This is a genomic window from Streptomyces sp. NPDC086519 (assembly GCF_040686075.1).
Taxonomy (GTDB): domain Bacteria; phylum Actinomycetota; class Actinomycetes; order Streptomycetales; family Streptomycetaceae; genus Streptomyces; species Streptomyces shenzhenensis.
Genome location: NZ_JBFBJL010000067.1, coordinates 1 through 48,065, shown reverse-complemented (window position 1 = coordinate 48,065; position 48,065 = coordinate 1). Strand labels below are relative to the sequence as shown.

General features: G+C 72.5%; 39 protein-coding genes. 11 read left to right on the top strand and 28 right to left on the bottom strand.

Annotated features, from left to right (window positions below):
- Positions 1 to 139: 139 nt before the first annotated feature.
- Positions 140 to 1,303: an SDR family oxidoreductase gene (locus AB0P24_RS39515; RefSeq protein WP_365802767.1), complete on the bottom strand. Its 1,164-nt coding sequence runs from the start codon at positions 1,301 to 1,303 to the stop codon at positions 140 to 142.
- Positions 1,304 to 1,495: 192 nt separating this feature from the next.
- On the opposite strand from AB0P24_RS39515, the gene AB0P24_RS39510 reads away from it, so the two are divergent.
- On the top strand, positions 1,496 to 2,938 hold the full coding sequence (locus tag AB0P24_RS39510) for a zinc-dependent metalloprotease (protein ID WP_365802765.1): 1,443 nt from the start codon (positions 1,496 to 1,498) through the stop codon (positions 2,936 to 2,938).
- Positions 2,935 to 3,456 carry an NUDIX hydrolase gene (locus AB0P24_RS39505; RefSeq protein ID WP_365802763.1) on the top strand — a complete coding sequence of 174 codons (522 nt, stop codon included), beginning with the start codon at positions 2,935 to 2,937 and terminating at the stop codon, positions 3,454 to 3,456. Before AB0P24_RS39510 ends, AB0P24_RS39505 begins: the two co-directional genes overlap by 4 nt.
- 85 nt (positions 3,457 to 3,541) lie before the next feature.
- Here AB0P24_RS39505 and AB0P24_RS39500 read toward each other — a convergent pair whose 3' ends face one another.
- From AB0P24_RS39500 to AB0P24_RS39485, 4 genes are all read right to left on the bottom strand, one after another.
- The gene (locus AB0P24_RS39500; RefSeq protein WP_365802761.1) at positions 3,542 to 4,297 is read right to left on the bottom strand and encodes an AIM24 family protein; all 756 of its coding nucleotides are present in this window, start codon (positions 4,295 to 4,297) and stop codon (positions 3,542 to 3,544) included.
- 17 nt (positions 4,298 to 4,314) lie between these two features.
- Complete coding sequence (locus AB0P24_RS39495) at positions 4,315 to 4,995, bottom strand: AIM24 family protein (RefSeq protein ID WP_355715823.1); 681 nt, start codon at positions 4,993 to 4,995, stop codon at positions 4,315 to 4,317.
- Between the two features lie 11 nt (positions 4,996 to 5,006).
- A complete protein-coding gene (locus AB0P24_RS39490; RefSeq protein WP_365802759.1) occupies positions 5,007 to 6,671 on the bottom strand; it encodes a TerD family protein in 1,665 nt (554 codons plus the stop codon).
- Positions 6,672 to 6,808: 137 nt separating this feature from the next.
- Complete coding sequence (locus AB0P24_RS39485; RefSeq protein ID WP_365802757.1) at positions 6,809 to 7,405, bottom strand: M48 family metallopeptidase; 597 nt, start codon at positions 7,403 to 7,405, stop codon at positions 6,809 to 6,811.
- 226 nt (positions 7,406 to 7,631) lie between these two features.
- On the opposite strand from AB0P24_RS39485, the gene AB0P24_RS39480 reads away from it, so the two are divergent.
- Together AB0P24_RS39480 and AB0P24_RS39475 are read left to right on the top strand one after the other, a co-directional pair.
- Complete coding sequence (locus AB0P24_RS39480; protein WP_365802755.1) at positions 7,632 to 8,837, top strand: TOMM precursor leader peptide-binding protein; 1,206 nt, start codon at positions 7,632 to 7,634, stop codon at positions 8,835 to 8,837.
- Positions 8,830 to 10,236: an AarF/ABC1/UbiB kinase family protein gene (locus tag AB0P24_RS39475; protein ID WP_365802753.1), complete on the top strand. Its 1,407-nt coding sequence runs from the start codon at positions 8,830 to 8,832 to the stop codon at positions 10,234 to 10,236. Before AB0P24_RS39480 ends, AB0P24_RS39475 begins: the two co-directional genes overlap by 8 nt.
- A gap of 10 nt (positions 10,237 to 10,246) precedes the next feature.
- Here AB0P24_RS39475 and AB0P24_RS39470 read toward each other — a convergent pair whose 3' ends face one another.
- The 5 genes from AB0P24_RS39470 to AB0P24_RS39450 form a co-directional block, all read right to left on the bottom strand.
- A complete protein-coding gene (locus AB0P24_RS39470; protein ID WP_365802751.1) occupies positions 10,247 to 10,468 on the bottom strand; it encodes a hypothetical protein in 222 nt (73 codons plus the stop codon).
- 136 nt (positions 10,469 to 10,604) lie between these two features.
- Positions 10,605 to 10,931, bottom strand: a complete 327-nt coding sequence (locus AB0P24_RS39465; protein ID WP_365706307.1) for a hypothetical protein — start codon at positions 10,929 to 10,931, stop codon at positions 10,605 to 10,607.
- Positions 10,928 to 11,296: a WhiB family transcriptional regulator gene (locus tag AB0P24_RS39460; protein WP_361772473.1), complete on the bottom strand. Its 369-nt coding sequence runs from the start codon at positions 11,294 to 11,296 to the stop codon at positions 10,928 to 10,930. The genes AB0P24_RS39465 and AB0P24_RS39460 overlap by 4 nt, the downstream gene beginning before the upstream one ends.
- Positions 11,297 to 11,469: 173 nt before the next feature.
- The gene (locus AB0P24_RS39455; protein WP_365802748.1) at positions 11,470 to 11,787 is read right to left on the bottom strand and encodes a hypothetical protein; all 318 of its coding nucleotides are present in this window, start codon (positions 11,785 to 11,787) and stop codon (positions 11,470 to 11,472) included.
- 164 nt (positions 11,788 to 11,951) lie between these two features.
- Positions 11,952 to 14,156: an ATP-dependent DNA helicase UvrD2 gene (locus AB0P24_RS39450; RefSeq protein WP_365802746.1), complete on the bottom strand. Its 2,205-nt coding sequence runs from the start codon at positions 14,154 to 14,156 to the stop codon at positions 11,952 to 11,954.
- Positions 14,157 to 14,333: 177 nt separating this feature from the next.
- Here AB0P24_RS39450 and AB0P24_RS39445 point away from each other — a divergent pair, with 177 nt between their 5' ends.
- Positions 14,334 to 14,576 carry a mycoredoxin gene (locus AB0P24_RS39445; protein ID WP_234542942.1) on the top strand — a complete coding sequence of 81 codons (243 nt, stop codon included), beginning with the start codon at positions 14,334 to 14,336 and terminating at the stop codon, positions 14,574 to 14,576.
- A gap of 42 nt (positions 14,577 to 14,618) precedes the next feature.
- Here AB0P24_RS39445 and AB0P24_RS39440 read toward each other — a convergent pair whose 3' ends face one another.
- From AB0P24_RS39440 to AB0P24_RS39415, 6 genes are all read right to left on the bottom strand, one after another.
- The gene (locus AB0P24_RS39440; protein WP_365802744.1) at positions 14,619 to 15,242 is read right to left on the bottom strand and encodes a class I SAM-dependent methyltransferase; all 624 of its coding nucleotides are present in this window, start codon (positions 15,240 to 15,242) and stop codon (positions 14,619 to 14,621) included.
- 10 nt (positions 15,243 to 15,252) lie between these two features.
- On the bottom strand, positions 15,253 to 16,197 hold the full coding sequence (nudC, locus tag AB0P24_RS39435) for an NAD(+) diphosphatase (protein WP_365802742.1): 945 nt from the start codon (positions 16,195 to 16,197) through the stop codon (positions 15,253 to 15,255).
- 155 nt (positions 16,198 to 16,352) lie between these two features.
- Positions 16,353 to 17,756 (bottom strand): dipeptidase, encoded by a 1,404-nt coding sequence (locus AB0P24_RS39430; RefSeq protein WP_365802740.1) that lies wholly within the window; start codon positions 17,754 to 17,756, stop codon positions 16,353 to 16,355.
- Between the two features lie 10 nt (positions 17,757 to 17,766).
- Positions 17,767 to 21,282, bottom strand: a complete 3,516-nt coding sequence (locus tag AB0P24_RS39425; protein WP_365802738.1) for a UvrD-helicase domain-containing protein — start codon at positions 21,280 to 21,282, stop codon at positions 17,767 to 17,769.
- 63 nt (positions 21,283 to 21,345) lie between these two features.
- Complete coding sequence (locus tag AB0P24_RS39420; RefSeq protein WP_365802736.1) at positions 21,346 to 24,699, bottom strand: ATP-dependent DNA helicase; 3,354 nt, start codon at positions 24,697 to 24,699, stop codon at positions 21,346 to 21,348.
- A 266-nt stretch (positions 24,700 to 24,965) separates the two neighbouring features.
- Complete coding sequence (locus tag AB0P24_RS39415; RefSeq protein ID WP_365802734.1) at positions 24,966 to 25,352, bottom strand: MGMT family protein; 387 nt, start codon at positions 25,350 to 25,352, stop codon at positions 24,966 to 24,968.
- Positions 25,353 to 25,513: 161 nt separating this feature from the next.
- On the opposite strand from AB0P24_RS39415, the gene AB0P24_RS39410 reads away from it, so the two are divergent.
- The 3 genes from AB0P24_RS39410 to AB0P24_RS39400 all read left to right on the top strand — a co-directional run bounded on the left by AB0P24_RS39410 (position 25,514) and on the right by AB0P24_RS39400 (position 31,666).
- Positions 25,514 to 28,297 carry a lysylphosphatidylglycerol synthase domain-containing protein gene (locus tag AB0P24_RS39410; protein ID WP_365802732.1) on the top strand — a complete coding sequence of 928 codons (2,784 nt, stop codon included), beginning with the start codon at positions 25,514 to 25,516 and terminating at the stop codon, positions 28,295 to 28,297.
- A gap of 62 nt (positions 28,298 to 28,359) precedes the next feature.
- Positions 28,360 to 29,901 (top strand): alpha/beta hydrolase, encoded by a 1,542-nt coding sequence (locus AB0P24_RS39405; protein WP_365802730.1) that lies wholly within the window; start codon positions 28,360 to 28,362, stop codon positions 29,899 to 29,901.
- 211 nt (positions 29,902 to 30,112) lie between these two features.
- A complete protein-coding gene (locus tag AB0P24_RS39400) occupies positions 30,113 to 31,666 on the top strand; it encodes an alpha/beta hydrolase (protein ID WP_365802728.1) in 1,554 nt (517 codons plus the stop codon).
- A gap of 62 nt (positions 31,667 to 31,728) precedes the next feature.
- On the opposite strand, the gene moeZ is transcribed toward AB0P24_RS39400, so the two are convergent.
- From moeZ to AB0P24_RS39340, 12 genes are all read right to left on the bottom strand, one after another.
- Positions 31,729 to 32,907 (bottom strand): adenylyltransferase/sulfurtransferase MoeZ, encoded by a 1,179-nt coding sequence (gene moeZ, locus AB0P24_RS39395; protein ID WP_181805304.1) that lies wholly within the window; start codon positions 32,905 to 32,907, stop codon positions 31,729 to 31,731.
- 63 nt (positions 32,908 to 32,970) lie between these two features.
- A complete protein-coding gene (locus AB0P24_RS39390) occupies positions 32,971 to 33,720 on the bottom strand; it encodes a spherulation-specific family 4 protein (protein ID WP_365802726.1) in 750 nt (249 codons plus the stop codon).
- Positions 33,708 to 34,667 (bottom strand): NAD-dependent epimerase/dehydratase family protein, encoded by a 960-nt coding sequence (locus tag AB0P24_RS39385; RefSeq protein WP_365802724.1) that lies wholly within the window; start codon positions 34,665 to 34,667, stop codon positions 33,708 to 33,710. The genes AB0P24_RS39390 and AB0P24_RS39385 overlap by 13 nt, the downstream gene beginning before the upstream one ends.
- 181 nt (positions 34,668 to 34,848) lie before the next feature.
- A complete protein-coding gene (locus AB0P24_RS39380; RefSeq protein WP_365802722.1) occupies positions 34,849 to 36,180 on the bottom strand; it encodes a hypothetical protein in 1,332 nt (443 codons plus the stop codon).
- A complete protein-coding gene (locus AB0P24_RS39375) occupies positions 36,177 to 37,988 on the bottom strand; it encodes a DUF3492 domain-containing protein (RefSeq protein WP_365802720.1) in 1,812 nt (603 codons plus the stop codon). Before AB0P24_RS39375 ends, AB0P24_RS39380 begins: the two co-directional genes overlap by 4 nt.
- A gap of 216 nt (positions 37,989 to 38,204) precedes the next feature.
- Positions 38,205 to 39,809: an ABC transporter ATP-binding protein gene (locus AB0P24_RS39370; RefSeq protein ID WP_365802718.1), complete on the bottom strand. Its 1,605-nt coding sequence runs from the start codon at positions 39,807 to 39,809 to the stop codon at positions 38,205 to 38,207.
- A complete protein-coding gene (locus AB0P24_RS39365) occupies positions 39,806 to 40,804 on the bottom strand; it encodes an ABC transporter permease (protein WP_365802716.1) in 999 nt (332 codons plus the stop codon). Before AB0P24_RS39365 ends, AB0P24_RS39370 begins: the two co-directional genes overlap by 4 nt.
- A complete protein-coding gene (locus tag AB0P24_RS39360; protein ID WP_365802714.1) occupies positions 40,801 to 41,805 on the bottom strand; it encodes an ABC transporter permease in 1,005 nt (334 codons plus the stop codon). The genes AB0P24_RS39365 and AB0P24_RS39360 overlap by 4 nt, the downstream gene beginning before the upstream one ends.
- A gap of 4 nt (positions 41,806 to 41,809) precedes the next feature.
- Positions 41,810 to 43,528 carry an ABC transporter substrate-binding protein gene (locus AB0P24_RS39355; RefSeq protein ID WP_365802712.1) on the bottom strand — a complete coding sequence of 573 codons (1,719 nt, stop codon included), beginning with the start codon at positions 43,526 to 43,528 and terminating at the stop codon, positions 41,810 to 41,812.
- A gap of 166 nt (positions 43,529 to 43,694) precedes the next feature.
- Positions 43,695 to 43,787: an Ms4533A family Cys-rich leader peptide gene (locus AB0P24_RS39350; RefSeq protein ID WP_351321593.1), complete on the bottom strand. Its 93-nt coding sequence runs from the start codon at positions 43,785 to 43,787 to the stop codon at positions 43,695 to 43,697.
- A gap of 56 nt (positions 43,788 to 43,843) precedes the next feature.
- A complete protein-coding gene (locus tag AB0P24_RS39345; protein ID WP_365802710.1) occupies positions 43,844 to 44,890 on the bottom strand; it encodes a DUF3152 domain-containing protein in 1,047 nt (348 codons plus the stop codon).
- A 448-nt stretch (positions 44,891 to 45,338) separates the two neighbouring features.
- A complete protein-coding gene (locus AB0P24_RS39340; protein WP_365802708.1) occupies positions 45,339 to 46,358 on the bottom strand; it encodes an alpha/beta hydrolase in 1,020 nt (339 codons plus the stop codon).
- A 189-nt stretch (positions 46,359 to 46,547) separates the two neighbouring features.
- Here AB0P24_RS39340 and AB0P24_RS39335 point away from each other — a divergent pair, with 189 nt between their 5' ends.
- The 3 genes from AB0P24_RS39335 (at position 46,548) to AB0P24_RS39325 (ending at position 47,962) form a co-directional block, all read left to right on the top strand.
- Positions 46,548 to 46,772 (top strand): hypothetical protein, encoded by a 225-nt coding sequence (locus AB0P24_RS39335; RefSeq protein ID WP_365802706.1) that lies wholly within the window; start codon positions 46,548 to 46,550, stop codon positions 46,770 to 46,772.
- A gap of 178 nt (positions 46,773 to 46,950) precedes the next feature.
- Positions 46,951 to 47,595 carry a TetR/AcrR family transcriptional regulator gene (locus AB0P24_RS39330; protein WP_181807050.1) on the top strand — a complete coding sequence of 215 codons (645 nt, stop codon included), beginning with the start codon at positions 46,951 to 46,953 and terminating at the stop codon, positions 47,593 to 47,595.
- A 139-nt stretch (positions 47,596 to 47,734) separates the two neighbouring features.
- Positions 47,735 to 47,962 carry a DUF3107 domain-containing protein gene (locus AB0P24_RS39325; protein WP_352367019.1) on the top strand — a complete coding sequence of 76 codons (228 nt, stop codon included), beginning with the start codon at positions 47,735 to 47,737 and terminating at the stop codon, positions 47,960 to 47,962.
- Positions 47,963 to 48,065: the final 103 nt, after the last annotated feature.

Sequence of the window (48,065 nt, the reverse complement as noted above, 5' to 3'; positions counted from 1 at the left end):
AGCCCGTCCGGCGTTTGAGGACGAGGCCGTTCAGGCCGAAGCGGGGGTCCGGGGGCGGCAGCCCCCGAACCGGGCGGTCGAAGGGGGCCCACCCCTGGAGGACGGGACGGGTAGGGGCGGCGGGGGCGAGAACCCGCCCTCAGATCCGCCGCCGAGCCTTCCGCGCCCGCCGCACCACAGCCGCCGCCCCCAGCAACGCCACCGTCGCCCCCGCAGCCCCCGCGGCCGTCGCATCCTTACGCCCCAGCCGCCGCCCCACCACCGTGTGCCGCCCAGCCACCTCCTCCAGCAACTCGGCCAGCACCTCCTCGTTCGTCCACCCCGGCCGCCACCCGGCGTCATGCAGCCGGCTCCCGCTCACCACCCACGGATACATCGTGTACGCGAGATCCCCGGCCGGCGACGGCGTCAGACCGATCCGGTGCAGCCGAGCCGCGGCCCCCAGCGCCACCGCCGACGGCAGCTCCATCCGCCGCACCCCGCTGAGTTCCTCGACCTCCTCCTGCTCCAGCCACCCGTCACACCCGACGGCGAGTTCCCCGTCCACCTTCTCCAGGACGGCGTACTCCAGCGCACTGCACAGATCCTCGACGTGGCAGAACTGCCAGGCGGGCCGCGACCCGGCGACGACAAGCAGCCGAGGCGACTCGAAATACCTGGTCAGCGCGGTGTCGGTGCCGCCGACCAGCACCGCGGGGCGCACGACGGTGACATTGAGCCCGGGGTGCGCGCGAGGCGCCCGGCGCGCGAGCCGCTCGATCTCCAGCAGGTCGCCCACGCCGGTGGCCTCGGCGGTGGCCCGCAGCTCCGCGTCCTCGGACAACGGCAACTCGTTGTCCGGCAGCGCGCCGTAGACCATCGCGGAGGTGCACAGCACCGCGCGGTGCACGCCGGCCGCGGCCGCCGCGGTCAGCACGGTCTGTGTCCCGCGCACGTTGTAGGCGGTGCGCGCCGCCGGATCGGTCTCCAGATCCAGGTCGAGCGCGAGATGCACCACCACGTCGGCCCCGCGCAGCTTGTCGGCGATGGCCGGATCCCGTACGTCGAGGATGTGCCAGTGGGCGTCCGCGCACTCCCCGCGCCGCTCGTCGATGGCGATGACCTGCTTGATCTCCGCGGACGCGGCCAGCCGCTCGGTGAGCAGCGCGCCGACCCCGGTCGCGGCGCCGGTCACGGCGACGACGGGCCCGCGCACCGCAGTCGCCTCGCCGGCGCGAAGCGCCGTCGTTGAGGGGTGGCGGCCGGGCGACGGGTGGGCTGAGTGGTTTCGCGCTGCGCGAACCTGCGGATCTGGGGAACTCACCGGGCGTCTCCAGCGGTTGTCTTCAGTACGGGCGTGAGTGACGCGTACGTACCAGGTGGCATCCATCCTGCCGCAGGCCGACTGTCGGCGAAGCACCGAGGCCCGATCGGGTCGGGGTGTCTACGCTGGGTGGTGTTGTCGGGCAGCCGCGCCGCCGGAGCAGACCGGTGGCCTTACCAGCCGAGGATTCCCGTGAGTGACACCCCATTCGGTTTCGGCCTTCCGCCGGAGGAGCCGGAAGACGGCGACGAGGGCAAGAAGAAGGACCAGCAGAGCGGTGGTGGGCAGGGACCGGCCAATCCGTTCGGTTTCGGCACGCCCGGAGCCGGCGGCTTCGGCGGCCCCGGCGCAGACAATCCGTTCGCTGCCATGTTCGGGTCGCTGAACCCGACCGACCTGGGCGCGGCCTTCCAGCAGCTGGGCCAGATGCTCTCGTACGAGGGCGGCCCGGTGAACTGGGACATGGCCAAGCAGATCGCCCGCCAGACGGTCTCCCAGGGCACCTCGGACGGCGTCAAGGACACGAGCGTCGGTCCCGCCGAGCGCACCGCTGTCCAGGAGGCCGTCCGCCTGGCCGACCTGTGGCTGGACGACGCCACGTCGCTGCCGTCCGGTTCCGGTTCGGCCGTGGCGTGGTCGCGCGCGGAGTGGGTCGAGGCGACGCTGCCCGCCTGGCAGGAGCTGGTCGACCCGGTCGCCGAGCGGGTCGGCGCCGCGATGGGCGACGTCCTGCCGGAGGAGATGCAGGCCATGGCGGGCCCGCTGATCGGCATGATGCGCTCGATGGGCGGCGCCATGTTCGGCACCCAGATCGGGCAGGCCGTCGGTGTGCTCGCGGGCGAGGTCGTCGGTTCGACCGACATCGGCCTGCCGCTGAGCCCGGCCGGCAAGGCCGCGCTGCTCCCGGTGAACGTCGAGGCGTTCGGCAAGGACCTCGGCGTGCCGAAGGAGGAGGTGCGGCTCTACCTGGCGCTGCGGGAGGCGGCCCACCAGCGGCTGTTCGCGCACGTGCCGTGGCTGCGCTCGCACCTGTTCGGCGCGGTCGACGGGTACGCGCGCGGCATCAAGGTCGACACGGCCAAGCTGGAGGACGTGGTCGGCCAGTTCGACCCGCAGAACCCCGAGCAGCTTCAGGACGCGCTCCAGCAGGGCATGTTCCAGCCCGAGGACACGCCCGAGCAGAAGGCCGCCCTGGCCCGTCTGGAAACGGCTCTGGCGCTCGTCGAGGGCTGGGTGGACGCGGTGGTCCACGCGGCCGCGAAACCGCGTCTGTCGTCCGCCGACGCGCTGCGCGAGACCCTGCGCCGCCGCCGGGCCACCGGCGGCCCCGCGGAGCAGACCTTCGCCACGCTGATCGGCCTGGAGCTGCGCCCGCGCCGCCTGCGCGACGCCTCCCGGCTGTGGGCCTCGCTCACGGACGCGCGCGGTGTCGACGGCCGTGACGCCCTCTGGGCGCACCCGGACATGCTGCCGACGGCGAGCGACCTGGACGACCCGGACGGCTTCGTGCACCGCGAGCAGCTGGACTTCTCCGAGCTGGACAAGATGCTCGGCGAGGCCGCGCAGGAGCCCGACCTGCACAAGAAGGACGCCCGGGAAGCCGGTGACCAGGAAAAGGGCGACGACACCGAGTGAGCCTGTACGACGACGCGGTCCTCGTTCTCAAGGGGCACGAGGGCCAGGACGAGCTGCGCCAGGCGTACCTGGACCACCTCGCGGCGCACCCGGACGGCATCTGGAAGGCCTGTCACGCCGGCCACGTCACGGCCAGCGCCCTGGTCGTCGATCCGGAGCGCGGCCGGGTGCTGCTGACCCTGCACCGGAAGCTGCGGATGTGGCTGCAGATGGGCGGCCACTGCGAGCCGGTCGACGCCACCCTGGCGGCGGCGGCGCTGCGGGAGGCGACCGAGGAGTCCGGCATCCCCGGGCTGACGCTGCTGCCGGGCGGTCCGGTCCGCCTGGACCGGCACGCGATCCCGGCGCCGTGCCACTGGCACTTCGACGTCCAGTACGCGGCCCTCGCCCCGCGGGGCGCCGCCCACGCGATCAGCGACGAGTCCCTCGACCTGCGCTGGTTTGCCTACGACGAGGTATCGGAAGTCGCCGACGACTCGGTCGTACGGCTGCTGGAAGAGACTCGCGCGCGGCTCTGACCTGGAGCTTTTCAAGCTGCCGACGCATGTGTAAGGGGCGCCCGCCAGTGGCGGGCGCCCCTTACTTTGCGGGCCTTCCCGGCCTTCAGCTCCAGACGTTGCCCTGGTTCATCCCGCGCGCGCCCTGCTGGCCCATCCCGAACTGGGCGGCGATGCCCTGGCCGATCTGGGCGTGCTGCGGCGGCAGCAGTTCACTCGGCTGGACCAACGCGAAGCCACTTCCCATGAAACTCAGCTCCCAGCCCTCCCCCGTGCTGCCCCGGCGCCGCCACACGCCCGAGGAATGCGTCTGGGCCTGCATCTGGACGCGCAGCCCGGTGGACCAGGCGACGATCGCGTCGGCGTCGCAGTTGACGTAGCGGTCGGGCGTGACCTGCATCAGCAGCGGCGCGCCCGAGGTCATCAGGGCGACCTTGCCGCGTCCGGTGATGTTGAGCTGGTACTTCCCGGACCCGGAGATGCCGTAGAGGCTGTCGACGGCGACGACCTCGTAGTGCAGCGAGGAGTCCATGGCGAGGACGTAGCCGCTGTCCACGGTCAGGCCGTCCTGCTCGACGTCCAGCACGTGGATGTGCTGGGCGAGGTTGGCGAAGTAGACCGTGCCCTGCCCGTGGCAGCGCATCAGGTCCAGGCCCTCGCCGGTGTGCGCACGCGCGCGTGCCTGCTGGTTGTTCGTGTACTCGGCGTCGAACTCGACGAGCCCCTGGTAGGCGACCATGGTGCCCTTGCGGGCGAGGACGTCGTCGTGGCCCTCCAGGACGACCCGCAGCATCTGCTTGTTCTGCAGGCTGTAGCGGTCCCGGGCCTGGGAGTCGTTGAAGGCGAAAAGCGGGCTCTGCATGGTTTCCTGACTCCCCCTCAGCCCCGGAACCGGAGGCGGTCGGTACTGTCCTCGCTGGGCTGGACGACGACGATGCCCTGACCGGAGAAGGCCATCTGGTAGGCCTCGCCGCTGCCCCGGCCGATCAGCGACTGTGCCTTGAAGCTGCGCTTGCCCTTCACCTTGAGGTTCGGGGACCAGGCGACCAGTGCGTCCGGGTCGACGTACGTCTCGTCCTCGCCGCCTCCGCAGTCGACGACGATCGGCTTGCCCCGGGAGGTCAGCGCGACCCAGCCCTGCCCGGAGATCTTGGTGTTCCACAGGCCCTGACCGGCGAACTTCGCGAGCCCCTTGACCCGCTCCACGCCCCACGTCAGATGGGCGTCGAAGGCCAGCAGGTTGGTGGCGTTGACGGAGATGCCGTCGCCGTTGAGGTTGATCACGACGACGTTCGCGCCGTAGTCGGCGAGGTAGAGCAGGCCGTCGCCGGAGCACTTCATCAAAGGCGCGCCCTCACCGGTCACCCAGTCCCGGGCGATCTGGCGCACGGCCGGCGGGTTGGGCTCGTACTGGACGAAGCCCTCGTAGGCGACCATCGAGCCCACGCGCGCGAGGAGGTCGTTCCCGGTCTGCATGGCGACCTTGAGCATGTGGTCGCCGTGGTTGTCCATGCGGGCGGTGACGGGTGCGGGGGCATAGCCCGCGAGCGGCTGGTTCATGACGGGCTCCCTCAGACCTCGTACGGCTGGACGACGATGAAGTTGCCGGGGGCGCCCCGGAACTGCAGGTTGACGCTCTCGCCGGTGTCGCCCGGATAGGCGTTGCGGCGCATCCGCACCTGGCTGGAGACGATCACCTGGGAGGCGGCCGACCAGGCGACGATCGCGTTGCAGTCGGCGAAGGTCGTCGGGGTCACGGGCAGCACGACGGGCGTGCCGTGCGTCTTGACGACGATGGTGCCGGTGCCCTGGAACTGCATCGTGAAGAGCGCGCCGCCGGGGATGCCGTGGCCCTCGATCCGGCGGACCTCGTACTGGAGGCCCTCGTCGAAGGCGAGGACGCTCTCGGCCGAGACACAGATCGCGTCGCCCTGGAGCTCGATGGGGTGCAGATGGGCGGAGTTCTCGGCGAAGAACACCTGGCCGTTGCCGGTGCAGCGCATCAGCTGCATCTCCTGGCCGGTGGCGTTGCCCACGATCCGGCCGACGAATCCGGCGCCCTTGTAGCTGAAGTCGACCTTGCCCTGGTAGAGCACCATGCTGCCCTGCCGGGCCAGTACCGGCTGGCCGCCCATGCCGAGGTCGGCGCGGATCAGCTTGCTGTTCTGGGGAGTCCAGCGCTGCCCGGTGGGCGTCTCCTTGAACTTCTGCAGTGCGGCACCCACACCGGCACCGCCCTGGGGAGCGCCCTGCGGAACCGCGTAGGTCTGCTGGCCGGGGACCTGTCCGAACGGCGGCTGCTGGCCGTAGCCCGGGGGCGGGGTCGGCGCCTGGGGGTATCCGGGCGGCGGGGCGGGGGCCTGCGGCGGCGCCGGAGGCTGACCGTAGCCGGGCGGCATGGGCGCGCCCGGGGACGGCGGGGCGGGCGGCTGGCCGTAGGGCGCGGGCGCCGGGGCCGGGGGCGGCACGGTGCCCGGGGCGAGCGGGGCGATGACGGTGGGCGCGGCGTGCACGTTCGGGGCCGACGCAGGGGCCGGGGCCGGGGGCGGGGTGAAGCCCTGCGGCGCGGGGGCCGGAGCCGGAGGCGGGGTGAAGCCCTGCGGCGCGGGGGCCGGGGCCGGCGGGGCGGCGAACGCGGGCGGCGCGAAGCCGGGCGCGGCCCCGCTCTGCGGTTGCTGGGGCTCCGGCGCGGCGGGCGCCTCCTCCTCCTCCAGCACCTCGCCGCCGAAGTTCTTCAGCAGCGCCTCCAGACCGCCGTCGAAGCCCTGACCGACGGCGGCGAAGCGCCACACGTCCTTCAGGTAGAAGTCGCCGAGCATCACGGCGCGCTCGGTGGAGAACTCCGAGCCGTTGAAGGAGTACCGGGCCACCTCCTCGCCGCCCGCGACGATCCGGAGGTACCCGGGCCCGACCTGCGACATCTGCCCGGCGCCGTCGATGGTCGCGGTGAACGCCAGCTTCTGGATCTGCGGTGGGATCCGGTCCAGCGTGACCCGGAAGGACTCCGTGTCGCCCGCCTGCGCACCGAGCAGCTGGACGGACTCCTCGGGAGACTTCGGCTGGTTGAAGAAGATGAAGTACCGGTCGTCCGACAGCCGTTCGTCGGCGTCGAGCCCGAAGCAGCTGATGTCGAAGGTCAGCCCGGGGCCGGAGATCTGCACGCCTACGTACAGATCCGTGCCCGGCGTGAGGTCACTGATCCTGGCCTTGTGGCCGCGTTGGAATTCCCTGGCCATGCGTTACGACCGTCCCCCATCCCGAATGCGAGTGCGTCGCGCCAGGCTAACGGCTAACTCGGACATCGGAAGAAGTCGGTACAGACCCGGTACACAACCGCGCTCAGCGACCCCGAAGGGAGCGCTCCCGGGATGTGTCACTCATCGGGCGCGCCCGGCACATGGGGCAGCCGGTCGGCCGCGACCACCCCTTCTAGGTAGCCGCGGGCCCGCTCGGTCCGCGGATACGCCTCCAGCAACCGCCAGAACCGGGGGCCGTGCCCCGGCACCAGCAGATGCGCGAGTTCATGGCAGAGCACGTAGTCGACGACGTACTCGGGCATGCCCTGGAGCCGGTGCGAGAGGCGGATGCTGCCCTCGGACGGGGTGCACGAGCCCCAGCGGGTGTTCTGGTTGGTGACCCAGCGCACCGAGACGGGGCGGGCCCGGCCGCCGAAGTACTGGGCCGACAGCCGCTCGGCGCGCTCGGCCAGTTCGGCGTCGCCCAGCACTCGCCTGCTCTCCTGGGCAGCGAGTTTGTTGAGCATGACGGTCACCCAGCGTTTCTCCTCCGCCTCGGACATCCGGGCGGGGATCAGCACGACGGTGCGGTCGCCCTCGCGGTACGCGGAAACGGTCCGGCGGCGCCGGGCGCTTCTGCGAACCTCGATCGCGCTCGCCCCCAAGCCGCTGGGCGGCTGGCTCGTCGTGCTGCGCTGTGGCTTTCCGGCGCGGTGCAGTGGGTCGGCGGGCACGCCCCGACGTTACCCGCTGCACACGGGGGAAGTCCCGGGTCCGGGACGGTTCGATGCCGATCCCCCACCGTGCGTTTGATTTGTGCGACGAACACCCACCGCCTGTGGACAACTTTCGGCGGCCACCCGGCGGGCCGGGCATGCTGGCACTCGTCGACGGAGCGTGACCGGCTCCACCGGCACACGGGGATGTTCTGTGACCTTTCGACGACTACGGGGGCCTGTCATGCATCCGTTGGTGAAGCCCGCGCTGCGGCGCGGCTGGCGGGATCTCAACACCGTGCAGTTCGGGATGACTCCCGCGCACGCGATGACACTGGGGCCGATGGACACGGCGACCGGAAGCTTCCTGGACCTGCTCAACGGCGCCCGGGGGCTCGCGCTGCTGCGCGAGGAGGGGAGCCGCATGGACCTGCCGGACGGGCATGTCGACGCCCTGGTGGAGCGGCTGTCCCGGGCCGGGCTCGTCGACGACGCACGCGGCGGCGGGCCGGCGGCGCAGGCGTTGCGCGAGAAGAAGGAGGTGCTGGAGCGACTGCGCCCCGATCTCGCCTCGCTCTCGCTGACCACCGCGGAGCCGGGCGGCGCGATCGGCCGGCTGGCGGCCCGGCAGACACTGCGGGTGCAGGTACAGGGCGCCGGCCGGGTGGGTGTCACGCTGGCCGCGCTGCTGTCGGGCGCGGGCGTCGGCGAGGTCGACGTCCGGGACGTGGGCCGGGTCCAGCCGTGGGACGTGGCGCCGGGCGGGCTGCCGGCAGAGGCGGTCGGCGAGCGCCGCGACGAGGCCGCGCGCAGAGTCGTCCGCCGGGCGGCCCCGGACCGCCCGCCCCGTCACCCGGCTCCTTCGGCGCAGGAGCCCGGCCTCGCGCTGGTGGTCATCGCCCCGCGCGACGACGTGCTGGTGCACGCCCCGGACGCGCGCGCCGCCGAACCGCTGATGGCCTCGGGGACCCCGCATCTCTACACAGGTGTCGTGGAGGGGACGGGTGTGGTCGGCCCCCTCGTCCTGCCCGGCGGCACGGGCTGCGCCCGCTGTCTGCACGAGCACCGCACGGACCGGGATCCGGCCTGGCCGCGCCTGATCGCCCAGTGGCGGTCCGGGCAGGCCCGCCGGGTGGGCGCCTGCGATCTGACGCTGGCGGCGGCCGTGGCCGGGCTGGCCGCCGCGCACGCCCTGGCCTTCCTCGACGGCGAGTCGCCGTCCGGCACGGGGGTCCGCTGGGAGGCGTCCGTGCCGGTTCTGCACTGGCATGCCCGGCCGGTTTGGCCGCACCCCGCATGCCCGTGCGGAGCGGCGGAGAAAGCTAACAGGGAACACTCCTCAACCAACGGGGATCCACACGCGACAATGGTGGAGCAACGGCCGTCGGCGGAGCGACGAGAACACGCGGACGCGGCACGGCCGACTGGGACTTGGAGGGCGCATGTCTGATCTTCCCCGGAAGGCGGTCACCCGGACCGCGAAGCTCGCCGCGCTCCCGCTCGGCTTCGCCGGCCGGGCGACCTGGGGTCTGGGCAAGCGCATCGTGGGCGAGTCCGCGGAGATCGTCGGCCGGGAGCTGCAGCAGCGCACCGCGGAGCAGCTGTTCAAGGTCCTGGGCGAGTTGAAGGGCGGGGCCATGAAGTTCGGGCAGGCCCTGTCCGTCTTCGAGTCGGCCCTCCCGGAGGAGGTCGCCGGCCCCTACCGGGCGGCGCTCACCAAACTCCAGGACGCCGCGCCGCCGATGCCGACCCGCACGGTGCACTCGGTGCTCGCGGAGCGCCTCGGGGAGGACTGGCGGGAGCTGTTTCTGGAGTTCGAGGACAAGCCCTCGGCGGCGGCCTCGATCGGCCAGGTGCACCGGGCGGTGTGGCAGGACGGCCGGGCGGTGGCGGTCAAGGTGCAGTACCCGGGAGCCGGCGAGGCCCTGCTGTCCGATCTGGGACAACTGAGCCGCTTCGCCCGCCTGCTGGGGCCGCTGATCCCCGGCATGGACATCAAGCCGCTGATCGCGGAGCTGCGCGACCGGGTCTCCGAGGAGCTGGACTACTCCCTGGAGGCGCAGGCCCAGGCGGCGCACGCGGAGGAGTTCGCGGGCGACCCCGATGTGGTGGTCCCCGCGGTGGTGCACCAGTGCGACCAGGTCCTGGTCACGGAGTGGATCGACGGGATACCGCTCTCCGAGATCATCTCGGAGGGTACGCAGGAGCAGCGCGACCGGGCCGGCCAGCTCCTGGCCCGCTTCCTGTTCTCGGGCCCGGCCCGCACCGGCCTGCTGCACGCCGACCCGCACCCCGGCAATTTCCGCCTGCTGCCCGGCGAGCCGGGTGACGAGGAGGAGTGGCGCCTCGGCGTGCTGGACTTCGGCACCGTCGACCGGCTCCCCGGCGGCCTGCCCAGCCCGATCGGCGACTCACTGCGGATGACGCTGGACGGTGACGCCGAGGCGGTCTACGAGCTGCTGCGCGAGGAGGGGTTCGTCAAGGAGTCCATAGAGCTGGACCCGGACGCCGTCCTGGACTATCTGGTGCCGATCATCGAACCGGCCCAGGTCGACGAGTTCACCTTCACCCGCAACTGGATGCGCAGCCAGGCGGCCCGCATCGCCGACCCCCGCAACCCCGCCCACCAGCTGGGCAAGCAGCTCAACCTGCCGCCGGCCTACCTTCTGATACACCGGGTGACCCTGAGCACCATCGGCGTGCTGTGCCAGCTGGGTGCGACGGTCCGGTTGCGGGAGGAACTGGAGGCTTGGCTGCCCGGGTTCGTGCCGGACGAGCTCGAAGCATTCGCGGAATTCGAAGAGGCCGAGGAACTCGAAGAGGACGAGGAGGCCGTGGAGGCGCAGTAGGGGACGGTGTTCACCACCAGGACGAGTCGAGCCTGCCCTCGATCGCTCTGAGGTAGTCCCTGGAGCAGGTGTCGCAGAAGAACTGGCGGACGCCGTTCTCCACGGAGCAGGTCCAGGTGGCGGGCGGGGGGCCGTCGGCCACGTGGGCCGGGGCGCCGCAGCGGGCGCACACGAGCGGGTGGGGCTCCATGGCGGAGCCGCCGTGATCACTGCCTCCGGGAAGACTCGTCACCTGGTGACGATAACTCCGCGGCGCGAATCCGAGGGCACAACGCACCGCGGGGGCCGGTCCGTTCGGCCGGACCGGCCCCCGCGGGGAAGCTTTCGCCTCCCGGGTTCGGGAGGGCCACCGCTTCAGGTGTACTGGGTCACTGCATCAGGGCCATGGCGAGCGCACGGCGGGCGCGCATCGAGGCGCGCTCGGCCCGGCGCTGCATCCGGCGAGCGGTCGCCAGGCGCACGGCCCGGCGTTCCTGCTCGGCCTCGTGCAGTCGCTCGTGCATATGCGCACGAGCCAAGGCTTCTGGGATGAGTTGCATCTCTCGGGTCCTGTTCTGACGCGAGCCGGTGGCGGTACCGGCGGTGGTGAAGTCTGGGATCGCGGAGCCTGCGGGCTCGCTGGTGGACGGCTTCATCGGGGCCTGCTTCTTGGGGTCGTGCGTGAGGGGGCGGTCGATCGTTCCGTGGATGTTCATGCCGTGACCGGGTTCTTGCGCGGGCGGCCACGCGGCCGCTTGCGGGCGACGACGACACCCTGGACGAACAGCTCGCCACCCCAGACGCCCCAGGGCTCACGCCGCTCCTTGGCCCCGGCGAGGCAGGCCTCGATCAGCGGGCAGGTGCGGCAGAGGGACTTGGCGTACTCGACGTCCGCCGGCGACTCGGCGAAGAAGACCTCCGGGTCGTAGGAACGGCAGGGGACGGGTACGCCGAGGTTCTCGATGGCGTCGTCGAGCGCGGTGAGCGGGGTGAGCGGGGTCAAGGTGGAGTCCTCCGTGAGGCCGGGCGGGGGGATCGTTTCGGAAGGCGGTACGGACGGGGCGTGCGCTTCGAGTTGCACGGCTGTTCTTCCTCGTCTGGTCGTGCCGGTCGGGTTGGACCGGTTGGCGGCTGGTACCGGGTTCTGCTCTTGTCCCGAGGCCCCTTCGCCCGTCTGTCCCTGTGAGGGGACAAACAGAAGGGCCGCGGATCCCGGATGGGGTTCCGCGGCCCTGAAGGCGCCGGCCTGATCGATCAGGCTGGATCACTCCAGGGTTCTGGCCCACGGAAGGCCCACATCAGGTGGTGCTGCGTCGCCTGCTTCCGGCTTGCGGCACCGGCTGCCGTAAAGGCATAGGCCTGCGCCTGTGCCGCTACTGCTTCCAGTGCCTTGGTCGGTCGCTCGTTGCGCTCACGGACGGGAAGACCCGCGAGAGAAACGGAGGACGCCGGACGCACGGCAGGAATGCCGGACAGACCGGTGCCCAGGTTGGAGACGCCGAGCATGCACACGGAGACGGCCGAGAGATCGGTCATTTTGGCCGCGCTGATGTTGGTCTCGATGCTGATCACTGGACTCGCCTCCTCTCGGCGTCTAGGGGACCGGTGTTGAGCCGATCCGCTCGGATATGCAAGTACAACACGGAACCGGGCCTTCGAGAAGGCCGCCGTTTCCGTGCCTAGAACCTATGGGGATTCCCGGGGCATGCGCAAACTATTTTTTCGACGAGTTCGCATCAGTCCCCCGCGTCCTCGCCGACGGGCTTTTGGCCTGCGCATATGGCCAGAACATCGGCCCCGTAGCGGTTGAGCTTGCGCATCCCGACACCCGGGATGCGGGCCAGCTCGCGGTCGTCGTCCGGAGCGCTCTCAGCGATGGCCATCAGGGTTCTGTCCGTGAAGACGCAGAAGGCCGGCTGGCCGCTGAGCCGAGCCTGGTCCGCACGCCATTCGCGCAGCCGCTCGTAGAGGCCCTCGTCCATGTCGGAGGGGCAGTCGTCGCAGCGCATCAGTTTCATCTCGCCGGCGTCGGTCAGCGTGCGCCCGCAGACCCGGCAGCGGGCGGGGGTGCGCTGGGTGCGCCGGGGTGCGGGAGAGGGGCCGCCGGTGAAGCCGCGTTCGACACCTCCGCCGCCGGCGCCGCCACCACGGCCGACGGTGCCGGTGGAGCCGGTGGAGCCGGGGCGCAGACCGTCCAGGAAGCGGCTGGGCCTGCGGCCGGGTCGGCCGCCGGGGGTGCGGGAGAGGGACCAGGAGACATGGAGCCGTTCCCTGGCTCGGGTCACTCCGACGTACAGGAGACGGCGTTCCTCCTCGATCTGTTCGTCGGTCTTCGCATAGGTGATCGGCATCATGCCCTCGGCGACGCCGACCAGGAAGACGACGTCCCACTCCAGGCCCTTCGCCGAGTGCAGGGAGGCGAGGGTGACACCCTGGACGGTCGGGGCGTGCTGGGCACCCGCGCGCTCGTCGAGTTCGGCGACGAAGTCGGCGAGGGTGGCGGTGGGCCGGGCGGCGGCGACGTCGTGGGCCAGGTTGACCAGGGCGGCCAGCGACTCCCAGCGCTCCCGGACCGCGCCCGAGCCGGCCGGGGGCTCGGTGGTCCAGCCCTCGCCGGAGAGAACCGCGCGCACCTGGGAGGGCAGGTCGACGGTGTCGTCGAGCAGCGCGTCGTTGCCGCCGAAGCGGGCCGCGGCGCGCAGGGCGACGCCCGCCTTGCGCACCTCGGGCCGGTCGAAGAACCGCTCGGCACCGCGCAGCTGGTAGGGCACCCCGGCATCCGCTAGGGCCTGTTCGTACGTCTCGGACTGGGCGTTGGTGCGGAACAGCACGGCGATCTCGGCGGCCGGCACCCCGGCGTCGACGAGCTCGCGGATGCGGCGGGCGGCACCCTCGGCCTCGGCGGGCTCGTCGGCGTACTCGGTGTACACGGGCTCGGGTCCGGCGGGGCGCTGAGAGATCAGCTCCAGGCGGTGGTCGGCGGCTCGGCCACGGGCCTGGGCCAGCAGGCCGTTGGCCAGGTGGACGACCTGGGGGGTGGAGCGGTAGTCACGGACCAGCTTGACGACGGTGGCCCCGGGGTGGCGGGTGCGGAAATCGAGCAGATGGTCGGGGGTTGCTCCTGTGAACGAGTAGATCGTCTGGCTGGCGTCGCCGACGACACACAGGCTGTCGCGGTCGCCGAGCCACAGTTCCAGCAATCGCTGCTGGAGCGGGCTGACGTCCTGGTACTCGTCGACGACGAAGTGCTGGTACTGGGCGCGGACCTGTTCGGCGATGTCGTGCCGGTCCTGGAGGATGCCGACGGTCAGCAGCAGGACGTCCTCGAAGTCGATCACCGCGCGGTCGCGCTTGAGGTCCTCGTAGACCGAGTAGAGCTGGGCGATCTCGGCGGGGTCGCGGGGGGCCTCCCGGCCGGCCTTCACGACGGCGAGCGGATAGTCGGCGGGGACGGTCCGGGTGACCTTGGACCATTCGATCTCGGCGGTGACGTCCCGCAGCTCGCCCCGGTCGAGGCGGACACGGCAGGCGGCGGCCGCGTCGGCGACGAGCTGGATCTTGCGGTCGACGAGCCGGGGCAGGGAGCCACCGACCGCTTTCGGCCAGAAGAACTGGAGCTGGCGCAGCGCGGCCGAGTGGAAGGTGCGGGCCTGCACCCCCTGCGCGCCGAGCTGGCGCAGCCGGCCGCGCATCTCCCCGGCGGCGCGGTTGGTGAAGGTGACGGCGAGCACGCTGGACGGCTGGAGGATGCCGGCCCGCACTCCGTAGGCGATCCGGTGGGTGATCGCCCTGGTCTTGCCGGTACCGGCTCCGGCCAGCACGCACACGGGACCGTGCAGCGCGGTCGCCACCGCGCGCTGCTCGGGGTCGAGCCCTTCGAGCACCGCGTCGGCAGAGTCCGGTACCGGCGGGAAGAGGGAGGAGTGCGTTGCTGCTGTCACATGGCCATGCTGCCAGGTCGCCCGAGACGGCCGTGCCGGTTGTCCACAGGCGACCCCGCGCAGTCGTACTGATGGGGCAGATGTCGCCTGGCGCCCGTGCCGCGGGAATGGCGGACGGGTCGCATACGTTCCTCCCCTGGACGACCTTCCCCGACCTGCCGAAGGAGTGCGAGCGAGATGCAGGGCACTGTGACGATGTACAGCACCACGTGGTGCGGCTACTGCCGCCGGCTGAAGAGCCAGCTGGACCGCGAGGGCATCGCGTACACCGAGATCAACATCGAGCAGGACCCGGAGTCGGCCGCGTTCGTGGAGAAGGCGAATGGCGGAAACCAGACGGTTCCCACGGTGCTCTTCGCTGACGGCTCGACGCTGACGAACCCGTCACTGGCCCAGGTGAAGCAGAAGGTCAGCGCGTAGGTTTCCCGGCGCTTCCCGGCACAAGGCGGTCCCTGACCCCGGTCAGGGACCGCCTTCGCGCGTTCCGCCCGGCTTGTCCCACACCAGCGTGTAACGCCACAGCAGCCGGCGCCGGTACCGGCGGCCGGGGAGCAGGTGCGCAGTGGACTGCCGGACCTCTCGCCAGGTCATGATCGGGTCCTCGACGGGCATGTCGGCGGGAGCCCGCTTGCCGCCGAACCGGCGCGCGTTCACCCGGTCGGCGGGGACCCCGCAGCAGCCGATGACCCAGTCAAGCAGGGTGTGGTTGTGTGCCAGACCGACGACGACCAGCCGGCCGCCGGGCGCGAGCAGCCGCACCAGCCGGTCGATCGCGTCGTCGAAGGGGGCGTGGTGGATGACGGCGACCGCGCTGACGAAGTCGTAACCTCCCTCGTCGAGGAGGGCGCCGTCGAGGTAGTCACCCTCCAGGAAGGTGACGTTCCCGGCGTCTCGTTTACGCGCCTGCCTGATCATCTCCGCCGACCGGTCCACGCCGGTCACCGACTCCGCCCTGGCCGCGAGCTCGGCGGCCAGCAGGCCGTCGCCGCAGCCGACGTCCAGGGCGGCGCGACAGCCTTCCGGTACCGCGTCCAGCACCACGGGGTGGTAGTGGACGTTGTGGTTCCAGTACTCCTGTGCGGTCACGACGGCGGTCTCAGACGAAGCTCCTCGTCGGCAGCGGCTTGCCGTACCACATCTCGATCAGGCGGGCCGCGATGGAGATGCCGTACGGCGGCAGGACGTCGCCGGAGTCGAAGGCGGCGCCGAGTTCGTCGCGGGAGAACCAGCGGGCCTCGTGGATCTCGTCACCGTCCACGTTGACCTCGGTCGAGGTCGCGCGGGCCATGAAGCCGAGCATGAGGCTGGACGGGAACGGCCAGGGCTGGCTGGCGACGTACTCGACCGGGCCGACGGTGATCCCGGCCTCCTCGAAGACCTCGCGGCGCACCGCCTGCTCGATGGACTCGCCGGGCTCCACGAAACCGGCGAGCGTGGAGAAGCGGCCCTCGGGCCAGTGGACCTGGCGGCCGAGCAGGATGCGGTCGTCCTCGTCGGTGACGGCCATGATCACTGCCGGGTCGGTGCGCGGGTAGTGCTCGGCGCCGCAGGCGGGACAGCGGCGGATGTGGCCGGCGGCGGCGATGACCGTGCGCTCGCCGCACCGGGAGCAGAAGCGGTGGGTGCGCTGCCAGTTCTCCAGGCCGACCGCGTGCACCATCAGGCCCGTGTCCCGGGGGGACAGCAGCAGTCCGGCCTCGCGCAGGCCGGCCGGGCGCGCGGACTGGTCGATGCGGCCGGGCAGGGCGTCCTTCTGGAGGGCGAAGTAGCTGACGCCGTCCTCGTCGGTGCCCAGGAAGTAGCGGTGTGCCTCGGTGAGGGGGGCCTCGAAGGAGGGCGTCATGACGAGTTCGGTGCGGCCGTCGGGCGTCTCGTCGATGAGGACCTGGCCGCCGGAGACCACGAAACAGCGGGTGTCGGGGTGGCTCCACGCCGCCGCGAGCCAGGCCTCGTCGAGCCGGTGGTGGGCGGCGCGGTCGATGCCGCTCGGGGCGGTGAGCGAGATGGGTCGATCGGCGGTGTGGTCGGTCCAGGTGGTCACGGGTGCTTCCAACTCCCCCAGTGCAACGGATGTTTCAGCGGGCGGTTCAGCGGGACGAAGGGCGGGAGGGGACCGGGCCGGGCGGCGGCGGGGCGGGCGGGGCGGTCCTTCCAGTGTGCCCCGCCCGCGGTGCCGTCGCGGACGGCGTCGGTGGCTCAGGTGGCATGGCGCCAGTTCTCGGCGAGGTCACCCCACAGGTAGGCGCTGGTCTCGACGCCCTTGAGGAGAAGGTCCAGTTCGACCTTCTCGTTCGGGGCGTGCCAGCCGTCGGAGGGGACGGAGATGCCCAGGAAGAGGACGGGTGCGCCGAGGACGTCCTGAAGGTCCGCGGCGGGTCCCGAGCCACCCGAACGGGTGAACCGGACCGGTGCCTCGAAGGCCCGGCCCATGGCGCGGGCCAGGGACTGGAGGCCGGGATGGTCGAGCGGGGTCAGGCACGGGCGCGTGGCGGGAAGGAAGGTGATCTCGGCACGGATCCCGGCGGGGATCCGCTCGGTGGCCCAGGCGCGGACGATCTTCTCGATGTGGTCTGGTTCCTGCCCGGCGACCAGCCGGAACGACAGCTTCAGCAGCGCCGAGGACGGGATGATCGTCTTGCTGCCGGGGCCCTGGTAGCCGCTGCCGATCCCGTTGACCTCGGCGGTGGGGCGGGCCCAGACGCGCTCCAGCGTGGTGTGCCCGGCCTCGCCCTCGGTGGCGTAGGAATGCGCCTCGCGCAGCCAGCCCTCCTCGTCGAACGGCAGCTCGGCCCACAGCCGCCGCTCGCGCTCGCTGAGTTCGACGACGCCCTCGTAGAAGCCGGGGATCGCCACGCGCGCGTGCTCGTCGTGCAGGGCGGCGACCAGGCGGGCTGCGACGGTGGCCGGGTTGGGGACGGCGCCGCCGAAGGCGCCGGAGTGGATGTCCTGGTCGGGGCCGTGCAGAACGATCTGGCACTCGGCGAGCCCGCGCATGCCGGTGCACACCGTGGGGGTGTCCTCGGACCACATTCCGGTGTCGGAGACGATCACCACGTCGGCGGCGAGCCGCTCGGCTCGCCGCTCGACGAGCGCCCGGAAGTTCGGCGAGCCGGACTCCTCCTCGCCCTCGATCAGCAGCTTCAGGGTGACGGCGGGTGCGGTGCGGCCGGTGGCGGCGAGATGGGCGCGGACGCCGAGTGTGTGGAAGAACACCTGGCCCTTGTCGTCGGCCGCCCCGCGCGCGTAGAGGCGGTCCCCCCGGACGACGGGCTCGAAGGGCTCGCTGTCCCAGCCGTCCTCGCGGGCGGCGGGCTGCACGTCGTGATGGCCGTAGACCAGGGCTGTGGGCGCCTCAGGGTCGCCCGCGGGCCACTCGGCGAAGACGGCCGGGGCGCCTGGTGTCTCCCAGACCTCGACGGTCGGGAAGCCGGTCTCCGTCAGCTTGGCGGCGAGCCAGTCAGCGCTGCGGCGTACATCGGGGGCGTGGTCGGGCTGGGCCGACACGGAGGGGATGCGCAGCCATGCGGCGAGGTCGTCGAGGAAGGCGGCACGGTACTGCTCGATGTACGTACGGACAACGCTGTCCGGGGTCTGGCTCATGGTCACGAGCCTATCGGCCCGGACCGACATCCTCGGCGGGCGATTCGTCACACTCAGTTTGTCCGACGATCAGCCTTTCCAGGGCGGCCCGGTCCGGAAGGCCCTCCGGTCGTTCGACCTCACCGGTGCGCACGTGCACGAACGCGGCGGTGACCGACTCGGGCGGCACGCCCTGCTGCTCGGCCCACCCGATCCGGTAGATGGCCAGCTGGAGCGGGTCGGCGGGGCGCACGCGGCTGGTCTTCCAGTCGACGATCTCGTACGTCGCCCCGTCGTCGCGGTCCGTCCGGTAGACGGCGTCGATACGGCCCCTGACGACCCGGCCCGCGAGGGTGAGCTGGAAGGGAGCCTCGACGCGGTAGGGCGTTCGCTGCGCGTACTCGGTGCGCTCGAAGGCCTCCTTGAGGGCTTCGAGGTCGCGTTCGTCCGCGATCTCGGCGTCGCCGCCGGGCAGTTCGTCGGGCTCCAGCATGGGCAGCGTGAGCTCTTCGAAGCGTGCCTCGACCCAGGCGTGGAAGCGGGTGCCCCGGCGCGCGGCCGGTTGCGGAGCGCGTGGCATGGGGCGCGCGAGTTCCTGTGCGAGCCCGTCCGGGTCCTCGGCGAGCCGCATCAGCTGGGTCGCGGACAGCGTGGCCGGCAGGGGGACGTCGGTGACGTTCTGGCGGGCGCGCAACAGCTCGCCGGTGAGCGCGTCGAGGTCGCGGTCCCAGGAGGCGACGGCGCGGGCTTCCTCGGGACTGAGGGGGCCGAGGGGGCTGTGGGGGCCGAGCGGAGCACGGTCGTGCGCCGGCGTGCGCAGGGGTGTGCGCTCGGCGGGTGTGACCTGGTGCGGGACGGTGGGGCGGTCGGTGCTCCAGGATTCGGGACGGTCGGTGCTCCAGGAGTCCCAGTCGGCGGAGTCCGCGTCCGGGAAGTCGTCCCCGTAGGGGTCGGGTTCCTCGTCCTCGGGCGGCGGGGGCCAGTCCGGGTCCGCCACGGCGGCGGCCGGGTCGTGGCCGGCGGGAGTGCCCGAGCCGGTACCGGCCGTGAGGGCGTCCAGGTGGGCGAGGACGGTCGCGGCGGCCGCACGGCGGCGGCCCAGGGCGGCCGCGTCCAGGGGCAGCGGCCACACCTGGTCGGCGCTCGCCGTGTGCAGGGCCGGGTTCTCCTCGTCCGCCTCCGGTTCGTCGGCCCAGGCCTCGATCTCGCCGTGTCCGGCGGCGCAGTGGTCGTACAGGGCCCGGAGGAAGTCGGAGGGGCCGCGCGGCTTCTTCTGGCTGGGGCCCCACCAGTGGCCGGAGCCGAGGAGCAGAGTGCGGGGGCGGGTGAAGGTGACGTAGCCGAGGCGGAGTTCCTCGGTGTGCTGGTGGTCCTTCATGGCCTCGTGGAAGGCCTTCATCCCCCGCGAGTCCCAGGCCTCGACGTCGGGCAGGGTGGCGGTGTCGCCGCGCAGGGCGTGCGGGAGCACCTTCGCCTGGGCGGTCCACTTCTCGCGCCCCTGGCTGCTCGGGAAGGTGCCCTTGACCAGCCCGGGGACGGCGACGACGTCCCACTCCAGGCCCTTGGACTTGTGCGCGGTGAGCACCTTGACGGTGTTCTCGCCGCCGGGCAGGGCGTTGTCCAGGCCCTTCTCGTACTGGGCGGCGGTACGCAGGAAGCCGAGGAAGGCCAGCAGGTTCGCCTCCTGGTCGCCGGCCGCGAAGGAGGCGGCGACGTCCAGGAAGTTGGAGAGCGTCTCGCGGCGGCGGGCTGCCAGCGCGTGCGGGGACGCGGACAGCTCCACCTCCAGGCCGGTGACCGCGAGGACGCGGTGCAGGACGTCCATCAGCGGGTCGGACAGGGAGCGGCGCAGCTCGCGCAGCTCGGTGGCGAGGCGGGCGAAGCGCACGCGCGCGTCCACCGAGAACGGCAGCCCGTCGTCCTGCCGGTCGCTGTCGAACGGCAGCTCCAGGAACGTGTCCAGGGCGTCCGCGAGGGATATCACCTCGGCGGGGTCGACCCCTTCGACGGCCTCGGCGAGCCTGCGGTCCGGGTCGTCGGCGTCGCCCACGCGCGCGTGCGTCACCAGCCGCCGGGCGCGGCGGCCGAGGAGGGCGAGGTCGCGGGGGCCGATGCGCCAGCGCGGGCCGGTCAGCAGCCGGACCAGGGCGGCGTTGGCGCCCGGGTCCTGAAGCACCTCGCAGACGGCGACGAGGTCGGCGACCTCGGGCAGGTGCAGCAGCCCGGAGAGGCCGACGACCTCGACCGGGATGTCACGGGCGACGAGGGCGCCCTGGATCTCCGCGAAGTCGGTCGCCGTACGGCACAGGACCGCGATCTCGCCGGGCGCCGTGCCGGTGCGGACCAGGTGGGCGACCGAGTCGGCGATCCAGTCCATCTCCTCGGCGTGGGTGCGCAGCAGGGCGCAGCGAACCGTGCCGTCCCGCTCGGCGCCCGGGGCCGGCCGCAGGGCCTCCACGCCCGCGTGCATGGCCCGCAGCGGCTCGGCGAGGTCGTTGGCGAGGTCGAGGAGGCGGCCGCCGCTGCGGCGGTTCTCGCTGAGCGCCTGGCGGGTGGCGGGGCGCCCGTCGGCGTGCGCGAAGTGTTCGGGGAAGTCGTCGAGGTTGGCGACCGAGGCGCCGCGCCAGCCGTAGATGGCCTGGCAGGGGTCGCCGACCGCGGTCACGGGGTGGCCGGTGCCAGCGCCGAACAGGCCTGCCAGAAGCACGCGTTGCGCGACCGAGGTGTCCTGGTACTCGTCGAGGAGTACGACCCGGAACTCGTCGCGCAGCAGCCGGCCCACCTCGGCGACGCCGGCCAGCGCCGCGGACAGCGCGATCTGGTCGCCGAAGTCGAGCAGGTCCCGCTCGCGCTTGGCGGCCCGGTAGCGGACGACCAGCCCGGCCAGTTCGCGGCGCGCCGCGGCGGTCTCGGGGACCTTGCGCAGGTCGGCGTTGCCGAGCTTCACCCCGGCCAGGGTGTTCAGCAGACCGGCGTCCCAGGACCGCAGCTCCTCGGGGCTCACCAGGTGTTCGGCGAGCTCGGAGTCGAGGGTGAGCAGGTCGCTGACCAGGTCGGCGAAGGAGCGGGTGAGGGCCGGGTAGGGGCCGGGGGCCTCGCGCAGCACCCGCGCGGCGAGCTGGTAGCGGGTGGCGTCGGCGAGCAGCCGGGAGGTCGGCTCCAGGCCGATGCGCAGGCCGTGGTCGGTCAGCAGCCGGCCCGCGAAGGCGTGGTACGTGGAGATGACCGGCTCGCCGGGCGGATTGTCCGGGTCGATGGCGTCCGGGTCAGTGACGCCGGCCCTGACGAGTGCCTTGCGGACGCGCTCGGCGAGTTCACCGGCCGCCTTGTTGGTGAAGGTCAGGCCGAGAACCTGCTCCGGGGCCACTTGCCCGGTGCCGACCAGCCAGACCACGCGGGCCGCCATCACCGTCGTCTTGCCCGATCCGGCCCCGGCCACGATCACCTGCGGGGCGGGCGGCGCGGTGATGCAGGCCGTCTGCTCCGGGGTGAACGGGATGCCGAGGAGCTCTTTGAGCTGATCGGGGTCGGTGATACGGGCGAGCATGAGAAAAGAGGCTAGCGGCGGGCACTGACAATCGATGACGCAGCGCGGTCGATGACTCGGCGCTCACTCCACCACGTGCCGCCCCTCCGGCCGCGCGCTGCAGGACGCGCGGAAGGCGCAGTGGGTGCAGTGCTGGCCGGTGGTCGGCGCGAACCGTTCGTCGAGGACCTTGCCGGCGGCGGTGGCCAGCAGTTCTCCGACCCACTCCCCCTCCAGCGGCTCCTGCGCCTGCACCCTGGGCAGGGTCTCGCCGCCGTCGCGCTGGGCGGCGCCCTGTCTGAGGTGGACCAGTTCGGCGCCGCCGGGCTCGGGCCGGACGCCGTCGAAGGCCTCGTCGACGGCCCCCTCACGGACCGCGAGCTGGTAGACGGCGAGCTGTGGATGGCGGGCCACCTCGGCCGCGCTGGGCGCCTGTTTGCCGGTCTTGAAGTCGACGACGTACGCGCGGCCCTCGCCGTCCGCCTCCACGCGGTCCATCTGGCCGCGGATGCGCACCTCGTAGTCGCCCGCTCCGAGGGTGACGTCGAAGTCCTGCTCGCTGGCCACCGGGGTGCGTGCGGTGCGGTCCAGGACATGCCACTTCAGGAAGCGTTCGAGCGCCACGCGCGCGTTGTCCTTCTCCTGCGCCGACTTCCAGGGCGCGTCGAAGGCGAGCGCGTTCCACACGGAGTCCAGGCGCTCCATGAGGACGGCGAGGTCGGCGGGGGTGCGCCCGGAGGCGACCTCGTCGGCGAGGACGTGCACGACGTTTCCGAAGCCCTGGGCGGTGGTGGCGGGAGCGTCGGCCTTCACCTCCCGGCCCAGGAACCACTGCAGGCTGCAGGTGTTGGCGAGCTGGTCGAGGGCGCTGCCGGAGAGCACCACGGGCTGGTCGCGGTCGCGCAGCGGCACCTTGCTCTCGGTCGGTTCGAACATGCCCCACCAGCGGTAGGGGTGGGCGGCCGGCACCAGGGGGCGGCCGTCCTCGTCGGCGAGCGCGGCCAGCCGGGCCAGGCGGCGGGCGGCGGCCTCCCGCAGGGCGTCGGACGCGCGCGGGTCGACGGTGGTCGCGCGCAGCTCGGCGACCAGGGCGGCCACGGCGAGCGGGCGGCGGGGCCGGCCGGTGACGTCCTGGGGTTCGACGCCCAGTTCGGCGAGGAACCGGGAGGGCTGGTCGCCGTCGTCCGCGGGGGCCTTCACTGCGGTGACGACGAGGCGCTCACGCGCGCGCGTGGCGGCGACGTAGAACAGGCGGCGTTCCTCGGCGAGCAGCGCGCCCGGGGTGAGCGGCTCGGCGAGTCCGTCGCGGCCGATGCGGTCGGCCTCCAGGAGCGAGCCGCGGCGGCGCAGGTCCGGCCACAGTCCCTCCTGGACGCCGGCCACGACGACCAGCCGCCACTCCAGGCCCTTGGCGCGGTGCGCGGTCATCAGACGTACGGCGTCGGGGCGCACCGCGCGGCCGGCGAGGGTGTCCGCGGCGATGTCCTCGGCCTCGATCTCCGCGAGGAAGTTCAGCGCGCCCCGGCCGCCGCTGCGCTCCTCCGCGCGGGCGGCGGTGGCGAACAGGGCGCACACGGCGTCCAGGTCACGGTCGGCGTTGCGGCCGGCCGCGCCGCCGCGGCGGGCGGCGCGCTCCAGGCGTGAGGGCCAGGGGGTGCCGTTCCACAGGACCCACAGCGCCTCCTCGGCCGTACCGCCGCCCGTCAGGCGCTCCCGGGCCCGGCTGAGCAGCGCGCCGAGCCGCTGCGCCCCGCGCGCGTACCCGGGGTCGTGCACGGCCAGGCGCTCGGGCTCGGCGAGCGCCCGCGCGAGCAGTTCGTCCGACGGGGGCGGGAACGCGTTGCCGCCCGCCCGCTCCTCGTCGCGCAGGGCACGGCCCAGGCGCCGCAGGTCGGCCGCGTCCATGCCGGCGAGGGGGGAGGTGAGCAGGGTGAGCGCGGTCTCGGTGTCGAGCCAGCAGGGGGCCGCCTCGCCGGGGACTTCCGCGGCGGACTCCGCGAGGTTTTCCGCGGGGCTCGCCACAGCGGCTTCCGCCTGGGATGCCGCCTCCGCCGTCGCCACCGCCCGCAGCGCGGTCAGCAGGGGTGCCACCGCCGGTTCGTGGCGCAGCGGCAGGTCGTCGCCGTCGATGTCCAGGGGCACGCCGGCCGCGGTGAGGGCGCGGCGCACCGTCGGGATGGTGCGGGACCCGGCGCGCACCAGGACGGCCATGTCGCTCCAGCGGACGCCGTCCTCCAGGTGTGCCCGGCGCAGGATGTCGGCGACGTTGTCCAGCTCGGTGCCGGGTGTCGGGTACGTGTAGACCTCGACGCGGCCGTCGTCCCGCGCGGCGGTCAGCTCGCGGTGCGCGCGCACCTTGTCGGCGGGCAGCCGGGTCAGCGGCATCCGCTGGGTCAGCAGCCGGGTCGCGGCCAGCAGGCCGGCCCCGGAGCGGCGGGACGTACGCAGCACCCGCACCGGGGCGGGACTGCCGTCCGCGCGCGCGAAGGCCGACGGGAAGTCCAGGATGCCGTTCACGTCGGCGCCCCGGAACGTGTAGATCGACTGGTCCGGGTCGCCGAACGCGACCAGGGTGCGACCGCCGCCGGCCAGGGCGTGCAGCAGGCGCACCTGGGCCGGGTCGGTGTCCTGGCACTCGTCGACGTACACCGCGTCGTAACGCCCCGCGAGATCCAGGGCGACCTCGGGACGGTGGGCGAGGAGCACCGCGCGGTGGACGAGTTCGGCGTAGTCGAGGACGCCCTGTAGGTCGAGGACGTCGAGGTACTCGGCGAGGAAGGCGGCCGCGGCCCGCCAGTCGGGGCGGCCGATCCGGCGGGCGAAGGCGTCCAGGGCGGCCGGGTCCAGGCCCAGTTCACGGCTGCGGGCCAGGACCGCGCGGACCTCGTCGGCGAAGCCCCGGGTGGTCAGGCAGGCGCGCAGGTCGTCGGGCCAGCGCACATGGTTCAGTCCGAGCCGCTCCAGGTCGGGCTGACCGGCCAGCAGCTCGCGGACGGCGACGTCCTGCTCGGGGCCGGACAGCAGCCGCAGCGGGTCCACGAAGAGACCGCTGTCCTGGTGGGCGCGGACCAGGGCGTAGCAGTACGAGTGGAAGGTGGTCGCCCGGGGCGCGCGGGCCGCGCCCACCCGCAGGGCCATGCGGTCGCGCAGCTCGACGGCGGCCTTGCGGCTGAACGTCAGCACCAGGATTCGCTCGGGGTCCCCGCCGCGGGCGATCCGCGCGGCCACGGACTCCACCAGGGTGGTGGTCTTCCCGGTGCCGGGACCCGCCAGGACGAGCAGCGGGCCGGACCCGTGGTCAACCACGGCGCGCTGTGCGGCGTCCAGACGAGGGGGATCCACGTCGGCCGGCGGGGTACGGACCAGTCGGTAAGCGCCACGGTTCCCCTGCCGCACCTGGGGGTGCGGCAGGCGCCTGGTGGAGGAAGAGGAGCTCACGTGGTTCGCCGGTCCTGGTGGGTGTGCTGGTCGGTTCGCGGTCGCGCGTGCGCAGGGGTGGCCGCGGGGTGAGCGGGACACGCGCAGCCGACGCTACGCCGAGGAACCGTGCGGAAGCAGAGCTTCCGCTTCTTCCCGTCCGCCCCGGGCGGCACTCGCGGCACACGCGCCGCACATCTCACGAACGTACGTCATGCCACGGACGTCCCCGGTGTCCCTCGTACGGGCCACAGGTTCCCCCCGAGGGCCCGCGATGGCGGAAGCTGTCAGGTGTGAGCCCCCGCGTCCGCGTCGCCGTCCCACCGCGCCCGCTTCATGTCGAGCCGCGGCAGATGGCCGTCCGCGGCCCTGCCCGCCTCCTTCAGCGGGGTGCCCTCGGCGCGGTAGTGGTCCAGTGCGCCCAGCTCGTGCCCCGGCAGGAGCACCCCGTCGGCGCGCACCACCCGCCACCACGGGGCGGCACCGCCGTACAGGGACATCACCCGCCCGACCTGGCGCGGCCCTCCCTCCTCCAGCCACTCCGCGACGTCGCCGTACGTCATCACACGCCCGCGCGGGATCAGCTCGGCGACCTCCAGGACCCGCTCGGCGTACTCGGGCAGCTCGTCCGGGGAGCCCTCTCGGGTGTCCTCGGGAAAGCTCTGCTCGCTCATTCGCCCCATCCTGCCGCACCCCACCGACAACCCGCGCGGTCCGCGGCAGGCCTCCGCCTCGCCCTCTCGCGGCGCTTGGGGCAGACTGTGCGCCCCCGCATCTGCACCCTGATGCCCTCGGGTGTCGGTGGGGCATGCCACCATCGTGCAGGCGGTGACTGGTGATACGAGATCAAGAAGAGACGGCCGAGCAGCAGGGCGTGCCCTCCGAGGGAGGGGCGAGCACCTCTGACGCCGCCGCACGCCCGGACGCGGCGGAACCCGGTACCGCGCACCCGGAAGCCGCGCGGCCGGACCTCGTGAAGCCCGGCTCCGCGCACCAGGCTCCCGCCGCAGACCCCGACGCCGCCGAGGCGGAACACGTGCCCGACGAGACACACACCGACGAGGTGGAGGGCGACGAACCGCTGCTCCCCGCGCGCGTGCACCGCCCCTCCGACCTCATGCGGCTCCTGGTCGGGGTGCTCGCCATCGCCGTGCTGCTCGGCATCTCGGCGTTCGCACACGGCACCACCTCCGGTCTCGAACAGGACATCAACAAGGGCACCGGTCAGGCCCCCGACCTGCTGATCAGGATCGCGGGACTGGCCTCCAGCATCGCGATCCTGCTGGTCCCGGTCGCGTTCGCGATCGAGCGGCTGATCAAGCGGGACGGGCTGCGCATCGCCGACGGCGTGCTCGCGGCCGTCCTCGCGCACGGCGTGACCCTCGCCACCGACCTGTGGGTGGCCAGGGCCGCGCCGGGTTCGATCCGGGAGGCGCTCACCCAGCCCTCCCCCGGTGACATCCACGCCTTCACCGACCCGGTGCACGGCTATCTCGCGCCCGTCATCGCCTACATGACGGCCGTCGGCATGTCCCGGCGGCCGAGATGGCGGTCCGTGCTGTGGATCGTGCTGCTGCTCGACGCGTTCTCCATGCTGGTCACGGGCTACACCACCCCGTTCTCGATCATCCTCACGGTGCTGATCGGCTGGACCGTCGCCTACGGCACGCTGTACGCGGTCGGCTCCCCCAACGTGCGTCCCACCGGGCGGACCCTGCTGGCGGGCCTCAGGCACGTCGGATTCCACCCGGTCGGCGCGGCCCGCGAGGAGGCCCTGGACACCGAGAACGGTGACCGGGGCCGGCGCTACTTCGTCACCCTGGAGGACGGGCCGCCGCTGGACGTCACGGTCGTCGACCGGGAACAGCAGGCCCAGGGCTTCTTCTACCGCGCGTGGCGCAACCTGACCCTGCGCGGCTTCGCCACCCGCTCCAGCCTGCAGTCCCTGCGCCAGGCCCTGGAGCAGGAGGCGCTGCTGGCGTACGCGGCGATCGCGGCCGGCGCCAACGCGCCCAAGCTGATCGCCACCTCCGAGCTGGGCCCCGACGCCGTGATGCTCGTCTACGAGCACACCGGCGGCCGTACCCTCGACTCGCTGGCCGACGAGGAGATCACCGACGAACTGCTGCGCAACACCTGGCACCAGGTGCAGGCGTTGCAGTCGCGCCGGATCGCGCACCGCAGGCTCGCGGGTGACGCCATCCTGGTGGATCCGTCCGGCACGGTGATCCTCACCGACCTGCGCGGCGGTGAGATCGCGGCCGGTGAACTGCTGCTGCGCATGGACGTCGCCCAGCTCGTCACCACGCTCGGTCTGCGGGTGGGCGCCGAGCGGGCGGTGGCCTCGGCGGTCGGTGTCCTCGGCCCCGACGCCGTCGCCGACTGTCTGCCGATGCTCCAGCCGATCGCGCTGACGCGCTCCACGCGCGCGACGCTGCGAAGACTGGCCAGGGAGCGCGCCCAACGCGAGCGGGACGCGGTCCTGGAGGCGTCCCGGCAGGCCAAGCAGGCCCGTGCGCACGAGGCCGAGAAGCCCGACAAGAAGACGGTGCGCGCCGAGCAGCGGGCCGAGAAGCGGGCCTTGGACGACGCGCTGGAAGAGGCCCGCGAGGAGGACCTGCTCACCCAGATCCGGCACCAGGTGCTGAGGATCAGACCGCAGGCCCCCGTCGAGCCGGCCCGGCTGGAGCGGGTGCGGCCGCGCACGCTGATCAGTGTCATCGCCGGCGCCATCGGCGGCTACTACCTGCTGACCCAGCTCACCCACATCGAGTTCGGCCCCCTGGTCGCGAACGCCCAGTGGGGCTGGGTGATCGCCGCGGTGCTGTTCTCGGCGCTCAGCTACGTCGCCGCCGCGATGTCCCTGCTCGGGTTCGTGCCGGAGCGGGTGCCGTTCCCGCGGACCGTGGCGGCGCAGGTCGCCGGCTCCTTCGTGAAGATCGTGGCGCCCGCCGCCGTCGGCGGCGTCGCCCTCAACACCCGCTTCCTACAGCGCGCAGGCGTGCGTCCCGGGCTCGCGGTGGCCAGCGTGGGCGCCTCGCAGCTGTTCTCGCTCGGCTGTCACATCCTGATGCTGCTGTCCTTCGGCTATCTGACCGGCACCGAGAAGACCCCGTCGCTGTCGCCGTCCCGCACGGTCATCGCGGGCCTGCTGACCGTCGCGGTGCTGGTCCTCGTGGTGACCTCGGTGCCGCTCCTGCGGAAGTTCGTCAGCACGCGCGTGCGGTCGCTCTTCGCGGGTGTCGTACCGCGCATGCTGGACGTGCTGCAGCGGCCGCAGAAGCTCGTCACCGGCATCGGCGGCATGCTGCTGCTGACGGCCTGCTTCGTGATGTGCCTGGACGCCTCCATCCGCGCGTTCGGCGACCAGTCGACCTCGCTGAGCATCGCCAGCGTCGCCGTCGTCTTCCTCGCCGGCAACGCGCTCGGCTCCGCGGCGCCGACCCCGGGCGGTGTCGGCGCGGTCGAGGCGACCCTGACCGTCGGTCTGATCGCTGTCGGCCTCCCCAAGGAGGTCGCGGCGCCCGCCGTCCTGCTGTACCGGCTGCTGACCCTGTGGCTGCCGGTCCTGCCGGGCTGGCTGGCCTTCAACCAGCTCTCCCGCAAGGGTGCGCTCTAGGGGCGTACCTCGGACGGCTCGCGCCCCGCGCGCGTGGCCGTGCGCGCCCCCAGGATGGGAGCATGCCGAACCCCTTCCGGATCCGCGTCGCCGCCCTGACCGCCGCCCTCGCGCTGTCCTCCGTGCTGACCGGGTGCGGCGACAGCTCCGAGGGCGGGGATCTGACGGCGCAGAAGCTGGACTGGAAGAGCTGCCCGGCGCCCGACGCGGCCGAGGGCAGCGGCGACGCGCCGTCACCACTGCCCGGCGGCGGCTCCTGGCAGTGCGCCACCTTGAAGGCCCCCCTGGACTGGTCGAAGCCGAAGGGCGCCACCATCGGCCTCGCCCTGATCCGGGCCAGGGCCAGCGGCGACGCGAGCGAACGGATCGGTTCCCTGATCTTCAACTTCGGCGGCCCCGGCGGCAGCGGGGTCACCACGCTCCCCGCGTTCGGCGAGGACTACGCGGCCCTGCGCACCCGCTACGACCTCGTCAGCTTCGACCCGCGCGGAGTCGGCCGCAGCGACCCCGTCGAGTGCGAGAACGACGCCCAGCTCGACAACTACTTCCAGCAGGACGCGACGCCCGACACCAGCGCCGAGCGCACCCAGCTGATCAACCGCACCCAGCAGTTCAACGCCGCCTGCGAGAAGAACTCCCGGACGATCCTTCCGCACGTGCCCACCACCGACGCCGCCCGCGACATGGACCTGATGCGTCAGGTTCTCGGCGACCGGCAACTGCACTACTTCGGCATCTCCTACGGCACCGAACTCGGCGGCGTCTACGCCCACCTGTTCCCGAAGAACGTGGGCCGGGCCGTCTTCGACGCCGTCGTCGACCCCACCCAGGACCCGGAGCAGAGCTCGCTCGGACAGGCCAAGGGCTTCCAGCTCGCGCTCGACAACTTCGCCGAGGACTGCACGTCGAAGAAGACGGAGTGCCCGATCGGCGACACCCCGCAGGACGTGAAGAACCGTATCGCCAGACTCCTCGCGGACCTCGACAGGAAACCGATCCCCGGCATCGTCCCGCGCCAGCTCACCCAGACCGCCGCCACCAACGGCATCGCCCAGTCCCTGTACTCCAAGGATTTCTGGGAGTACCTCACCGAGGGGCTCGAAGAGGCCTACGCCGGCGACGGGAAGATCCTCATGCTGCTGTCCGACGCGATGAACGGCCGCAGCCAGAACGGCGAGTACAGCAACATCACGGCGGCGAACATCGCCATCAACTGCGCCGACCAGAAGCCGCGGTACACCGCCGACTACATCCAGCGGAAAGTCCCCGAGTTCCGCGCCGCCTCCCCGCTGTTCGGCGACTACCTCGCCTGGGGCATGGCCAGCTGCACGAACTGGGCGGTGCCGGGCGCCGCCGACCATCCCGACGTCAGCGCGCCCGGGTCGGCGCCGATCCTGGTCGTGGGGAACACCGGGGATCCGGCCACCCCGTACGAAGGCGCGAAGAAAATGGTGGACGCGCTCGGAAAGGGAGTCGGGGTCGAGCTGACGTACAAGGGACAGGGACACGGGGCGTACGACAGCAAGAACAAGTGCGTGCAGGGTGCCGTGAACAGCTATCTGCTGGAGGGGACGGTGCCGAAGGCCGGAACGGTCTGCACGTAGGCGTCCGCGGCCGCGTAGCGGCTGATCGCTCCCACACAGCGGAGTCCCCTGCCCCCTGCCCAGCACAGCCCCAACCCCTCGCGGGGCACCGCATAACCGCAGGTCACAAGGTTATCCACAGGCCCTCACGGGCACTGCGCGATCCGCCTACTATGACGTGACCGCTTTCCGCGACGAACCTGCGGAGGGCCTGTGTGGGGGGTGTGCGCGCATGTTGCGATATGTACGATGGGCGGCCGCTGTTGTGGCTGGGCTGCTCGTGGCCGGGTGCGGCGGTGGGTCGTCGGACGGGGGCGCGGACGAAGGCAAGGCGTCAGGGCAGCCGTCGGCCGCCACGTCCACCGCCGGCGGTTCGGCCGCCCTGCCCGCTTCCCTCACCTCCCAGAAGCTCGACTGGCGCCGCTGCCAGGCCACCTCGGACGCCGCCGCGCCCGGGGACGAGTGGCGGTGTGCGACGCTCAAGGTGCCGTTGGACTGGGCGAAGCCGGACGGGGAGACGATCGGGCTGGCGCTGATCCGGGCGCGGGCGAGCGGCGGTTCGGGGAAGCGGATCGGCTCGCTGCTGTTCAACTTCGGCGGGCCGGGCGGCTCCGGTGTCTCGACGATGCCGTACTACGCCTCCACCGTCTCCGCGCTGCGCGAGCGGTACGACCTGGTGAGCTGGGACCCGCGCGGGGTGGGAGCCAGTGAGGGGATCCGCTGCCGCAGCGACAAGGCCGTCCAGAGCGCCGAGTCGATCGACGCGACACCGGACACCGCGGCCGAGGAGACCGCGTACTTCAAGGACGCCGCCGATTTCGGCAAGGGCTGCCAGAAGGCCGCCGGCAAGCTGATCGCGCATGTGTCGACGACCGACACGGCCCGCGACATGGACCTGATGCGCCAGGTCCTCGGCGACGCGAAGACGCACTACTTCGGCATCTCGTACGGCACCGAACTCGGTGGCGTCTACGCCCACCTGTTCCCGAAGAAGGTGGGGCGGCTGATCCTGGACGCGGTGGTGGACCCGACGGCCGACTCGGTCGGCCAGGAGAAGAACCAGGCCGCAGGCTTCCAGCGAGCCCTGGACGACTACCTCAAGTCCACCGGCCAGGACCCGGAGCAGGGCTCTGAGAAGATCGTCGCTCTGCTCAAGAGGCTGGACGCCACACCGCTGCCCACGTCGTCCGGGCGGAAGCTGACCCAGACCCTCGCGGTGACCGGCATCGTGCTGCCGCTGTACAGCCAGGACAGCTGGCCGACGCTGACCGGCGCGCTCAAGGCGGCCGAGGAGGGCGACGGCTCGGAACTGCTGTCGCTCGCGGACCAGTACAACGAGCGGGACTCCTCGGGGCACTACGGCACGACCACGCACGCGCAACGGGTCATATCGTGCCTGGACGACAAGGAGCGGCCGACGCTCGCCGAGACGAAGAAACTGCTGCCCCAGTTCGAGAAGGTCTCGCCCGTCTTCGGGGACTTCCTGGGCTGGGACTCGGCCGGCTGGTGCCACGACTGGCCGGTGGCCGGGCAGTACGACACCCCGGAGGTGAGCGCACCGGGCGCGGCCCCGATCCTGCTGGTCGGCAACACGGGCGATCCGGCGACTCCCTACGAGGGCGCCCGGAAGATGGCCGACGAACTGGGCAAGGGTGTCGGCGTCGAGCTGACCTGGAAGGGCGAGGGCCACGGCGCGTACGGCAGCGGCAGCGACTGCGTGGACTCGACGGTGAACGCCTATCTGGTCAACGGCACGGTCCCGAAGGACGGCACGGTCTGCTCATGACGAAGGCGGGGGCTCCGGGCACCTGTCGTGCCCGAGACCCCCGCCCGCCGCGGAGCCGCTGCTCAGTAGACCGGCTTCGACGGCTCGATCTGGTTGACCCAGCCGATCACGCCGCCGCCGACGTGGACCGCGTCCGCGAAGCCCGCGGACTTCAGGACCGCGAGGACCTCCGCACTGCGGACACCCGTCTTGCAGTGCAGGACGATCTTCTTGTCCTGGGGCAGCCCCTCCAGGGCGGTGCCGAGGAGGAACTCGTTCTTCGGGATCAGCTTGGCGCCCGGGATGGAGACGATCTCGTACTCGTTCGGCTCACGGACGTCGATGATCTCGATGTTCTCGCCGTCGTCGATCCACTCCTTGAGCTGCTTGGGAGTGATCGTCGAGCCGGCGGCCGCCTGCTGGGCCTCCTCGGAGACGACGCCGCAGAAGGCCTCGTAGTCGATGAGCTCGGTGACGGTGGGGTTCTCGCCGCAGACCGCGCAGTTCGGGTCCTTGCGCACCTTGACCTGGCGGTACTGCATCTCCAGGGCGTCGTAGATCATCAGGCGGCCGACGAGGGGCTCGCCGGTGCCGGTGAGGACCTTGATGGCCTCGGTGACCTGGATGGAGCCGATCGACGCGCACAGCACGCCGAGGACGCCGCCCTCGGCGCAGGAGGGGACCATGCCCGGCGGCGGGGGCTCCGGGTAGAGGCAGCGGTAGCAGGGGCCGTACTCGGACCAGAAGACCGAGGCCTGGCCGTCGAAGCGGTAGATGGAGCCCCATACGTACGGCTTGTTCAGCAGCACGCAGGCGTCGTTCACCAGGTAGCGGGTGGCGAAGTTGTCCGTGCCGTCGACGATCAGGTCGTACTGGCTGAAGATGTCCATCACGTTCTCGGCCTCGAGCCGCTCTTCGTGAAGGACCACGTTCACGTACGGATTGATGCCGAGGACGGAGTCACGGGCGGACTCGGCCTTGGAGCGGCCGATGTCGGCCTGGCTGTGGATGATCTGGCGCTGCAGGTTCGACTCGTCGACCTCGTCGAACTCCACGATGCCCAGCGTGCCGACGCCCGCGGCGGCCAGGTACATCAGCGCCGGCGAGCCCAGGCCGCCGGCGCCCACACAGAGCACCTTGGCGTTCTTCAGCCGCTTCTGCCCGTCCATCCCGACGTCAGGGATGATCAGGTGGCGGGAGTACCTGCGGACCTCGTCTACGGTGAGCTCAGAGGCTGGCTCAACCAGGGGTGGCAGCGACACGGGGACTCCGTTGATCGGTCAATCACTACAGTTGTTCTCCCTGTAACACTGCCACGGGCTTCTTCATTCCGAGACACCCGTTCCGATCCGCGAGACGATTTCGTCCCAGTAACCGGGCATGGTCTCCCAGGGATCCGCCCGGCCCCAGCGATCGGTCCGGTCGGTGAAGTAGATCGTGGCGGCGCCCTGCCAGCGGGCTATGCGCAGCGCCTCGTCGAGGTGTCCGAGGGGCACACCGTGCACGAAGTGGCAGAAGCGGTCGGGCGGATAGTCGGCGGTCCACTCGGCGACCTGGGACCAGCGGTAGTCGCTCCAGGGCCCCGCGAAGGTCACCAGCTGGTCGGCGTTCTCGGCGTAGCCCGGGTGGGGGTGGGTGCCGTGGCCGAGGACGATGTGAGGGTCGTCACCGATGGCGCGGAGCGTCGTGACCGCGCGGCGGATGTCGGGGAGCGCGGTGCGCTCGGTGGGGCAGCGGTCCAGCAGGAAGCCGTCGACGCGGTACCAGTCGTGGAAGTGCCGGGCGTCGGCGATCAGGTCACCGTGGGGGCGGGCGCCGTAGGTGCCGTCCAGGTGGCCGAGAACGCGGACTCCCGCGTTGCGGAGCCGGCCGGCCGCCTCCAGGCAGTGCGGGTCGGGGCGGCTGCCGGGGCCGTTCGCCACGTTGAGGACGACCCAGTGCAAGGGGGTGCCGGGGCGGGTGAGCTCGGCCCATTGGGCGGGGGCGAGGAGGGGGTGGGCGTAGCCGGGGATGCCGACGGCGGTGCGGAATCCGGTGGTCGCGGCGCCCGCCCGGGTGCTGGTCAGATGCGGCATGCCGCCTCCATCCAGATGTCCGCGAGGGACTCTTCGAGGTTGATGCGGGGCCGCCAGCCGAGCCGGTCGCGGGCGCAGCGCACGTCGGCCTGCTGCCAGCTGCCGCAGCCGTCCGGGTACGGGTACGCGACCGGGCCGGTGTGCTCGCCGTCCGTCCGGGGGTGGCCGATGGCGCCGCGCAGCGGGCCGGGTGGGCCGTCCAGTTCGTGCAGGGCGCCGCCGTATCCGGCGACCCTGGCGAGGACGCCGGCGGCGTCGCGGAGCCGGACGGCGCGGCCGGAGCCGATGTTGATGACGCCCTGGGCGGCGGAGAGCGAGGCCGCGTGGACGGCGCGGGCGACGTCGCGTACGTCGACGAAGTCGCGCTGGACGCCGAGGCCGCCGAGTTTGAGTTCGCCGTCGCCGGACTGCATGGCGCGGCGCATGGCTTCGGCGAGGCGGCCGAGCGGGGAGCCGGCCGGGGTGCCCGGCCCGGCCGGCGAGAAGACGCGCAGGACGACGGCGTCCAGGCCGGAGCCGAGGACGAGTTCGGTGGCGGCGAGCTTGCTGACGCCGTACGGGCCGCCGGGGCGGGGCACGGCGTCCTCCGCGGTGGAGGAGCCGGGCTGGCTCGGGCCGTACTCGGAGCTGCAGCCGACCTGCACCAGGCGGGCACCGCAGCCGCTGCGGCGCAGGGCCTCGCAGACGGTGGCGACGGCGACGGTGTTGTGCCGGGTGAGTTCGCGGGCGCCGCCGCGGGTGGCGCCGGCACAGTTCACGATGACACCCGGGTGGACCGCGTCGAGGAAACGGGTGAGCGCGCCGGGGCTGCCGGTGGCGAGGTCGAAGCGGACGTCGGCGTCGTCGCCGCGGCCGAGCGCGGTGAGCTGGACGGCCGGGTCGGCGAGCAGCCGGTCGGCGACGAAGCGGCCGAGGTATCCGTTGGCTCCGATCAGCAGAACCCTCATCGTGCGGCTCCCGGGGTGTGCGCTCCGGCGACTCCGGGGGTTCCGGACGCTCCGGGTCCGGGTCGGGAGGTGGTCATCTGGTGGTCTCCTTCGAGGGATGGTGCGGTTGCCTCCGGCGGAGTGCCGGGCGCCTGCCGCCGGGACGGCTCGGCGAGGCATGCGAGGACATCGGCGGCGGTGTTCACTCCGGGTCTCCCGTCGGCGCGTGGGCCGAGGCCCGGGTGAGGGTGCGGGTCGCCCGGAACAGCAGCGTCAGTGCGGCGGCGCCGCAGACGAGCGACGGGACGCTGTTCGGGCCCCAGGCGTCGACCAGGGCGTCGACGGGAGCGGCCAGGAAGGCCCAGCCGGGCAGCCGGCCGGCCAGGACGAGGGCCACGGCCGCCGCTTCCGCGGCGGCGGCGACGGCGAGGGCGGGCCCCTGCCGGACGTGGTGTACGGCGAGGAGACGGGCGAGCAGGAGGAGGGCGCCGAGCGGGAGGGCCGCCGGGTAGCCGGCGGGTTCGCCGAGGGCCGCGCCGCACAGGGCGAGCAGGGCGGTGAGGGCGCCGAGGAAGAGGGCGAACGTGCCGAGCAGCAACGGCTGCACGGCGCCGGTGAACTCCTCCAGGCCCCGGCTGCTCGCGAGCCTGCGGCGGGCGCCCGCCCTCAGGAGGCGGGTGCTCCAGGCCGCCGGGGCACAGGCCAGGGTGAGGGCGAGGACGGGCGCCGTGGTCACCGGCCAGGGGCCGTGGGCGGCGCCGGTCGGGAGGCCGTCGGGGCCGCCGTCCACGACGGCCCGCAGCAGACCGTCGCCGAGGAGGACGTAGGCGAGGAGCCAGCAGGTCCACGCGCGCGTGCCGGTGGCGGAGCGCCAGGTGGACGTACGGGCCGGCACGGCCAGGGGGCCGCGGCGCAGGGCCGGGCGTACGGCCAGGGCGACGGCGAGCACGCCGGCGACTGCCACCAGGAGGCGGGGGCGGCCCTCGGTGAGCCGTAAGCCGGTGACGGCCGCCGCGCACACGGCGCCCGGGAGGAGCGTGCGCAGCGCCCGGTCGGCGCGCAAGCGGGGCGCGGAAGCCGGTTCGGGGCGCGGGTGGGGGTTCTCGTCGCGGGGCACGCGCGCGTAGAGCTCTTCGGCGAGCGAGAAGACGTCACGGTGCCGGAAACGGGCGGCGGTGCGGTCGGTGACGCCGTGCGCTTCGAGGCCGGCCGCGATCTCCAGAGGGTCCACGGCCCGCTCGCAGAGCGCGCGGTGACGGTGCATCAGCGTCTTGACGGGGTCGGCGGTGGCGCCTCGGCGCGGGGTGGAGCCGCGGCTGCCGACGGTGTCCTCGGCAGCCGTCCGGCCGCCCGGAGAGACCTCACCGGCCGCCTGCGGGCCGTCCCCGGGGACGGCGTCCCCCGAGCCGTCCTCGTCAGCTCCCAGGAGCCAGTCCTGCGACCGTGCGTCCCAGGCGTCGGCGGCGCCGGGCCGCCCCGGCCGGTCGAGCTTCCCCAGACCGCCGTTCGGCGCGCCGGCCGCGTCACCGTTCACAGCACCCCCTCGGTGGCCGTGCGCGGGGTGGCCCGTGCCGGGGTGGGCCGCGGGGCGGTGCCCAGGGCCCAGCCGGGCCCGGCACGATGCGCGACGCGGGCCGTGGGGCCGGCCCAGTGGCCGGGCACGTGAGCCTCGGCGGGGACGGCGAACGGCCGGGGCTCGCCCGCCTGGCCGAGGACGACCCGGCGGACCGGGCAGTGCGAGACGATCTCCAGGTAAATGTTGTGAAATGCCGCGATGTTCTGCTCGACGGTGAACAGTTCGAGCGCGCGGGCGCGCGCGGCCGCTCCGAGGCGTTCACGGCGCTCGGGGTCGCGCAGCAGCGCCACGCACGCCTCCGCGAGCGCCCGTGGATTGCGCGGGGGTACGACGAGCCCGGTGCCGCCGACGGCCTCCACCACGGCGCCGACGTCCGTGGAGACGGTCGCCCGGCCGCAGAGCATCGCCTCCACGAGCCCCACCGGGAAGCCCTCGACGACGCTGGAGAGCACGACGACCGCGCCGGACGCGTAGGCGTCGGCGAGGGTCGGCGCCTCGGGGCCGCCTATCTCCTCGAAGGAGACCGGGTTGTCGCCGACGGCGTGCACCCCCTCGGCCTCGTCGGGGAAGAGCTGGGCGGCGAGCGCCCTGCAGTGCCGGAGATAGGCCCCGCCCTCCGGCCCCGCCGGGGCGCCCACGACCCGCAGTCGCGCCTTGGGCTCCCGCCTGCGGATCTCAGCGAAGGCGTGCAGCAGGGACACCAGGTCCTTGGCCGGCTCGATACGGCCGACCCACACGAGCGTGTCCGGGTCGGCGCGGTCCGGTGCCTCGCCCACCTCGGTGAACCGGGCGGCGGCCAGGCCGGGATGGACGGTACGGATACGGGCACGGTCGGCGCCGCAGTGCTCCTGCCAGCGGCGGGCGTGCGCGTTGCCCGGGGTGATGATCGCGGCGCGGCGGTAGACCTCGGCGGCGAGGCGGCCGTGGAAGGCGGCGAGCAGGGCGCGGACGGCCGGGGTGGCCGCGTCGGGACCGAAGGCGAGGTAGTGCGAGCGCAGGTGGACGCCGTACTCGGTGACCAGCAGCGGTACGCCGGAGAAGTGCCCGGCGAGCAGGCCTGCCAGGGCGGCGGGGCCGCCGGCGGTGGCGTGGCAGAGGTCGGCCGCGCCGAGGCCGTCGTCGCCGTACCAGTCCAGGGAGAGGGGCCGCAGGGCGCGTTCGAGGTGATCGGCGACGGCCAGCAGATCGGGCACGCGCGCCGCGCGCAACGTACCGAGTGCGCGGGGCGCGCGGCAGGCGCGCTCCAGCGTGCGCACGGCGGTGTCGGAGCGGAGCGCGCCGACCAGGCCGCCCTCGTCGCGGGCGAGTTCGGCGAGTCCGTGGAGGGCGCTGCCGAAACGGTCCACCAGGGAACCGGGTGCGGTACCGGAGCCGACCGGGGCGCCCGGCCCGTCCAGGCCGTTCGGACCGCCCACGCCGTTCGGACCGTCCGCACCGTTCGGGCCGTCCGCACTGTCCTGACCGTCCGCCCCCGGACCGGCGCACAGCACACCGGCGAGCTCGCCGTAGCTCTCGGCGAAGCGCCGGTGCGCGCGCCGTCCGTACCTGACCCCGTCCTCCTCGGCGGTCCACAGGGGGGCCGTCCGCACCCGGCTGACGTGCGGCGGCAACGGCAGCCAGCCTTCGTCCTCCTGGCGACGGGTGCGGCTGAGCGCGTAGAGGTCGAACTCGTGCTGCCCGAGCCCGCGCACGAGCCGGTCGCACCAGAGTCTGGCCTCACCGCTCACATACGGATAGCCACCCTCCGTAAGCAGTCCGATGCGCACGTGTGCACCCCCGATCGATCTCCCGTATGGCGAGCCACCGTGGCCCGGTGGCTCGCAGCGGGACGAACGTATGCGGACAAGGCGGTGGCGCGACGGACGGTTGTCCATCGCGCCACCAAAAGGGGTGAACGGGCGTAACTTTCCCGTGCGGGTGACGTTCGGTCGCGCTAGGCAGTCGAGCTGCGGCGGAACGTCACGCCGCGGTCTGCGGAAACGTCACGCCGACGCCAGCTCCCGGCGCGCCGCCCGCCGCCGGGCCGCGGCCCCGGGGTCGAGAACGGGTACGGCGGCCAGGAGCTGTCTGGTGTAAGGGTCCTGCGGGTGGTCGTAGACCTCGTCGGCGGTCCCGGTCTCGACGATCCGGCCGCGGCGCATGACCGCGACCCGGTCGCTGACCTGGCGCACGACGGCGAGGTCGTGAGCGACGAAGACGAGCGCGAGCCCGAGTTCGCGCTGGAGTTCGCCGAGCAGGGCGACGACCTGGGCCTGGGTGGTGACGTCCAGCGCGGAGACCGGCTCGTCGCAGACGATGACGCGCGGGTCGGCCGCGAGCGCCCGCGCGATGCCGACGCGCTGGCGCTGGCCGCCGCTGAACTCGTGCGGGTAGCGCTCGTAGTGCGCCCCTTCGAGCCCCACGCGCTCCAGCAGTTCGGTCACCCGCGCCCGGATGCGCCCCTCGTCACTCCCCCGGAGCCTCAGGGCCCGCGCGCGCAGTGGGTCGGCGATCGACTCGCCGATGCTGCGCCGCGGGTTGAGGGAGGACAGCGGGTCCTGGAAGACCATCTGGACGGCCGGGTTCACGCCCACGCGCGCGTGGCCGTCGTGACGGACCTCCCCCGCCGTCGGCTCCAGCAGCCCGACCAGCATCCGCCCGAGGGTGGTCTTGCCGCTGCCGCTCTCGCCGACGACACCGAGGGTCTCGCCCCGGCGCACGGTCAGCGACACGTCGTCCACGGCTGCGAAGGCCCGCTTGCCGCGCCCGAACTCGCGGCGCAGGCCGGACGCCTCCAGGACGACCTCCCCGGACGCCTGTGAGGGCGCGCGCACCGCGTCCACGCGCGGGACGGCGGAGAGCAGTTCGCGGGTGTACGGCTCGGCGGGCGCGCCGAGCACGGCGGTGACCGGCCCCTGTTCGACCACGCGCCCGTGCCGCATGACGAGCACCCGGTCGACGCTCTCGGCGGCGACCCCCACGTCGTGGGTGACGAGCAGCAGGCCCATGCCGGTCTCCTCGCGCAGCGTGTGCAGCAGGTCGAGGATCTGGGCCTGGACGGTCACGTCGAGGGCGGTGGTGGGCTCGTCGGCGATGAGCAGCTCGGGCGCGCAGGCGAGCGCCATGGCGATCAGCGCGCGCTGGCGCATGCCGCCGCTGAACTCGTGCGGGCGGGACCGGGAGCGGCGCCGGGCGTCCGGGATGCCGACCCGGTCGAGCACCTCCACGGCACGCGCGCGTGCGGCTCGTCGTGACCCGCGCGTGTGCACGCGGTACACCTCGGCGATCTGGTCGCCGATCGCGTAGTAGGGGTCGAGGGACGACAGCGGGTCCTGGAAGACCATCGCCGCCTTCGCACCGCGCAGCCGCCGCAGTTCGCCGTCCGAGGCGGCCTGTACGTCGGTGCCGGCGACCTCGATCGACCCGCCGACCCGCGCCCCGGTGCCGTGGTGCAGACCGAGCAGGGCCGAGGCGACCGTGGACTTGCCGGAGCCGGACTCGCCGACCAGGGCGAGGGCGGCGCCGCGCTCCAGGGTGAGCGAGAGCCCGTCCACGGCTCGCAGGTCGCCGAACTCGACCGTCAGATCAGTGACTCGGACGAGACTCACGTCAGTACCACCCGTCGGTCGGCCACCGCGTACAGCACGTCCGCGACGGCGTTGGCGAGGACCACGAAGAACCCGATGACGAGGACCATGCCGACGACGACGGGCAGGTCGACCACGTTGACGGCGTGGACGAGTTCCTGGCCGAGGCCGGGCAGTCCGAACAGCGTCTCGGTGAGCACGGCGCCGCCGACGGCCGAGCCGAAGTTGTTGGCGTTCAGCGCGATGACCGGCGCGAGCGCCCCGCGCAGGGCGTGCCGGCCGACGATCGACCGCTCGCCGACGCCGTACGCGCGGAAGGTGCGGATGTGGTCCTCGGCCAGGGTCTCCAGCATGGACGCCCGGGTCAGCCGGGCGAACGAGGCGGCCTCGATGAGGGCGAGGGAGAGCCAGGGCAGCAGCAGGTTCCACGCCCACTGCTCGGGGTCGTCGGTGAACTTCACGTACTGCGGGAAGGGCAGGAGCTGAAGTTCGCCGCAGACGACGATCATCAGGACCAGGCCGATGACGAAGACCGGCGTGGCCCAGCCCGCCAGTGTGAGAGCGGTCAGCACCCGCTCGGTGAGCCGGCCGCGCCGCCAGGCGGAGAGCACGCCCGTGCCGACGCCCAGGACCAGCCACAGCACCATCGCGCCGAACACCAGCGAGAGGCTGACCGGGAGCCTGGTCAGGATGATGCCCAGGACCTGCTGGTCGGTCTGGTAGGAGAGGCCGAGGCAGGGCGCGGAGCAGTGCTCCACGGAGGTGCCGGTGGAGTAGTCCTGGCCGGCGACCAGGCCCTGGAGGAAGTGCCAGTAGCGCACGTACAGGGGGTCGTCGAGGTGCAGTTGCAGGGCCACCTGGTGCACCTGCTCCGGGGAGCAGCGCGGGCCGCAGGTGATCTGGGCGACGTTGCCCGGCGTGACGTAGAAGACGACGTAGACGATCACCGAGATGGCGAGCAGGGTCGCCAGGGTGCCGATGGTGCGGCGGAGCAGGAAGCCGCCGAAGCCGTTCACGCGGATTCCTCCTTCGCGGTCCGGGCCGCGCGCCCCCGGCCGGTGCCGACGGCGAGCCGGGAGGCGGCGCGCGGGTCCAGGGCGGTGCGGACGCCGTCACCGAGGACGGCCATCGCGAGCACGGTCACGAACAGCGCGCCGGCCGGCAGCAGCAGGTACTGCGGGGCCGCCTGGTACCAGACGTCGGCAGCGGTGAGCATCTGGCCCCAGGAGGGGGTCGGCGGCTTCACGCCGACGCCGAGGAAGGACAGGGCCGCCTCGGCGCTGATGTTGACCGGGATGAGGATCGAGGCGTACGTGATGACCGGGGCGGCCAGGCCGGGCAGCAGCTCGCGGCGGGCGATGCGCCAGGCGCCCCAGCCGCTGAGCCGCGCGGCGGCGACGTAGTCGAGCCCCTTCAGGGTGAGCGTCTGGGCGCGCACGATCTTCGCGATGGTGCCCCAGGAGATGAACCCGATGACGAGGGTGACCAGGACGGGCCGCGGAAAGCTCTGCGGCACGATCGCGAGCAGCGCCAGCGCCATGATCATCAGGGGCAGTGCGACGAAGATGTCCGTGATCCGGCTCAGCAGTTGGTCGATCCAGCCACCGCCGAGCGCGGCCGCCACGCCGACGGCCAGCCCGAGGAAGACCTGGATCACGGTCGCCGCGAACGCGACGCCCAGGGAGACCCGCGCCCCGTACACCAGCCGTGCGAACAGATCGCGCCCTGTCTGCGGCTCCACGCCCAGCCAGTGGTCGCCGGAGACGCCGCCGAGGGAGCCGATCGGCACGCCGCCGCGCGCGGAGTCGATGAGGGAGGGGTGGTAGGTGGTCGGGTCCTGGCCCTCCAGGGCGGTGAGCAACGGCGCGGCGAGCGCGACCAGGACGAGCAGCGCGACGATCCCCGCCGCGACCGTGGCGGCCCGCTGCGAACGCAGCCGCCGCCAGAACTGACGAGCCCCCGAGGCCCCCGAGGCGGGCGCCTCGGGGGCCTGGGTGGCGACAAGTGCCTCACTCACGGCGCTACTTCACCGCGACCTGGGAGATGTCCAGGACACCGGTCCAGTCGCTGATCACGACGTTCTTGATGTCCTTGCCGACCAGCCGCTTGTAGACGGGGTGGAACAGCGGCACGGTCAGCGCCTGGGCGCCGATCTTCTCGTCCAGCGCGCCCCACCGCTTGGCGGCCGCGTCAAGGTCGGTCAACTTGTTGATCGCGTCAATCTCGGCGTTGACCGAAGCATCGTTGAGCTGGGAGGCGTTGAAGTTCGCGCCGTCCTTGACGATCTGCCGGCCGTCGAAGATCGGGGCGAGGAAGGGACCGCCGGAGGGCCAGTCGGCACCCCACGCGGCGAGGAAGAAGCCCGGCTCGGTCTTCACGCTGTGGACCGTGTCGGAGTAGTTGTTGTCCTCCAGGCCCTGGAGCTTGACGGTGATGCCTGCCTTCTTGAGGGCGTCCTGGATCGCGGTCGCGATCTCGGGGCTCGTCTTGAAGTTCTGGGCGTTGTCGTGGGTCAGCGTGACCGTGAGCCCGTTCGGGTAACCGGCCTCCTTCAGCAGCTCCTTGGCCTTGGCCGCGTTGCCGCTGTCACCCGCCGGGAAGAGGTCGTACGGCGTGTAGCCGAAGGACTTCTGGTCGGGCAGGAAGGTGGTCGCGGGCTCGGCGAGGGCGCTGCCGCCCGCCGCGTTGATCACGGACGACCGGTCGACGGCGTACGAGATCGCCTGCCGGACCTTGGGGTTGTCGAACGGCTTGACCTTCGGGTTGAACGCTATGTAGTTCGTGTAGCCGAAGTGCCCGGTACCGACGCGCGCGGCGAGTTCCTTGTCGCCCGTGACCTTGGCGAGTTCGGCGGGGCCGAGGTTGGTGTCCGTCGTCACGGCGGCCGCGTCCGTCCCCCGGGACGCGGACAGCCGCTGGTTGATCACGGACGAGTCGAGCCCGGACTGCACGTCGATCCTGTCCGGGTACGCCTTGCGCTGGTCGTCGACGGCCGCCGACCAGTACGTGTTCCGCTCCAGCACCAGGTGCTCACCGTCGTTCTCGTTCTTCACGACCTTGTAGGGGCCGGACGAGATCGGGTGCTCCTCGTACTTCGTGCCCGTGTCCTTGGCCTTCGGGACCGGCGTGAACTGCGTCTGGGTGGCCAGGAACGGGAACTCGCCCTCGGGCTTGTTCAGGTGGAAGACGATCGTCCGGCTGTCCGGCGTCTCGATCGCCGGCAGCCCCTTGCTGTCCTTGTAGGGCCCCTGGTAGTCGGCGGCGCCGACCAGCCAGTCCCGCAGGTAGGGCGCGCCGCCGGAGAGTTCGGGGGCGAAGGAGCGCTCGATGCCGTACTTGATGTCGGCGGAGGTGATCGGGGTGCCGTCCTCGTACTTGAGGCCCGGCTTCAGGGTGTACGTCCACACGGTCGCGTTCTTGCTCGGGCGCCCGGTGTCGGTGGCCAGGTCGGGGACGACCTTGGTGCCGGCGGCGCCGTCCGCGCGGTTGCGGGTGGTGAGCGTACGGAAGACCAGGGAGGGCACGTTGCCGCCGCCGGAGGTGTACAGGCGGGCCGGATCGAAGTCCGACTGGGGGTCGGAGTTCAGGACGGTGAGCGTGCCGCCCTTGTGCGGCGTGGAGTCGCCACCGGAGCCGTTGGCATCGTTGTCCTTCGGCCCGCACGCGGCGGCGCCCGCTGCCACGACCAGGGCAAGCGAAACGTACGCCGCGCGGGCGCTGTTCACGGACGGGTGACGCATCGGAATGACGACCTCTCGGAAGGCAAGTCTCGATTGATGAGACAGATTGACGAGGAGTGAGACGAAAGTGAACAGACGTCTGCCCGGGCGTCAGGTCGCCGAGAGAGCCGTGACCCAGGTCACGGCGACAGAGGAAAAGCGCGACGCGAACGCCTGCGGGCGAGCGTCAGCGACAGTGAATGTCGGCCACGCAGAGCGCGGTCACGCCGATGAGCGCCAGCTCGATGGCGGCGCGCGCGGAGGCGTGAAGGGACGACATGCCCAGAAATATGTACGACCTTTCTGCGCATGTCAATGTGATGAATGAGCCACCTGTCAACTCTTGGGATACGGCCAGGGGTTGGGCAGACAGTGGATTCCGTCGTGGTCGAGGAACTTCGTCTGCTGCTGCATGACCGGCGCCGGCTCGCCGTCCTTGTCACAGGTCACATGGCCGTAGCCGAGCCGGTGTCCGACCTCGTGGTTGATCAGCATCTGCCGGTAGGCGTGGATCCTGTCGCCGTAGGTCTTGCTGCCCTGGGCCCATCTGTATGCGTTGATCATGACTCGTTCGGTGGCGGCCGAGTCGCAGGACACGTTGTCCTCGGTCGTGTCGAGGCCGGACTTGGCGCACCACTTGGCGGTGGTGCCGGGGCTGGCGAGCGTGATCACGAAGTCGGGCTTGCCGGAGGAGACACGCGCGAAGGTGCGGGCGCCGCCGTGGGCCCAGCTGCGGTCGTCGTTGAGCGTCTTCTGCACGGCCTCGGCGAACAGTCTGCCGTCCAGCCCGAGCCCCTGCTCCACGTCGACGCGGTAGGTGTACTTCCGCCCCTTGCCCGGCGCCTTCGCGCTCCCGGGCACGGTGGTGAACTTCCCGGATCCGGCCAGCTCGGCGCCGAGCGGGTACTTCTCGCCCATCGCCTGCTCGTACGACAGCGTCGCCACGCTCGGCGAGGCGGAGACAGACGGCGTCGTACGGCTGTTTCCGCGCGAGGCGGCGCCGTCGGTGGCCCGCGTCTCGCCCGTGGACGACTGCGACCGTGCGGCGCCGGCGTTCCGGCCGTCGACGACGTGGCCGACGACGATCACCGCGAGCACGGTGGTGACGGCGGCGGCCGCGACCCCGGCGAAGGTCCGGCTCTTGCCGCCCCCCGGCTGCGCGGGCTCGCCGGTGGGCGCGGCGTCGACGTCATCGGTGTCACCGCCGCCGGCTCCGGCCGGAAGCACCGAGGTGTGCGGGCCGACCCCGGGCGGATACGTTTCCGCGCGCTGGGCGCCGATCCGGGGGCGGGGCCCGAAGAGGTCGACGTCCTCGTCGAAGGCGTCGACATAGTCCTGCCGCGGGCTGCCGGGCCCGCCCTGCCTCTGCCGCGGTATGGACACACCGGCCGCCCTGAAGGCGGCACCGGCAGGCCCGGAAGCAGCACCAAGGGCCCCGGAGCCGGCCCCGGCGGCCCCACCCGGCCCGCCCCAGCCACCGCCCGCTTCACGCTGCTGGGGGTGCCCACCACGCACGCGTGGGACGCCATGCGCCGGGGTCCCGTCCGGGAAACGCGGGACGCCGTGCGCCGGGGTCCCGTCCGGGAAACGCGGCACCCCTCGAGCAGGTGTGCCGTCGGGCACGCGCGGGGTGCCCTGGGCGGGCGTACCGTCCGTGAAGCGCGGCGGTCCGCCCGCGGGTGTCCCGGCGGCCGGACGCGGCACCGGCACCCCCGCTGGCCCGCGCCCCCCGTCCCCCGGACCCGGCTTCTGGGCCGCGCGTACGTTCGCTATGTCCGCCGCGTCACCCTTGGGTGCCGGGCCGCGGCGGCTGTGGCGTCCCACTCCCCCCTCAGCTCCCCGTCCCCGGTGCGGTCGGGCCGCCGCCGATGGTCCGGGCAGCCGGTTGGTCGCCCGCCTCCACGGCGGCCGCGAGGAGTTCACGGAACGCCTCGGCCACCGTCTCCGGGTACTCCATCATCGCCACATGCCCGGCGTCCGGCAGGGAGAGCAGCCGGGAGTAGCGGAAGCTGCGCGCGGCCTTCTGTGCCATGCGGTAGCCGACGAGCTGGTCGCGGCCGCCGTAGATCAGCAGGGTCGGGGCGAGGACGCGCTCGGCCTGGCGCCAGAGCCCGTGCTGGCCGCCCAGGGTGTACGCGTTGACGATCCCGCGCGCGGACCGCGCCATCGCGTCCCAGAAGTACGGCAGCCGCAGCCGCCGTTCCAGTTCCTCGACCGCGTGCTGGAACGCCTCGGGCGTCACCCGGCTGGGATCGCCGTAGCAGAGGGCCAGCACGCCCCGTACCCGCTGTTCGGCCGTCCACTTGCCGGTCGTGCGGGTGAGGAGCCCGGCGACGCCGGGGAGCCCGAGCAGGACCGTCGGCACGGCGGTGCGCTGCACACGCAGCTCCGGCAGGGCCGGTGAGACGAGCGTGAGGGTGCGGACGAGGTCCGGGCGGGCGGCGGCGACGCGGGTGGCGACCGCGCCGCCGAGGGAGTTGCCGAAGAGATGGACGGGACCGCGGCCGGAGGCGTCGAGGTAGCGGATGACCGCGCGCGCGTGCCCGGTGACCGAGTAGTTGCCGTCGTCCGGTGGCGGCGAGTTCCCGAAGCCCGGCAGGTCGACCGCCTCGCCGTCCACGGCGTCTTCGAGCCGCTCCATCAGCTGCGACCAGTTCTGCGAGGAGCCGCCGAGCCCGTGGATGTACAGCGCGGGCGGCAGGCCCTCGCGCGCGGGCGGCCTGGCACGGACCGAGAGAGTGACGCCGGACAGCCCCACCGAGCGCAGCCGCTCACCCTCCGCGACTCTGACCGCCGCCGCCTCGGGGAGCACGCTGGTGGGCGGCACTGAGGGCAGCTCCGTCGAAGACATGGGCCAATGTTACGAGACGATCACACAGTGATTCATGTGTTCGGCGTCACACCGCCGTCGGGGGAACGGCCCTGGCCGGGCTCCGCATGGCATAGCGTCCGCATCCGGTGTCTCCTAGGCTCGTAAACAGGGCACCCGGTTGTGGCCTTCCCTGCTGTGCCAGGGACGTTCGAAGGAAGGGAGCCCACCATGACCTACGACCCCACCGACCCCGACGTGCTCGACGAAGCAGAGGCGGAGGACGCCCAGGAGATCGACGTCGAGGCCCCGGAGGGCGACACGGCCGAGCAGCACGCGGACGTCGCACCTTCCCACGACGACCCGCTCACCGGCGTGGACCCGGGCCGCGCCAACGAGGCCGATCTCATCGAACAGGCGCGTGTGGTCTCCCTCGACGAGGACGACTACCGCTGACCGCGACCAGCCTCCGGCGGGCCCACCTGGCCTGTCCGCGCTTCCCGGTGTTTCCGGGTGCGGCTTTCGCCGTCGTCCGGTACGTGAAATTCTGCGCTCGCACCGCGCACAGCACGGTTACCGAAAAGTACGATAGCCGCGCGGAGCGATCCGCATGTGGACCATCTTGGGAGGCGGCGTGACAGCCATCGAGCAGACAGAGGCGGCACGCCCGCGGGGCACTCGCCTGCCGCGCCGTGCCCGACGCAACCAGTTGCTGGGCGCCGCCCAGGAAGTATTCGTCGCGCAGGGGTACCACGCGGCCGCGATGGACGACATCGCCGAACGCGCCGGCGTCAGCAAGCCGGTCCTCTACCAGCACTTCCCGGGCAAGCTCGACCTCTACCTGGCCCTGCTGGACCAGCACTGCGAAGCGCTGATCCAGGCGGTGCGCGGCGCGCTCGCGTCGACGACCGACAACAAGCAGCGGGTCCGGGCGACCATGGACGCGTACTTCGGCTACGTCGAGGACGACGGCGGGGCCTTCCGCCTGGTCTTCGAGTCCGACCTGACGAACGAGCCCGCGGTGCGCGAGCGTGTCGACAAGGTCACCACCGAGTGCGCCGAGGCGATCTGCGAGGTCATCGCCGAGGACACCGGTCTGTCGCGTGCCGAGTCGATGCTGCTGGCCTCCGGCCTCGGCGGTCTCGCCCAGGTGGTGGCGCGTTCCTGGCTGCACAGCGACCGGACCGTCCCGCGCGACCAGGCGGTGCAGCTGCTGACGTCACTGGCATGGCGGGGCATCGCCGGCTTCCCGCTGCACGGCATCGAGTCCCACCACTGACGCCCTTGCCCGGAATTCCCGTTCTCTGTTCGCTCCTGGCGTGGTCGCGCGCAGCGTGTACGTCCCCTCACCGGGCTAATGTGTGCTGCGTACGGCGCGGAAGGTCGCGCACTTCACTGACCGTCGGAGGGACATAGCCGTGGAGGTCAAGATCGGCGTGCAGCACGCGCCCCGCGAGATCGTTCTGGAGAGCGGTCTGAACGCCGAGGAGGTCGAGCGCATCGTCGCCGACGCGCTGGCCGGCAAGTCACAGGTGCTGTCCCTGGAGGACGAGCGCGGCCGCAAGGTCCTGGTCCCCACGGACCGCCTGGCGTACATCGAGCTCGGCGAGCCGACGGTGCGCAAGGTCGGCTTCAGCGCGGTCTGACCACAGCAGCGCGGAGGGGCCGGGCGGACGGGGGTTCGCCCCGCCCCCCCCCCGGGGGGGCCCTAGACAATATGGGCCCAAAAAGACCGCGCAGGGGGGATGG

Coding starts and splice junctions, on each gene's coding strand:
- AB0P24_RS39500 (WP_365802761.1), bottom strand. CDS start 4,297: ATGCAGAGCCCGCTTTTCGCCTTCAACGACTCCCAGGCCCGGGACCGC.
- AB0P24_RS39495 (WP_355715823.1), bottom strand. CDS start 4,995: ATGAACCAGCCGCTCGCGGGCTATGCCCCCGCACCCGTCACCGCCCGC.
- AB0P24_RS39490 (WP_365802759.1), bottom strand. CDS start 6,671: ATGGCCAGGGAATTCCAACGCGGCCACAAGGCCAGGATCAGTGACCTC.
- AB0P24_RS39480 (WP_365802755.1), top strand. CDS start 7,632: ATGCATCCGTTGGTGAAGCCCGCGCTGCGGCGCGGCTGGCGGGATCTC.
- AB0P24_RS39475 (WP_365802753.1), top strand. CDS start 8,830: ATGTCTGATCTTCCCCGGAAGGCGGTCACCCGGACCGCGAAGCTCGCC.
- AB0P24_RS39465 (WP_365706307.1), bottom strand. CDS start 10,931: ATGAACATCCACGGAACGATCGACCGCCCCCTCACGCACGACCCCAAG.
- AB0P24_RS39445 (WP_234542942.1), top strand. CDS start 14,334: ATGCAGGGCACTGTGACGATGTACAGCACCACGTGGTGCGGCTACTGC.
- AB0P24_RS39430 (WP_365802740.1), bottom strand. CDS start 17,756: ATGAGCCAGACCCCGGACAGCGTTGTCCGTACGTACATCGAGCAGTAC.
- AB0P24_RS39425 (WP_365802738.1), bottom strand. CDS start 21,282: ATGCTCGCCCGTATCACCGACCCCGATCAGCTCAAAGAGCTCCTCGGC.
- AB0P24_RS39415 (WP_365802734.1), bottom strand. CDS start 25,352: ATGAGCGAGCAGAGCTTTCCCGAGGACACCCGAGAGGGCTCCCCGGAC.
- AB0P24_RS39405 (WP_365802730.1), top strand. CDS start 28,360: ATGCCGAACCCCTTCCGGATCCGCGTCGCCGCCCTGACCGCCGCCCTC.
- AB0P24_RS39400 (WP_365802728.1), top strand. CDS start 30,113: ATGTTGCGATATGTACGATGGGCGGCCGCTGTTGTGGCTGGGCTGCTC.
- AB0P24_RS39390 (WP_365802726.1), bottom strand. CDS start 33,720: ATGCCGCATCTGACCAGCACCCGGGCGGGCGCCGCGACCACCGGATTC.
- AB0P24_RS39385 (WP_365802724.1), bottom strand. CDS start 34,667: ATGAGGGTTCTGCTGATCGGAGCCAACGGATACCTCGGCCGCTTCGTC.
- AB0P24_RS39355 (WP_365802712.1), bottom strand. CDS start 43,528: ATGCGTCACCCGTCCGTGAACAGCGCCCGCGCGGCGTACGTTTCGCTT.
- AB0P24_RS39350 (WP_351321593.1), bottom strand. CDS start 43,787: ATGTCGTCCCTTCACGCCTCCGCGCGCGCCGCCATCGAGCTGGCGCTC.
- AB0P24_RS39340 (WP_365802708.1), bottom strand. CDS start 46,358: ATGTCTTCGACGGAGCTGCCCTCAGTGCCGCCCACCAGCGTGCTCCCC.
- AB0P24_RS39335 (WP_365802706.1), top strand. CDS start 46,548: ATGACCTACGACCCCACCGACCCCGACGTGCTCGACGAAGCAGAGGCG.